50 protein-coding genes and 1 pseudogene (1 of these 51 running past the window's edge) are annotated in these 57671 nt (G+C 64.1%); 18 read left to right on the forward strand and 33 right to left on the reverse strand.

The annotated features are described in order from the left end of the window. Nucleotides 1–305: pseudogene (locus AB6809_RS31340) on the reverse strand (NAD(P)(+) transhydrogenase (Re/Si-specific) subunit alpha); the annotation flags it as partial. Nucleotides 306–612: 307 nt separating this feature from the next. On the opposite strand from AB6809_RS31340, the gene AB6809_RS31345 reads away from it, so the two are divergent. From AB6809_RS31345 to AB6809_RS31380, 8 genes are all read left to right on the forward strand, one after another. After that, entirely contained in the window at nt 613–1092 is a 480-nt protein-coding gene (locus tag AB6809_RS31345) for an NUDIX hydrolase (RefSeq protein WP_029970454.1), read from the forward strand. Nucleotides 1093–1162: 70 nt separating this feature from the next. Continuing rightward, the gene (mnmA, locus tag AB6809_RS31350) at nt 1163–2308 is read left to right on the forward strand and encodes a tRNA 2-thiouridine(34) synthase MnmA (protein ID WP_029970455.1); all 1146 of its coding nucleotides are present in this window, start codon (nt 1163–1165) and stop codon (nt 2306–2308) included. 176 nt (nt 2309–2484) lie between these two features. After that, the gene (locus AB6809_RS31355; RefSeq protein ID WP_006047935.1) at nt 2485–4095 is read left to right on the forward strand and encodes an FMN-binding glutamate synthase family protein; all 1611 of its coding nucleotides are present in this window, start codon (nt 2485–2487) and stop codon (nt 4093–4095) included. A 146-nt stretch (nt 4096–4241) separates the two neighbouring features. Further along, nucleotides 4242–5249, forward strand: a complete 1008-nt coding sequence (glyQ, locus tag AB6809_RS31360; protein ID WP_006047936.1) for a glycine--tRNA ligase subunit alpha — start codon at nt 4242–4244, stop codon at nt 5247–5249. Between the two features lie 15 nt (nt 5250–5264). Beyond that, a complete protein-coding gene (gene glyS, locus AB6809_RS31365; protein WP_029970457.1) occupies nt 5265–7367 on the forward strand; it encodes a glycine--tRNA ligase subunit beta in 2103 nt (700 codons plus the stop codon). Between the two features lie 10 nt (nt 7368–7377). Beyond that, nucleotides 7378–7932, forward strand: a complete 555-nt coding sequence (gene gmhB, locus AB6809_RS31370) for a D-glycero-beta-D-manno-heptose 1,7-bisphosphate 7-phosphatase (protein ID WP_006047938.1) — start codon at nt 7378–7380, stop codon at nt 7930–7932. A gap of 40 nt (nt 7933–7972) precedes the next feature. After that, complete coding sequence (locus AB6809_RS31375; protein ID WP_006047939.1) at nt 7973–8731, forward strand: 1-acyl-sn-glycerol-3-phosphate acyltransferase; 759 nt, start codon at nt 7973–7975, stop codon at nt 8729–8731. A 44-nt stretch (nt 8732–8775) separates the two neighbouring features. Further along, the gene (locus AB6809_RS31380; RefSeq protein ID WP_006047940.1) at nt 8776–9663 is read left to right on the forward strand and encodes a M48 family metallopeptidase; all 888 of its coding nucleotides are present in this window, start codon (nt 8776–8778) and stop codon (nt 9661–9663) included. Between the two features lie 15 nt (nt 9664–9678). Here AB6809_RS31380 and gloA read toward each other — a convergent pair whose 3' ends face one another. Beyond that, nucleotides 9679–10065, reverse strand: a complete 387-nt coding sequence (gloA, locus tag AB6809_RS31385; protein WP_029970458.1) for a lactoylglutathione lyase — start codon at nt 10063–10065, stop codon at nt 9679–9681. A gap of 111 nt (nt 10066–10176) precedes the next feature. Continuing rightward, on the reverse strand, nt 10177–11289 hold the full coding sequence (locus tag AB6809_RS31390; RefSeq protein ID WP_029970459.1) for a porin: 1113 nt from the start codon (nt 11287–11289) through the stop codon (nt 10177–10179). Between the two features lie 354 nt (nt 11290–11643). On the opposite strand from AB6809_RS31390, the gene AB6809_RS31395 reads away from it, so the two are divergent. After that, on the forward strand, nt 11644–12579 hold the full coding sequence (locus tag AB6809_RS31395; protein ID WP_029970460.1) for a DMT family transporter: 936 nt from the start codon (nt 11644–11646) through the stop codon (nt 12577–12579). 89 nt (nt 12580–12668) lie between these two features. Here the strand turns inward: AB6809_RS31395 and rsmA are convergent, their stop codons facing one another. The 4 genes from rsmA to AB6809_RS31415 all read right to left on the reverse strand — a co-directional run bounded on the left by rsmA (nt 12669) and on the right by AB6809_RS31415 (nt 18381). Next, the gene (rsmA, locus tag AB6809_RS31400) at nt 12669–13499 is read right to left on the reverse strand and encodes a 16S rRNA (adenine(1518)-N(6)/adenine(1519)-N(6))-dimethyltransferase RsmA (protein ID WP_006047944.1); all 831 of its coding nucleotides are present in this window, start codon (nt 13497–13499) and stop codon (nt 12669–12671) included. Nucleotides 13500–13569: 70 nt separating this feature from the next. Then, nucleotides 13570–14580, reverse strand: a complete 1011-nt coding sequence (gene pdxA, locus AB6809_RS31405) for a 4-hydroxythreonine-4-phosphate dehydrogenase PdxA (RefSeq protein WP_029970461.1) — start codon at nt 14578–14580, stop codon at nt 13570–13572. A gap of 5 nt (nt 14581–14585) precedes the next feature. Then, the gene (locus AB6809_RS31410) at nt 14586–15947 is read right to left on the reverse strand and encodes a peptidylprolyl isomerase (RefSeq protein ID WP_029970462.1); all 1362 of its coding nucleotides are present in this window, start codon (nt 15945–15947) and stop codon (nt 14586–14588) included. A gap of 67 nt (nt 15948–16014) precedes the next feature. Next, on the reverse strand, nt 16015–18381 hold the full coding sequence (locus tag AB6809_RS31415) for an LPS-assembly protein LptD (RefSeq protein WP_029970463.1): 2367 nt from the start codon (nt 18379–18381) through the stop codon (nt 16015–16017). A 220-nt stretch (nt 18382–18601) separates the two neighbouring features. Between AB6809_RS31415 and AB6809_RS31420 the strand changes: the two genes are divergently transcribed. After that, nucleotides 18602–19714: a phosphotransferase gene (locus tag AB6809_RS31420; protein WP_029970464.1), complete on the forward strand. Its 1113-nt coding sequence runs from the start codon at nt 18602–18604 to the stop codon at nt 19712–19714. A gap of 9 nt (nt 19715–19723) precedes the next feature. After that, nucleotides 19724–20431, forward strand: coding sequence for an N-acetylmuramate alpha-1-phosphate uridylyltransferase MurU (gene murU / locus AB6809_RS31425; RefSeq protein WP_149029163.1), 708 nt, complete (start codon nt 19724–19726; stop codon nt 20429–20431). 30 nt (nt 20432–20461) lie between these two features. Here the strand turns inward: murU and AB6809_RS31430 are convergent, their stop codons facing one another. Beyond that, on the reverse strand, nt 20462–22372 hold the full coding sequence (locus AB6809_RS31430; RefSeq protein WP_029970467.1) for an ABC transporter ATP-binding protein/permease: 1911 nt from the start codon (nt 22370–22372) through the stop codon (nt 20462–20464). 294 nt (nt 22373–22666) lie between these two features. On the opposite strand from AB6809_RS31430, the gene AB6809_RS31435 reads away from it, so the two are divergent. Next, nucleotides 22667–23062 carry an acyl-CoA thioesterase gene (locus AB6809_RS31435; protein ID WP_006047951.1) on the forward strand — a complete coding sequence of 132 codons (396 nt, stop codon included), beginning with the start codon at nt 22667–22669 and terminating at the stop codon, nt 23060–23062. A gap of 52 nt (nt 23063–23114) precedes the next feature. Here AB6809_RS31435 and AB6809_RS31440 read toward each other — a convergent pair whose 3' ends face one another. Next, on the reverse strand, nt 23115–24035 hold the full coding sequence (locus AB6809_RS31440) for a LysR substrate-binding domain-containing protein (protein ID WP_029970468.1): 921 nt from the start codon (nt 24033–24035) through the stop codon (nt 23115–23117). A gap of 169 nt (nt 24036–24204) precedes the next feature. Between AB6809_RS31440 and AB6809_RS31445 the strand changes: the two genes are divergently transcribed. Then, a complete protein-coding gene (locus AB6809_RS31445) occupies nt 24205–24819 on the forward strand; it encodes a glutathione S-transferase (RefSeq protein ID WP_029970469.1) in 615 nt (204 codons plus the stop codon). Nucleotides 24820–24846: 27 nt separating this feature from the next. Here the strand turns inward: AB6809_RS31445 and AB6809_RS31450 are convergent, their stop codons facing one another. Further along, nucleotides 24847–27957: an EAL domain-containing protein gene (locus AB6809_RS31450; RefSeq protein ID WP_029970470.1), complete on the reverse strand. Its 3111-nt coding sequence runs from the start codon at nt 27955–27957 to the stop codon at nt 24847–24849. A 172-nt stretch (nt 27958–28129) separates the two neighbouring features. Continuing rightward, a complete protein-coding gene (locus AB6809_RS31455; RefSeq protein ID WP_029970472.1) occupies nt 28130–28606 on the reverse strand; it encodes a nitrate reductase associated protein in 477 nt (158 codons plus the stop codon). A gap of 123 nt (nt 28607–28729) precedes the next feature. Between AB6809_RS31455 and fdhD the strand changes: the two genes are divergently transcribed. Then, nucleotides 28730–29557 carry a formate dehydrogenase accessory sulfurtransferase FdhD gene (fdhD, locus tag AB6809_RS31460; protein ID WP_029970473.1) on the forward strand — a complete coding sequence of 276 codons (828 nt, stop codon included), beginning with the start codon at nt 28730–28732 and terminating at the stop codon, nt 29555–29557. A 51-nt stretch (nt 29558–29608) separates the two neighbouring features. Here the strand turns inward: fdhD and AB6809_RS31465 are convergent, their stop codons facing one another. The 22 genes from AB6809_RS31465 to AB6809_RS31570 form a co-directional block, all read right to left on the reverse strand. After that, on the reverse strand, nt 29609–30379 hold the full coding sequence (locus AB6809_RS31465; RefSeq protein ID WP_029970475.1) for an enoyl-CoA hydratase: 771 nt from the start codon (nt 30377–30379) through the stop codon (nt 29609–29611). 123 nt (nt 30380–30502) lie between these two features. Next, entirely contained in the window at nt 30503–31702 is a 1200-nt protein-coding gene (locus tag AB6809_RS31470; RefSeq protein WP_029970476.1) for an acetyl-CoA C-acyltransferase, read from the reverse strand. 30 nt (nt 31703–31732) lie between these two features. Beyond that, nucleotides 31733–34168, reverse strand: a complete 2436-nt coding sequence (locus tag AB6809_RS31475; RefSeq protein WP_006047959.1) for a 3-hydroxyacyl-CoA dehydrogenase/enoyl-CoA hydratase family protein — start codon at nt 34166–34168, stop codon at nt 31733–31735. Nucleotides 34169–34294: 126 nt separating this feature from the next. Beyond that, nucleotides 34295–36082 carry an acyl-CoA dehydrogenase C-terminal domain-containing protein gene (locus AB6809_RS31480; RefSeq protein WP_310029886.1) on the reverse strand — a complete coding sequence of 596 codons (1788 nt, stop codon included), beginning with the start codon at nt 36080–36082 and terminating at the stop codon, nt 34295–34297. 68 nt (nt 36083–36150) lie between these two features. Then, a complete protein-coding gene (locus AB6809_RS31485; RefSeq protein ID WP_006047961.1) occupies nt 36151–36750 on the reverse strand; it encodes a TetR/AcrR family transcriptional regulator in 600 nt (199 codons plus the stop codon). 254 nt (nt 36751–37004) lie between these two features. Continuing rightward, on the reverse strand, nt 37005–37769 hold the full coding sequence (locus tag AB6809_RS31490; RefSeq protein ID WP_310029889.1) for a glycosyltransferase family 9 protein: 765 nt from the start codon (nt 37767–37769) through the stop codon (nt 37005–37007). Between the two features lie 18 nt (nt 37770–37787). Beyond that, complete coding sequence (locus AB6809_RS31495; protein WP_310029892.1) at nt 37788–38570, reverse strand: tetratricopeptide repeat protein; 783 nt, start codon at nt 38568–38570, stop codon at nt 37788–37790. A gap of 262 nt (nt 38571–38832) precedes the next feature. Beyond that, nucleotides 38833–40092, reverse strand: a complete 1260-nt coding sequence (gene clsB / locus AB6809_RS31500) for a cardiolipin synthase ClsB (protein WP_029970479.1) — start codon at nt 40090–40092, stop codon at nt 38833–38835. Next, entirely contained in the window at nt 40089–40574 is a 486-nt protein-coding gene (nudB, locus tag AB6809_RS31505; protein WP_029970480.1) for a dihydroneopterin triphosphate diphosphatase, read from the reverse strand. The genes clsB and nudB overlap by 4 nt, the downstream gene beginning before the upstream one ends. A gap of 176 nt (nt 40575–40750) precedes the next feature. After that, complete coding sequence (gene aspS, locus AB6809_RS31510; RefSeq protein WP_006047965.1) at nt 40751–42550, reverse strand: aspartate--tRNA ligase; 1800 nt, start codon at nt 42548–42550, stop codon at nt 40751–40753. A gap of 76 nt (nt 42551–42626) precedes the next feature. Beyond that, complete coding sequence (locus AB6809_RS31515) at nt 42627–43280, reverse strand: DUF502 domain-containing protein (protein ID WP_006047966.1); 654 nt, start codon at nt 43278–43280, stop codon at nt 42627–42629. 72 nt (nt 43281–43352) lie between these two features. Beyond that, complete coding sequence (locus AB6809_RS31520) at nt 43353–43739, reverse strand: FmdB family zinc ribbon protein (protein WP_006047967.1); 387 nt, start codon at nt 43737–43739, stop codon at nt 43353–43355. A gap of 227 nt (nt 43740–43966) precedes the next feature. Further along, entirely contained in the window at nt 43967–44602 is a 636-nt protein-coding gene (locus tag AB6809_RS31525) for a methyltransferase domain-containing protein (protein ID WP_029970484.1), read from the reverse strand. Nucleotides 44603–44641: 39 nt separating this feature from the next. Continuing rightward, nucleotides 44642–46219 (reverse strand): ubiquinone biosynthesis regulatory protein kinase UbiB, encoded by a 1578-nt coding sequence (ubiB, locus tag AB6809_RS31530; protein ID WP_029970485.1) that lies wholly within the window; start codon nt 46217–46219, stop codon nt 44642–44644. 15 nt (nt 46220–46234) lie between these two features. Further along, nucleotides 46235–46879, reverse strand: a complete 645-nt coding sequence (locus AB6809_RS31535; protein ID WP_029970486.1) for an SCP2 domain-containing protein — start codon at nt 46877–46879, stop codon at nt 46235–46237. A gap of 193 nt (nt 46880–47072) precedes the next feature. After that, nucleotides 47073–48071, reverse strand: a complete 999-nt coding sequence (locus AB6809_RS31540; RefSeq protein WP_029970487.1) for a Tim44 domain-containing protein — start codon at nt 48069–48071, stop codon at nt 47073–47075. Between the two features lie 36 nt (nt 48072–48107). Next, nucleotides 48108–48839, reverse strand: a complete 732-nt coding sequence (gene ubiE, locus AB6809_RS31545) for a bifunctional demethylmenaquinone methyltransferase/2-methoxy-6-polyprenyl-1,4-benzoquinol methylase UbiE (protein ID WP_006047972.1) — start codon at nt 48837–48839, stop codon at nt 48108–48110. 67 nt (nt 48840–48906) lie between these two features. Next, entirely contained in the window at nt 48907–49320 is a 414-nt protein-coding gene (locus AB6809_RS31550; RefSeq protein WP_029970488.1) for a gamma-butyrobetaine hydroxylase-like domain-containing protein, read from the reverse strand. A gap of 84 nt (nt 49321–49404) precedes the next feature. Then, nucleotides 49405–49833 (reverse strand): HIT family protein, encoded by a 429-nt coding sequence (locus tag AB6809_RS31555; protein ID WP_006047974.1) that lies wholly within the window; start codon nt 49831–49833, stop codon nt 49405–49407. A gap of 34 nt (nt 49834–49867) precedes the next feature. Next, nucleotides 49868–53962, reverse strand: a complete 4095-nt coding sequence (locus tag AB6809_RS31560) for an FAD/FMN-binding oxidoreductase (RefSeq protein WP_006047975.1) — start codon at nt 53960–53962, stop codon at nt 49868–49870. A 380-nt stretch (nt 53963–54342) separates the two neighbouring features. Then, the gene (locus tag AB6809_RS31565; RefSeq protein ID WP_029970489.1) at nt 54343–54807 is read right to left on the reverse strand and encodes a DUF2269 domain-containing protein; all 465 of its coding nucleotides are present in this window, start codon (nt 54805–54807) and stop codon (nt 54343–54345) included. A 7-nt stretch (nt 54808–54814) separates the two neighbouring features. Beyond that, nucleotides 54815–56209 carry an SDR family oxidoreductase gene (locus AB6809_RS31570; protein WP_051154065.1) on the reverse strand — a complete coding sequence of 465 codons (1395 nt, stop codon included), beginning with the start codon at nt 56207–56209 and terminating at the stop codon, nt 54815–54817. Between AB6809_RS31570 and AB6809_RS31575 the strand changes: the two genes are divergently transcribed. The 4 genes from AB6809_RS31575 to AB6809_RS31590 form a co-directional block, all read left to right on the forward strand. Continuing rightward, the gene (locus tag AB6809_RS31575) at nt 56208–56750 is read left to right on the forward strand and encodes a hypothetical protein (RefSeq protein WP_029970492.1); all 543 of its coding nucleotides are present in this window, start codon (nt 56208–56210) and stop codon (nt 56748–56750) included. The two genes, AB6809_RS31570 and AB6809_RS31575, sit on opposite strands and share 2 nt — an antisense overlap. 103 nt (nt 56751–56853) lie before the next feature. Further along, a complete protein-coding gene (locus AB6809_RS31580) occupies nt 56854–57057 on the forward strand; it encodes a hypothetical protein (RefSeq protein WP_029970493.1) in 204 nt (67 codons plus the stop codon). A gap of 58 nt (nt 57058–57115) precedes the next feature. Beyond that, complete coding sequence (locus AB6809_RS31585) at nt 57116–57292, forward strand: hypothetical protein (RefSeq protein WP_006047980.1); 177 nt, start codon at nt 57116–57118, stop codon at nt 57290–57292. A 44-nt stretch (nt 57293–57336) separates the two neighbouring features. Then, nucleotides 57337–57671 carry the 5' portion of a hypothetical protein gene (locus AB6809_RS31590; protein WP_006047981.1) on the forward strand. It continues 37 nt past the right edge of the window, so the window shows 335 of its 372 coding nt (coding positions 1–335); it begins with the start codon at nt 57337–57339; its stop codon lies off the right edge, out of view.

The raw sequence follows: 57671 nt of genomic DNA on the forward strand, positions 1-57671 counted from the left end.
TGCGCATTCTCCGCATTGAACGGATCGAGCATGCCGACCAGCGTCGCGCCGCGTTTGAGCAGCGGCAGTTCGGCTTCGGTGGGAGACTGGACTTTGAGGACGAGGTCGGCGCCAAAAGCGGTGGCCGCATCGACGATTTCCGCGCCGGCTGCCGCGAGAGCGTCGTCGGGAAAGCTCGCGCCGGCCCCGGCGCCGCTCTGGATGGTGACCCGATGGCCCTGCGCCACGTACTTCTTGACGGTCTCGGGCGTCGCGGCGACGCGGGTTTCGTGCGCGCGCGTCTCGGCTGGCACTCCGATGTGCATCGTGTTCCTCCTCGACTTACTGTTTGACGACAGATCGGCCGACGAGGCACGCCGGCTTGCAAGTGCAACGGCTAACGCCTCACTTTACCCGAAACATGGGGGGCGGCAGAAATCGGGGACAATCCGGGGGTGCGCGCGGATACGGGGCTCCGAGGCGTGTGGGCGGCGGCAGTCGCATGCGGCAAGTCGCCGCAGCCGGCCGCATGTCACCGGTCACCGCCGGCCGCCGCAATGAACCGGCAACGACCCGGCCGCGTCCCGCCCGCATCCCGGCAGTGAGCGGCCATAAACGGTAAAATGCGCACCCATGAAACCGGAAACCTGGCTGCCGCATGTGACCGTCGCGGCCATCGTCGAGCGTGACGGGCGCTTTCTCGTGGTCGAGGAACACACGGCCGCCGGGCTGCGCCTGAACCAGCCGGCCGGCCATCTGGAAGCCGGCGAAACGCTGCTGGAAGCGGTGATCCGCGAAACGCTCGAGGAAACCGCGCATCCGTTCACGCCCGAGGCGCTGGTCGGCATGTACATGACGCATTTCGAACGGCCGGACAACGGTGGCGTCACCTATTTGCGCTTCACGTATTGCGGCGACGGCGGCGAACCGGAAGCAGAACGCGCGCTCGATCCCGACATCGTTCGAACCTTGTGGATGAGTGCCGACGAACTGCGCGCCTGCCCCGAAAGGCACCGCACGCCGCTCGTCATGCAATGTATCGACGATTACCTGGCAGGCCGGCGTTTCCCGCTCGATTTCGTGCATACGCATTCGGTCGGGCCAAAGAGGTAGCCGTCCGCATGCAGCCGCGAGCGGTCACTTCCACGATCCATGAAGTCACGCAGTACCCAGTGAGCATCTTATGAGCAAGCAGAAAGTCGTAGTAGGCATGTCGGGCGGCGTCGATTCGTCGGTCACCGCGTGGCTGCTGAAGGAACAGGGCTACGACGTGGTCGGCCTCTTCATGAAGAACTGGGAAGACGACGACGACAGCGAATACTGCTCGACGCGCCAGGACTGGATCGACGTGGTGTCGGTGGCGGACCTGATCGGCATCGACGTCGAAGCGGTCAACTTCGCGGCCGAATACAAGGACCGCGTGTTCGCCGAATTCCTGCGCGAATATTCGGCGGGCCGCACGCCGAATCCGGACGTGCTGTGCAACGCCGAAATCAAGTTCAAGGCGTTTCTCGATCACGCGATGTCGCTCGGCGCTGAAACCATCGCGACCGGCCACTATGCGCGCGTGCGCGAAAACAATGGCCGCTTCGAGCTGCTGAAAGCGTTCGACCATACGAAGGATCAATCGTACTTTCTGCATCGGCTGAATCAGGCGCAGTTGTCGAAAACGCTGTTTCCGCTCGGCGAAATTCCGAAAACGAAAGTGCGCGAAATCGCCGAACAGATCGCGCTGCCCAATGCGAAGAAGAAGGATTCGACGGGCATCTGCTTTATCGGCGAGCGGCCGTTTCGCGATTTTCTGAACCGCTATCTGCCGACCAAACCCGGCCCGATGAAAACCACCGACGGCAAAGTGGTCGGCGAGCACATCGGCCTCGCCTTCTATACGTTCGGGCAGCGCAAGGGCATCGGCCTCGGCGGCAGCAAGGACGGCAGCGGCGAGCCGTGGTTCGTCGCGGGCAAGGACATTCCTTCGAACACGCTGTATGTCGCGCAAGGGCACGATCATCCGTGGCTGCTGAGCCATACGCTGAGCGCGGGCAACACGAGCTGGGTCGCGGGCGAGCCGCCGGCGGAAGGCTTCGCGTGCGGCGCGAAGACCCGCTACCGGCAAGCGGACGCGCGCTGCACGTTCAGCCGCGCGAATCAGCGCGAAGGTCTGTTCGAACTCACCTTCGACGATGCGCAATGGGCTGTCACACCGGGGCAATCGGCCGTGCTTTACGATGGCGACGTGTGCCTCGGCGGCGGCATCATCGAACACGCGGCGACCGGGCAGCCGGCCGTGCGCGAGCCGCAAAAGGCGGCACTGCTGAGCGCGCGCTAGCTTGCTGCGTTTCGCTCGCCGACTTCAACTCAGCAAGCCTTTGCACGACGTTTAAACCTCACCAACGACCCGCTCACGTCTTCCCGACAGGCAGTCGCTCGTTTTTCCCACGGTGGATCTGCCTGTGCTCCGGGCCCGGCAATCCCTCCGTGACGATTCACTGCACCGGAGTCCTCATGTTTTCTCGACGTTATCTGGCCATGTGGAGCGCCATCGCGCTCCTCGGTTTGTCCACGGCGCTCGCCGCGACGCAACACGTTTCGTGGTTGTGGATCGTCGTGCCGCTCGCGCTCGTCGCGCTCGGCATCTTCGATCTGACGCAACAGCGCCACGCGATTCTGCGCAACTATCCGCTGTGGGGCCATTTCCGTTTTCTGTTCGAGTTCATCCGGCCGGAAATCCGCCAGTATTTCGTCGAAAACGATACCGACGAAAAGCCGTTCTCGCGCGCTCAACGCAGCATCGTCTATCAGCGCGCGAAGAACGACGTCGACAGCCGGCCCTACGGCACCGAACTCGACGTGAAGGCCGTCGCGCACGAATGGATCAGCCATTCGCTCGCGCCAACCACGCTCGATAGCCACGACTTTCGCATCGTGGTCGGCGCCGATCGCGCACAGCCTTATTCGATGTCGATCTTCAACGTCTCGGCGATGAGCTTCGGCTCGCTGTCCGCGAACGCGATCATGGCGCTGAACCTGGGAGCGAAGAAAGGCAACTTCGCGCACGACACCGGCGAAGGCTCGATGTCGAAGTATCACCGCGAGCATGGCGGCGACATCATCTGGGAAATCGCGTCGGGTTACTTCGGCTGCCGAAACGACGACGGCACATTCAGCGCCGACAAATTCGCGAAGCAGGCCGCCGAGCCGCAGGTGAAAATGATCGAGGTGAAGCTGTCGCAAGGTGCGAAGCCCGGTCACGGCGGCGTGCTGCCCGCCGCGAAGATCACGCCGGAGATCGCAGAAACGCGCGGCGTGCCGATGGGCCGCGATTGCATTTCGCCGGCCACGCATTCGGAGTTTTCGACGCCGCGTGGGCTGCTCGAATTCGTCGACCGGCTGCGCACACTGTCGGGCGGCAAGCCGACCGGCTTCAAGCTGTGCATCGGCCATCCGTGGGAATTTTTCGGCATTGCGAAGGCGATGCTCGAGACGGGCATTCTGCCGGACTTCATCGTCGTGGACGGCGCCGAGGGCGGCACCGGCGCAGCGCCGCTCGAGTTCACCGATCACGTCGGCGTGCCGTTGCAGGAAGGCTTGCTGCTCGTGCACAACACGCTGGTCGGCATCGGCTTGCGGCAGCGGATTCGCATCGGCGCGAGCGGCAAGATGATCACCGCGTTCGACATCACGAAGACGCTTGCAATCGGCGCGGACTGGGTCAACGCGGCGCGCGGCTTCATGTTCGCGGTCGGCTGCATTCAGGCGCAGACGTGCCACACCGGACGCTGCCCGACCGGCGTCGCGACGCAAGACCCGGTGCGCCAGCGCGCGCTCGTCGTGCCGGACAAGGCCGACCGCGTCTTCAGCTTCCATCACAACACGCTGCATGCGCTGAAGGAGATCGTTCAGGCTGCAGGCTTGAAGCATCCTGCGGAACTGCGCGCGCATCACATCGTGCGACGTGTGTCGTCGCATGAGGTGCAGTTGATGTCCGAGCTGCTGAAGTATCTCGAGCCGAACGATCTTCTCAACGGGAATTATCGTTACTCGTTGTATGAGAAATGGTGGCCGGTTGCGCAAAGCGATTCGTTTTCGCCGAAGGTGGAGTTGGCGGTGGCGTGAAGGCCTCCGCTGACGAGAGTCGCTCCCCCTCCCAAAACGGACACCCCCCCGCCTTTCCGTTAAAATCTCCGGTTTAGCACTTCGCTCCACGGCCGCCCCGCGCGCTCACGCGCCCGCGGCGCGGCCCCATGCCCGAAAGGCACTTCATGCTCACGTTTCAGCAAATCATCCTGACACTGCAGTCCTATTGGGATAAGCAGGGTTGCGCGTTGCTCCAGCCGATCGACATGGAAGTCGGCGCGGGCACCTCGCACGTCCACACCTTCCTGCGCGCGATCGGCCCTGAGCCGTGGCGCGCCGCGTACGTGCAGCCGTCGCGCCGCCCGAAAGACGGCCGCTATGGCGAGAATCCGAACCGTCTGCAGCATTACTACCAATACCAGGTCGTGCTGAAGCCGGCGCCGGAAAATATCCTCGATCTGTATCTCGGCTCGCTCGAAGCGCTCGGCTTCGATCTGAAGCAGAACGACGTGCGCTTTGTCGAAGACGACTGGGAAAACCCCACGCTCGGCGCCTGGGGCCTCGGCTGGGAAGTGTGGCTAAACGGCATGGAAGTGACGCAATTCACGTACTTCCAGCAGGTCGGCGGTCTGGATTGCAAGCCGGTGCTCGGCGAAATCACCTACGGCCTCGAGCGTCTCGCGATGTATCTGCAAAAGGTCGAGAACGTCTACGACCTCATCTGGACCGAGTGGGAAGAGCAAGGCCCGAACGGCCCGGAAACGCGGCGCCTCACCTACGGCGACGTGTACCACCAGAACGAAGTCGAACAGTCCACGTACAACTTCGAGCACGCGAACGTCGATCTGCTGTTCACGTTCTTCAACAGCTACGAAGCGGAAGCGAAGCGCATGATCGAAGCGCAGATCGCATTGCCCGCCTATGAACTCGTGCTGAAGGCCGGCCACACGTTCAACCTGCTCGACGCGCGCGGCGCGATTTCCGTGACGGAGCGCGCGGCCTACATCGGCCGGATTCGCGCGCTGTCGCGTCTTGTCGCGCAGGCTTATTACGATTCGCGCGAGAAGCTCGGCTTCCCGATGCTCGGCAATCCGGTGCACGGCGTGCCCGGCCTCACGACCGACGAGCAGGACGCCGCCATGCCGGCGTGGGCGCCGCCGCTGAAAGTCGAACGCAAGATCGACCAGGACTGACGAGAACATCAAGAAATGACTCAATCCCATCAAGCTACCCTGCTGGTCGAACTGCTGACCGAGGAACTGCCGCCCAAGGCGCTCGCCCGTCTCGGCGACGCTTTTGCCGAAGGCATCGCGGAACGCCTCGCCGGGCGCGATCTGATCGAAGGCCAACTGTCGTTCGAACGTTACGCGACGCCGCGACGCCTCGCGGTCACGGTAAAAAACGTGCGCACGGTCGCGCCGGAAAAACACGTTCGCGAAAAAGTGCTGCCGGTTTCCGTCGCGCTCGATAAAGACGGCCAGCCCACCGCGCCGCTCGCGAAGAAACTGGCCGCGCTCGGCTTCCCCGATTTTTCCATCAGCGACCTCGAACGCGCGCAAGACGGCAAGGCCGAAGCCTTCTTTCTGCGCTATGCCGCGCCGGGCGCGACGCTCGCGGAAGGCTTGCAAGCCGCGCTCGACGAAACGCTCAGCAAGCTGCCCATTCCGAAGGTGATGACGTATCAGCGTCCCGACGGCTCGAATGTGCAGTTCGTGCGTCCGGCGCATCGGCTCACCGCGCTGCATGGCGACCAGGTGGTGCCGGTCAGTGCGCTCGGCATCGACGCCGACGACACCACGCTCGGCCATCGCTTCCTGTCGGAAGGTTTCGTGCAGATCCAGCACGCCGATTCCTACGCGGACACGCTGATGCACAAAGGCCGCGTGGTCCCGAACTTCGCTGATCGCAAGGAAACGATCCGCACGCATCTGCTCGCGCACGCTGACGGCGACCAGGTCGTGATGCCCGAATCGCTGCTCGATGAAGTGACGTCGCTGGTCGAATGGCCGGTGGTCTACGCATGCCGTTTCGAGGACGAGTTCCTGCAAGTGCCGCAGGAATGTCTGATCCTCACGATGCAGACGAATCAGAAATACTTCGCGCTGACCGATGCGAACGGCAAGCTGCGCTCGCGCTTCCTGATCGTGTCGAACATTGAAACGGCCACGCCGGGCGACATTATCGAAGGCAATGAACGTGTGGTGCGTCCGCGTCTTGCCGACGCGAAGTTCTTCTTCGAGCAGGACAAGAAGAAGCCGCTCGCCGATCGCGTGCCGCTGCTCGCGAACGTCGTGTATCACAACAAGCTCGGCTCGGCGCTGCAACGCGTGGAGCGTGTCGAAGCGCTGGCCGGCGCGATCGCCGCGTTGATCGGCGCCGACGTCGCGCTCGCCAAACGTGCCGCGCGTCTCGCGAAGGCGGACTTGATCACCGACATGGTCGGCGAATTCCCCGAGCTGCAAGGCACGATGGGCACGTACTACGCGCGCCACGACGGCGAGCCGGAAGAAGTGGCGCTCGCGTGCTCGGAACACTATCAGCCGCGTTTTTCGGGCGACGCGTTGCCGAGCACAGCGACCGGTACGGTCGTCGCGCTCGCCGACAAGCTCGAAACGCTCGTCGGCATCTGGGGCATCGGCCTGCAACCCACCGGCGAAAAAGACCCGTTCGCGCTGCGCCGTCATGCGCTCGGCGTGCTGCGCATCCTGGTCGAAAAGCAACTGGCCGTGGACTTCGTCGAACTGCTGCGCACGGCTTACGCGCAGTTCGCCGCCGTGCCGAACGTCGCCGATTCGACGCAAGCCATTTACGACTTCAGCATGGATCGCCTGCGCGGTTTGCTGCGCGAACGCGGCCACGCGCCGGGCGAAATCGACGCGGTGCTCGCGCTCAATCCGACGCGCCTCGACGACATCGTCGCGCGTCTCGATGCCGTGCGCGAATTCGCGGCGTTGCCCGAAGCGGCATCGCTCGCGGCAGCCAACAAGCGCATCTCGAACATTCTGAAGAAGTCGGAAGGCGCGACGGTCAGCGGCGGCGTGCAGCCGGCGTTGTTAGTTGAAGCGGCGGAAAAAGCGCTGCATGCGCAGCTCGAACAAGTCGCGCCGCGTGTGCAGTCGCAACTCGCCGCACGCGACTACACGGGCGCGCTGACCGCGCTCGCCGCACTGCGCGAACCGGTCGACACTTTCTTTAACGACGTGATGGTCAACGCGGAAGATCCGTCGCTGCGTGCAAACCGCCTGGCCCTGCTCGGCGCGCTGCATCAGCAGATGAATTGCGTCGCGGACATTTCCCGGCTCGCCGCCTGAGCCGCACGCCATGCCGACCAAGAAAGTAGTCATCCTCGACCGCGACGGCGTGATCAACGTCGATTCGGACGCGTTCATCAAGTCGCCGGACGAGTGGGTCGCGCTGCCGGGCTCGCTCGAAGCGATCGCGCGTCTGAGCCAGGCGGGCTATCGCGTGGCGATCGCGACGAACCAGTCGGGCATCGGCCGGGGTCTGTTCGACATGAACGCGCTCAACGCGATGCATCTGAAGATGCATCGCATGGCGGCTTCGGTCGGCGGGCGTATCGACGCTGTGTTCTTCTGCCCGCACACGGCGGAAGATCACTGCGAATGCCGCAAGCCGAAAGCCGGCATGCTGAAGATGATCAACGAGCGTTTCGAGGTCGCCCCCGAGAACACGCCGGTAGTCGGCGACGCGATGCGCGATCTGCAAGCGGGCGCGTCGCTCGGCCATCCGGTTCATCTGGTGCTGACGGGCAAGGGCCGCAAAACACTCGCGGCCGGCGGACTGCCGGAAGGCACCACGGTCCACGACGATCTGCGCGCGTTCGTGCTCGACTTCCTCGCCGACGCTCAAGAGTGACGCGCACGTCGCGCGTCCCCAACCCTCACAGACCACGCCGATGCGCTTCATTCGTTCCTTGCTGCTGCTGATCTACTTCGTCGTATTCACGGTGCCCTACGCGACCGCGTGCTTCATCGCGTTTCCGTTCATGCGCGCCGACAAGCGCTACTGGATGGCGGCGGGCTGGTGCCGTGTCACGGTCATCGTCGCTCGCTGGCTGACCGGCATCCGCTACACGCTCGAAGGCATGGAGAACCTGCCCAACGGTCCGGCCGTGCTGCTGTCGAAGCATCAATCGGCATGGGAGACGCTCGCGTTTCCCGCATTGATGCCGCGGCCGCTGTGCTATGTGTTCAAGCGCGAGCTGCTGTACGTGCCGTTTTTCGGCTGGGCGCTGGGTCTCCTGAAGATGGTTCACATCGACCGCAAGGAAGGCAAATACGCGTTCGAGTCGGTCATCAGGCAAGGCAAGGCGCGCATGGCGGAAGGCGCATGGGTCATCATGTTTCCGGAAGGCACGCGCACGCCGACTGGCAAGCAGGGCAAGTACAAGACCGGCGGCGCGCGCTTCGCGATCGCCACCGGCGCGCCCGTCGTGCCGATCGCGCACAACGCCGGACGCGTGTGGCCTCGCAACTCGTTTCTCAAATATGCGGGTATAGTCACAGTGTCAATCGGCAAGCCGATCGACACCACGGGGCTCACGCCCGATGAAGTGAACACGCGCGTCGAACAGTGGATCGAAGCTGAAATGCGTCGCATCGATCCCACTGCGTATCGCGCGGCGGATAGCAGTTCCGCCGCCGCACCAATCTGACGCGCCCACGCCCTCGAAGGCGTACTTGCGCGAAGCCGAATCCGATGCAGAAGTCTCCTACGCCGCAGCCCGCCGCGGCGCTCGATAACCGGCAACTCGATCTCCCGCTCTTCGCCGAGCCGGGTTCGACGTCGTCGTCTCCTTCGCCGTCCGCTCCTACCGCGACGCCTCACGGGCAGCAGCCCGCTGTCCCGCTCGCACCGGACGGCAGCAAGCTGCGCAAACTGGTGATCGGCTCACGCACGCTGCATTACGCGCTCAAGCGTTCGGCGCGCCGCTCGATTGGCTTTGCCATCGACAGCACCGGCCTCACGATCACGGCGCCGCGCTGGGTCACGCTCGCCGATATCGAAACCGCGATCACCGAGAAGCAGCGCTGGATTTTCACGAAGCTGATCGAATGGCAAACGCGCGTCGAACAGCGCGCGTTGCCGAAGGTCGACTGGAAAGACGGTGCGCAAGTGCCCTATCTCGGTCAGCCGGTGCATGTGAGGCTCGGCTCGCCGCAAGGCACGCTCGCGTTCAGCGCGGAAGATTCCGCGCTGCAAGTGCCGCTGCCTTTGCAAGCCGATCCGCAGCAGATCAAGGACCGCGTGCAAGGCTGGTTGCAGGGCGAAGCGAAGCGTGTGTTCGGCGAGCGCCTTGCAATTTATGCGGAGAAGCTGGGCGTCAACTATCGCGCGTACGCGCTTTCGTCAGCGGCCACGCGCTGGGGCAGTTGTTCGAGCGACGGCAAGATTCGCCTGAACTGGCGGCTGATTCACTTCCCGCTTTCGATTATCGATTACGTGGTTGCGCACGAACTCGCGCATCTGCGCGAAATGAACCACAGCCCGCGCTTCTGGCAAACGGTCGAATCGATCTTCCCGGAATTCCGCGAAGCGCGGCAGACGCTCAAGTCGCATCCGCCTGAACTGCTGCCGACGCTTTAAGGCCCGTGGCCCGCGTTACTTCTTCTTCTGGATGAACTCGATCTTGTAGCCGTCCGGATCGGTCACGAATGCGATCACGGTCGTGCCGTGTTTCATCGGGCCGGCTTCGCGCACCACCGTGCCGCCTTGCGCCTTGATTTTTTCGCAGGCGGCGTAGGCGTCTTCCACTTCCACGGCGAGATGGCCGAAACCGTTGCCGAGGTCATAGGACGGCGTGTCCCAGTTATGCGTCAATTCGATGACGGTGCCGTCGCGCTCATCCGTGTAGCCGACGAACGCCAGCGTGAACTTTCCATCCGGATAATCTTCGCGGCGCAGTAACTTCATGCCGAGCAGTTCGGTGTAAAACGCGATTGAACGGTCCAGGTCGCCGACCCGGAGCATGGTGTGAAGCAGGCGCATCGTGTACTCCCTGTTGCTTTGACGTCGAGACCGTCAATGTACCCGGAATCGCCCGCCGTTGCAGCGGACGCAATGCTCGCAATCGACGTGTGAAACGCGCTTTGCAACGCTTCAGAACTGATGCCGCAGCCCCGCCATCAAGCCGATTTGGGAGCCTTTCTGCGCGAGGCCCACGGCATTCACGCCCTGCAATTGCGCGCCGATCAGGTCGCCGCGATACAGCGAATAATCGCCTTCGACATAGACGTCCGTGCGCTTCGACAGGTTGTAGTCGGCGACGAGCTGGTATTGCCACGCCGAGCCGTCTTTCGCGGGAGTTTTGCCGTCCTGCAAGGTCCGCCAGACATTCGCCGCCACATGCCACGCGTTGCCGATCTGCTGCGTGATGCCGCCCATGAACATGCGTCGTCGCGAGAAGTCGGTGTACTTGAGCGCGGTCAGCGAGGCCGCGGAAAACGGTCCGTTGGCGAACGTGGAGAAACCGGCGTCGGCCCGATTGACGATGTAGCCGAGCGAAAAGCGCGTCTTGTCCCACGTGTACGAGCCGCCGAATGTCCACGCTTTCGCCGACGCGCCGTTGACCGAGTCTTTCGACTCCTCATACGCGCCGCCGACGGTGAACGGTCCTCCCGCCGGCGCATAGGCCGCCGCCGCGCCGATCTGGCTGCCGTACGAGTTGCCGGCATTGCCGCCGAACGCGTAGCCCGCTGCAAAGGTGAGTCCGTTGTACTTCGCCTGATACTGCACCTGGTTGCTGGTCCAGATGCCGCCTGTCATCGTCACTTCGGGCTGAAAGCTGAAATCGTACGGAATCCACGGATTGCTGCCGTAGCCGCCTACCGTGATGCCTTCAATCATCACGTTGTACTGACGGCCGAAAATCACCTGGCCGTAGGAAGTGGAGCGCACACCGATCTGCGCTTCGTTGAAGAACGGCAAGGTCGGGTCGCTCTGCCCGCTGTTGATGTAGATGCGGTTCTCGAGCTTGAAGAAGGTCGACCAGCCGCCGCCCAGATCCTCGACGCCCTTGAGCCCCCAGCGGCTTTGCGTCATGCCGCCGGTGCGGAGTCCGAGCGACGAATCGCCGGCCTTGTTGGCATGCGTCAGATAGCGCACGCTCTCGTCGACCACGCCGTACAGCGTCACGCTCGATTGGGCGTGCGCGGCCGGACAGCCGAGCGACATCAACGTGACAACGGCCGCGCCTCTGCTGAGGGTCATCATGTCGTTTCCTCGTATCGGCTCCGCTTTGCGCGGATAGAGTTTGACTGCTGACGCGGCGCAGCGTCCGCGAGGTCGGCTTCCTACAGAAGCCCGGAATCGGCGACACAGTGCGCACTAACGTACTGACAGGCAGTGCTCACGGCGCTGTCGTCGAACCTTAGCGCGAAATAACGACGGTAAGAAATAGGTGTTGCGCGAGGTGTTGCGCGGGCGTTGCGCAAAATCAGCAAAAGGACTTGCGAGTTATAGGAAGCACGCGTAGGCGGTGGGGGCATCGGCCGGGCGGGCCGGCGGGTTTGATATGGTACGTGCTGCGCCGTTCAACCGTCTTGCCTTCCTCTCACGACATCGCCCATGAGCACCACCGCCCTGCCCGCGCGCCGCGCCCCCGATGGCTTCGCCGTCCTGCTGATGGTCGGCTTGTGCGCGATCTGGGGCTTCCAGCAAGTCGCGATCAAAAGCACCAACGCCGCGTTGCCGCCGCTATTTCAGGCAGGCTTGCGCTCGACCATCGCGGCGTTGCTCGTGTGGGGCTGGGCTCGCTCGCGCGGCACGCCGCTCTTTCGCGACGACGGCACGCTCGCCGCAGGTCTGCTGGCGGGCGTCCTGTTCGCCGCCGAATTCGTGTGCATCTTCCTCGGCCTGACGCTGACCAGCGCGTCGCGCATGGCGGTCTTTCTGTACACCGCGCCGTGCTTTACGGCGCTCGGGCTGCACTGGTTCGTCGACGGCGAGCGGATGCGGCGCATCCAATGGATCGGCATTGTCGTCGCGTTCGCGGGCATCGCGCTGGCTTTCGCGGATGGCTTCCTGCATGGCGCCACGGCGAGCGGCTCGTCACTGGCCGCGGTGGCCGGCGACGCGCTCGGCGTGCTGGCAGGCGTCGCGTGGGCCGCGACGACCGTCGTGGTGCGCGCCACGCGGCTCGCGCAGTCGAGCGCGAGCAAGACGCTCTTCTATCAACTGACTGTGTCGGCCGTGGTTCTGCTCGTGATGGCGCTGGCGCTCGGCGAGGCGCATGTCGACACGGTCACGCCGCTCGCGGTCGCGAGCCTCGCGTATCAGGCGGTGGTAGTCGCGTTCGTCAGCTATCTGGTGTGGTTCTGGCTGCTCACGCGCTATGTCGCGTCGCGGCTATCGGTGTTCTCGTTTCTGACGCCGCTCTTTGGCGTGACCTTCGGCGTGCTGCTGCTCGGCGAGTCGTTCAGCTTGCGTTTTCTGATGGCCGCGGCGCTCGTGCTGACCGGTATCGCGCTCGTCAATGCGCCGGGGAAACGGGCGGGAGCGTAGCGCGCACTATCCGCTATACGCTCGCTATATGCCGGCTATAAAAGCGGCGAGGCGTCCGTCGCAAAGCCAGGCCGCCACTGAGCCGCGTATCAGGCCCTGGCCGCCACGATCTGCGCGACGCGCACATATTCGGCGACCGGCACATCTTCGGCGCGGCGTTGCAGGTCGAAGCCGATCGCCTCGAAGTCGACGCGATCGCGGAACGCAGCCAGCGTGTTGCGCAGCATCTTGCGCCGCTGCGAGAAGGCAGCGGTGACCACCTCGCCGAGCACGCGCTCGTCCACGGGCGTGAGTTCGTGCGGCGCATATGGAATCATTCGCACGATCGCGGAATCGACTTTCGGCGGCGGCTGGAACGCCTCGGGCGGCACGTCGAGCTGCTTGTCGATCACATAGCGATATTGCAGCATCACCGAAAGACGGCTGAACGCCTTCGTGCCCGGCTCGGCCACCATCCGCTCCACCACCTCGTTTTGCAGCATGAAGTGCTGATCGATCACGCGAGGCGCGAACGACACGAGATGAAACAGCAGCGGGCTCGAAATGTTGTACGGCAGATTGCCAACAATGCGCAGCGACGGCGCGTCGCCAGGCGCGGCCAGCGAGCCGAAGTCGAACGCGAGCGCATCGCCCGCATGCAGTTCGAGCAGCTCGCCGAACTTGTTCTTCAGACGCCCGATCAGATCGCGGTCCAGCTCGACGGCATGCAGCGGCGCCTCGGGCGTGGCGAGACGCTCGATCAGCGGCTCGGTCAGCGCGCCGAGTCCCGGCCCGATTTCGACCATGCGCTCGCCGCGTTGCGGCCGGATCACGTCGACGATCGAATCGATCACGCCCATGTCGACCAGAAAGTTCTGCCCGAAACGCTTGCGCGCGATATGACCTTGGTGGCGGCCCTGCTGCTGTCTGCTGGTGGACATCGAAGAAACGCTAAAGAAAGAACACTGCTTGAAAAGAGACGACGCGCGAGGCTGCCGCGGCAGCGTTGAATCAGCCCGCGCGGCGATGTTGCGCCATGGACACCGCTGTGTCGATGGCGGCGATCAGGCTGCCCGCGTCGGCGCGGCCGGTGCCGGCCAGATCGAGCGCGGTGCCGTGATCGACCGACGTGCGAATGATCGGCAAGCCGAGCGTGATGTTGATGCCTTCGCCGAACGTCGCGTACTTCAGCACCGGCAAGCCCTGATCGTGGAACATGGCGAGCACGCAGTCGGCTTCGTCCAGATAACGCGGCTGAAACAGCGTGTCGGCCGGATAAGGACCGCGCGCGTCGATGCCTTCACCGTTAGCGAGCTTCAGCGCGGGCGAGATCACGTCGATTTCCTCGCGCCCGAGATAGCCGTTTTCGCCTGCATGCGGATTGAGCCCCGTCACGAGAATGCGCGGCGCGGGCAAGCCGAAGTGATGCCGCAAGTCGTGATCGACAATGCGCAACGTCTCGACGAGACCTTGCTGCGTCAACGCGGCGGAAACGTCTTTCAGCGGCAGATGCGTGGTCGCGAGCGCGACCCGCAACGGACGCTTGCCGGTGCCCGCCAGCATCATCACCACGCGCGGCGTGTGCGTGCGCTCGGCGAGATATTCGGTATGGCCGGTAAAGGGCACGCCGGCGTCGTTAATCGTGCTCTTTTGCAGCGGCGCGGTGACGATCGCGTCGAAGGTGCCGGCCATTGCGCCGTCGATTGCGCTGTCCAGCAGATCGAGCACATAGCGCCCATTGGCCGCGTTCAGTTTGCCCGCGACCGCCGGCGCGCCGAGCGGCCGATGCTGCATGCGAATGCGCCCCGCCTGCGCGGCGAGCGCGCTCCAGTCGACACCTACCGCACGCGCCCGTTCGGCGAGCAGCGCCGAATCGCCCAGCACCGTGAACTGTGCGCCGGGCCAATGCGCCGCCGCGCCCGCGAGCGCCTGCGCCGTCAGTTCGGGACCGACGCCGGCCGGCTCGCCGGTCGTGATCGCGATCTGCAACGGCAAGCTGGCGGACTGGGCGGCGGTGTTCATGACGATTACCGAATGCTCGACAGATCAGGCTTGACTTCGACGTACGCAGTATCGCGCAGTTCGCGCAGCCAGTCGGCGTAAGCCTGCTCGGCCTTGCGCTGACCGATCGCCTGGCGCGCAAGATCCATTTGCTGTGCAATCGAGCCTTGCGCTTCGCGGCGCTCCAGCACCTGAATCAGGTGATAGCCGTATTCGCTGCGCACCGGGTCGCTGATCTGGCCGTCCTGCAGCGAGTTCATCGCGCGCTCGAATTCGGGCACCGTCTCACCGGGGCTGATCCAGCCCAGGTCGCCGCCTTGCGACGACGAACCGTCTTGCGAATAGGTGCTGGCGAACTTCGAGAAGTCGCCGCCCGCGGCGATTTCCTTCCTGATTTCGAGCAGCTTCTGACGCGCTTGCGGCTCCGACATGCCGTCGCCGACGCGCAGCAGAATGTGGCGCACATGCGTTTGCACGAGCTTGGGCGCATCGGAACTCGTGCCCTGACCGGCACGGCGATCGACGAGACGCACGACCTCGAAGCCGTCGCTGGTGCGGATCACTTCCGGATTAACCTGGCCCGGACGCAGCGCCGACGCCGCCTTGACGAACTCCGGCGGCAGCTTCGACGGCGCCGCGTAGCCCATGTCGCCGCCCTTCGACGCATCCGGCGCCTGCGAATTCGACTTCGCGAGTTTTTCGAAGTTGGCGCCGCCCTTCGCTTCGGCGAGCAATGCCTCGGCCTTCTTCTGAGCCGCCTCGATGTCGGGTTGCGGCGCGTTCAGCGGCGCCTTCAGCAGAATGTGCTCCAGGTGCAGGTCGCTCGTCGCACCCGCGTTCGGGCCGCGCTGACTTGCGATGTAGTTCGCGACTTCCGCGTCCGACACCGTGACCTTGCTGTCCACTTCCTTCTCACGCAGACGCGAGAGCGTCAGTTCGGTACGCGCGTCGCTCGTGAACGTGGTCCAGGGCACGCCTTGCGCCTCGATACGCGCGCGGTAGACGTCGAGCGACAGGTTGTTCGCCTGCGCGAGCCGCTCGAGCGTTTTCTGCACGGCTGCGTCGTCGATATTGATGCCGTCTTCCTTCGCCTTCTGCAACTGGATGCGTTCCAGCACCATCTGGTTGAGCACCTGCTGACGCAACTGGTCGGCCGGCGGGATCGGCGCGTCTTGCTGGTTCAGGCGGCGCGTGATGAGGCTCACGCGTTCTTCGAGTTCACGCCGCGTGATGACACCGTTGTTGACCACTGCGGCGATCGTGTCGACCGTCTGGCCGCGGTTGCCGGCAAGCGCCTGCGCGTGCACCGGCGCCACCGACAGGAAAGACGCCACGGCGGCGAGACCTGCCGCGAGCGTTGCCAAGCGAAGCTTTTTCATGATTGCCACAGATACTCCAATGATGTCGGGCACGCCTGGCCCGTCTTTTCGCATTCGATGAACGACCGGGCGAGCGTCATTCGTAATTGATGAACCGCGACTCCGGCGGCGGCGGTGGCGGCAGCGGCGTATAGCCCGCCACGCTGCTGCGGAACGCGGCAATCAGCCCGTTGTCGACGCTCGACAAGCCCTTGAACGTCAACTGCGCGAGAAAGCGCGTGCTCGACTGGTGCTGCCCCGACGTATTGAGCCCGTTTGCGTAGCGCTGAAGACCCGCGCCGAGCGTCCAGCAATCTGCGTCGTACTGCAGACCAACGAGTCCGTCGACGATGCGATGTCCGCCCAGATCGTAATTGAAGCGCCCGACACCGAACACCCGATGCGCCAGCGGCCATTGCCCCGACACCAGCACCTGGTTGATAGGCTCGTTGTCGAGCGTGGTGTTCGCGCGCGTGTACCGATACGCGACGTTGAGCACCTTGCCGGTTGCCGGACTGAATCCGAAGCCGACGCTCGTCTTGACCAGCTGGTTGTTGTCGGCATTATATTGGAACGCAGTTTCCGACGCGAAACCGGCCCCGAGCTTGAGCGACGCGCCCACGATCAGGTCGGAATGGGTGGCCTGCGTGCTCGTCTGCGTCGGCGTCAGCGTGACGCGCTGATCGCGGAAATAGTACTGCTGCGCGATCACGAAGCGCGCGCGTTCGTCGCCCGTTGCGGGGTTGATGAAGCGCGTGGTGAGGGCCGCGGTCAGGCGGTTTGCATCCGCGATACGGTCGTTGCCGACGAACGTGTTCGGCGTGAAGATTTCGGCGAGCCCGAAGTCGGATTCCGCGGTATCGAAGAGCGGCGCTGACTGCTGGTTGCGATACGGCGTGTACACGTAGTACAGGCGCGGTTCCAGCGTCTGGATGTAATCCTCGCCGAAGAGCCGGACCGAGCGGTCGAAAATCAGACCGGTGTCGAACGTCAGCGTGGGGATCGATTCGGTGAAATTCTTCGGCGTGCCGGCGGGCACATCGTTGCTGATGTTGTTCAGGTTGTACGACGCGAAGTGCCACTGCACCTTCGGCGTGACGAAATAACCCGGCCCCACCACGGAGTACGAAATATACGGGTTGAACATCACCCGTTGACCCTGGGTCATGTCCGCGGTCGTGATGCGGAAATTCGTGTAGTCCGCTTCGGCGCCGAAGTCGAAGCCGCCCACGTTGTACTTCGCGTACCTCACGTTCAACTGCGGCTCGCGGCCATACGGCGCGACCGACGGCGTGAGCGTCTGCCAGTGCTGCTCGCGCGCGAGCACGGACCACGGGCCGTTGTTGTAGGTCAACCCGGCTTCCTGCTGATACAGGAGCTGGGTGCCGTTCATGAACTGATTCGACGACGACGACAGGTCTTCCGGATACGTATTGTCCGAAACCTTGTTGTAGTAGATATAGCCGCCGAACCCGTTGCCGAAGTTCTGGTTGTGCTGGATATACAGCGCGTAGCGGTTGGTCTTCGTCAGCCGGTCGTTCGGCAGGTACTCGCCGGTAATCGAGCCAGAATACGTGGGCGACAGATAGCGGAAGGTGCTTTGCAACTGCACGCCGCGCTTCGAAATGATCCGCGGCGTGACCGTCAGATCGCGATTCGGCGCGATGTTGAAGTAATACGGCACCGACAGTTCGAAACCGTTCGTCGAACTGAGCGAGAAGGTGGGCGGCAAGATACCGCTGCGCCGCTCGCCCGACAGCGGAAACGAGAGCCACGGCGACGCGAACACCGGCACGCCCTGGAAAAACAGCACGCTGTTGTAGGCCACGCCTTCGTCGGCGCCGGTATCGAAATCGAACTCGCTGCCCTTGATGTACCACGCCGGATTATCCGCGCACGCGCACGCCGTGTAGGTGCCCTTCGTGAACACCGAGCGCTCGTTGTCGAGCAGATCGACGCGCTCTGCGCTGCCCGAACCGCCCGTCACGTTGAAGTGATACTTGGGCGCGGTCATGAAGCCTTCGCTCGAATCCACGCGCATGTGCGCCTCGGGCCCAGCGAAGGTTGTACCGTTGTTGCTGATGTGAACCTGGCCGTATGCATCGGCCATGTCCGAGTCCTGATCGTAATGCAGCGCGTCGGACTTGATGACGACCGTACCGCGGCGCACTTCGGCCGCGCCCTTGACGGCCATGTCCTGGTCCGTCGTGCCGTTGGTCGAATCGCCGAGCACGAACGTGGCCGGCTTTTGTCCCGGCTGCAGCACATGGTCTTCGAGTTGCGGAGCGAGTTGCATGCCCCACGGTGGATCGATTGGCTGCGGCTGCGCCGCCTCACCGACCAATTGGGCGTGAGCAAGCGCGGGCACGAGGCCCGGTACGGCGATCAACGCCGCGACGAGCCGCCTTTTGCGCGGCATCGCGGCACAAGAGGGATTCGTTTGGGAAAGCTGTCTAGGCGGCATGTATCGTTTGGCGAATCGGCCCGTCCGTCAGCTTTTGCAGTCACGATCCACCGCCTGCACACCACGACCGTGACAGTCGGCTGCACACAATATTTACAATCTCCGAACGGTGAGGCGGGCGGTAAAGCGGAATACGCGAAAGCTGGCGTGAGTCGCGTCAAAAAAGTCGTGGGGTATTATATGGCAAGACGTTGTCCCTCTGAATTTGCCGCCGGTTTTCATGACGCTGCCCCCTTCCCAAGACTTCACACACCATCCCGCCGACAGCCGCCTCGAACTGCTCAAGGCCTGGCTGCAAGGCCACGCGGCCCGTTATGCACTCGACATCAGCACGCTCGCGCCCGCTTCGTCCGACGCGAGCTTTCGCCGCTATTTCCGGCTCGCCGGTAAGGCGGCGGAAGGCGAAAACGCCGGCACGCTGATCGCGGTCGACGCGCCGCCGCCCGAAAAATGCCGCGAGTTCGTGCAGGTCGCGCAGTTGCTCGAAGCGGCCAACGTGCATGTGCCGCGCATCCTCGAAGTGGATTTCGACGCGGGCCTCATGCTCGTCACCGACCTCGGCACCGCGTCGTACCTCGGCGCGCTCACGGCCGCGCAAAACGATAACGATCCGCGCCGCGCACGCACGCTGATGCGCGACGCGCTCGACGCGCTGATCCGCTGGCAACTGACATCGCGCGAAGACGTGCTGCCGCCGTTCGACGAAGCGTTCCTGCGCCGCGAGATGGAGCTGATGCCGGAGTGGTTCATCGGCAGGCACCTGGGGCGCGAGGTCGACGACAATACGCGCGGCCTGCTCGACCGCACGTTCGCGCTGCTGATCGCGAGCGCGCGGGCGCAGCCGCAAGTGTTCATGCTGCGCGATTTCATGCCGCGCAATCTGATGGTGTGCGCAGCGCCAGGCGCGGCCGGCGAAGCAAACCGCGCGGCCAACCCAGGCGTGCTCGACTTCCAGGACGCGGTATACGGCCCGATCACTTACGACGTCGCGTCCTTGTTGCGCGACGCCTTCCTCAGTTGGGACGAGGAGTTCGAGCTCGATTGCTTCGTCTACTACTGGGAACGCGCGAAGAAAGCCGGCCTGCCCGTCGATCCCGATTTCGGCGAGTTCTATCGGCAGATCGAATGGATGGGTCTGCAACGGCATATCAAGGTGCTGGGTCTCTTCTGCCGCATCAATTACCGCGACGGCAAGGCGCATTACATGAACGACTTGCCGCGCTTCATCGGCTATGCGCGCAAGGTGGCCGAACGTTATGCGCCGCTGCGTCAGTTCGGCAAGCTGCTCGACGATCTGGAAGGCCGCGCGAATGAAATCGGCTACACGTTCTGAACAATCACAATGCCTCTGAAGAAAGCGATGATTTTCGCCGCGGGCCGCGGCGAGCGCATGCGTCCGTTGACCGACGCGTGTCCGAAGCCTCTACTCGAAGCGGGCGGCAAGCCGCTGATTGTCTGGCAGATCGAACGGCTCGCGCGGGCGGGCTTTGAAACCATCGTGATCAATCACGCGTGGCTCGGCGAGCAGATCGAAGCCGCGCTCGGCGACGGTTCACGCTGGCACGTCGAACTGCGCTATTCGCCCGAGCGTGAAGCACTCGAGACCGCGGGCGGCATCGTGCAGGCGCTTACGCTGATCGAAGATAACGGGGCAAGCGAAGTGTTCGTCGCGGTGAGCGGCGACGTGTACGCGGACTTCGATTACAGCAGGTTGAGCGCGCGCGCCGACGCATTGAAGGCTTTGCCCGAGCCGGGCATGCATCTCGTCATGGTGCCGAATCCCCCGTTTCATCCGAACGGAGACTTTGCGCTCAAGGACGATGTGTTGTCGCTCGACGGCGCGCCGCGCTTCACGTTCGGCAATATCGGACTCTATGACACGCGCATGTTCCGCGATCTTCCGCGTGGCACGCGACGCGCGCTCACGCCGTATTACCGCGAAACGATCGCACGCGGTCTTGCGACCGGCGAGTTATACGAAGGCTTGTGGGAAAACGTCGGCACGCCGGCGCAGCTTCAGCAACTCGATGAGAGGTTGCGGTTGCGCTGAGATCGCGGTGCGGTCGCGCTGAGTTTGCGTTCAACGCGCCGGCAGTTCCGCGCTGTCAGGCATCGCCGCAGCGCCGGCACTCTCCACCACTTCCGACGTCTCGGCCGCGCGTTGCTGCTGCAACGCCCACATCTGCGCGAACAGGCCGTTTGCGCGCAACAGTTCGGCATGCGTGCCGCGCTCGACGATGCGCCCCTTGTCCATCACGATGATCTGCTGAGCGTGCACCACCGTCGACAGCCGGTGCGCGATGATCAGCGTCGTGCGTTCGCGCGCGATCTGATCGAGCTCGTGCTGGATCGCGCGTTCCGAACGTGAATCGAGTGCGGACGTGGCCTCGTCGAACAGTAGAATCGGCGGATTCTTCAGGATGGTCCGCGCAATCGCGACGCGCTGCTTCTCGCCGCCCGAGAGCTTCAGGCCGCGCTCGCCGACCGGCGTGTCATAGCCTTTCGGCAGTCCTTCGATGAACTCGTGGATATGCGCCGCGCGCGCCGCCGCGATCACTTCGTCGCGCGTCGCCGAAGGCCGTCCATAAGCGATGTTGTAGTAGATCGAATCGTTGAACAGCACCGTGTCCTGCGGCACCGTGCCGATCGACGCGCGCAACGACGCCTGCGCGACGTCGCGAATATCCTGACCGTCGATGGTGATCGCGCCGCCCGTCGCGCGATCCAGATCGTAGAAGCGGAACATCAGCCGCGCGAGCGTCGACTTGCCCGAGCCGCTATGCCCGACCACGGCCGTCGTGGTGCCAGCCGCAATCGTAAAGCTCACGTCGTGCAGAATCTGCCGCGCCGGCTCGTATGAAAAGTTGACGTGCTCGAAACGCACTTGCCCGCCGCTCACTCGCAGCGCGGGCGCGCCCGGCACATCGGGCACTTCCTGCGCGGCGCCGAGCAGCGTGAACATGCGGTCCATGTCGGTGAGACTTTGCTTCAGCTCGCGATACACGACGCCCAAGAAATTCAGCGGAATATAAAGCTGCAGCATGAACGTGTTGATCAGCACGAGATCGCCGAGCGTGAGGCGCCCGGCCATCACGCCTTCGGTCGCGCGCCACAGAATGAACACGAGCCCCGTGCCGATGATCGCCTGCTGCCCGAAGTTCAGCGCCGACAGCGAGCGCTGCGACTTGATCGCCGCGGTGCGATAGCGCTTCAGGTTCTCGTCGTAACGGCTCGCTTCCCACTCTTCGTTGCCGAAGTACTTGACGGTTTCATAGTTGAGCAGCGAGTCGATGGCGCGCGAGTTCGCCTTCGAATCGAGCTCGTTCATCGTGCGGCGAAAATGCGTGCGCCACTCGGTCACCTTCACCGTGAAGACGATGTACACGGCCAGCGCCACGAACGTGACCGCGGCGTAATACGCCTCGTACTTGACGACGAAAAAGCCAAGCACGAGGCCGACTTCGACGAGCGTCGGCAGAATGCTGTACAGCGAATACGAAATGAGTTGCGTGATGCCGCGCGTGCCGCGTTCGATGTCGCGCGACATGCCGCCCGTTTGCCGCTCGAGATGAAAGCGCAACGACAGGCCATGCAGATGCCGGAACACCTTGAGCGCGAGTTGCCGCACGGCGCTTTCGGTGACTTTCGAAAAGAGGATTTCGCGCAACTCGGTGAAGAGCGACGTGGAGAGCCGCACCACCGCATAGGCGACCACCAGCAAGCCGACGCCGCCGAGCAGCACGATGCCCGGCGAATCGTGCGCGCGGCCAAGCGCCGTGAGATGCTGCACGGACGCGAGACTGTCGACGATCCGCTTCATCACGATCGGCACGCCGAGGTTGGCGATCTTCGCTCCGATCAGGCAGCTCAGCGCGAACGCGACGCGCCATTTGTACGTGGCGAGATACGGCAGCAGAGACAGGATCGTCTGCCAGTCGTTGCGCGGCTGGGTGGAAATCGGCGAGGGTTCGGACGGAAGCGAGCGGCGCATGGATTGGGCTGGGGAGATATGGAAATGCCGGAGTTCGCAGCGGCCGCGACCGCCACGCGCGCGCCGCCAACTGCCGGCGCACGGGGCCTCGTCGCGACCCGACTGGGCGCTTTCCCGTACAATTCCTGATCGTTCTATTGTCGCAGAAGCCGGCTGGCGCCGCTTTTCATCGGCGAGGCGGCTCGTTATGGCTGGACGTTGGACGCGGCTCTGCTGTTTGGTAATGTCCGCGGCTTGCGTCGTGAGCCGCGCCGGCCAGGCGAATCAAACCAACACGCGTTTCCAGGGTAACTGATGACCGATATTCTCCAACTCCCGCAAAAGCCTTGCGCGCTGCGCGTCATGCCGCAGCCGGCCGACGCCAATATCCACGGCGACGTGTTCGGCGGCTGGATCATGGCGCAGGTGGACATTGCCGGCTCGATCCCGGCAAGCCGCCGCGCGAACGGGCGAGTCGCGACCATCGCGGTCAATTCGTTCCTCTTCAAGCAGCCGGTGTTCGTCGGCGATCTGCTGAGCTTTTACGCGGACATCGTGAAGACGGGCAATACGTCCATCACCGTTTCCGTCGAGGTCTACGCGCAACGTATGAGCCTCGCGGAAGACATCGTCAAAGTGACGGAGGCCACGCTGACCTACGTCGCCACCGACAGCGACCGCCGTCCGCGCGCACTGCCCGCGCTCGACTGAAACGCGCCGGACCCGCCCCAACGCGCCGAACCCACCCGACCGCAGCGCGGCGCTATTGATCCCCAAGCGCCGCATTCGCGCGCAGATACGCGTCGACCTGTCCTTCGATCCACTGCGCGAAATGCGCCTGCTGCGCAGTGAGCGTTTCGCGCTGCTGCCACACAAGCCAGTACGGATAGCGATAAGGCACGCGAACCGGCGTGATCTGCACCAGCTCGCCGCGCGCAAGCGCGTGCGCGACCAGGCTGCGCCGCTCGAGCGCAACGCCCTGGCCGAGCAAGACCGCGCCGATCACCACGTTCGAATCGTTCGCGGACAACACCACGCGCGCGGCATCCGGTTGCGCGACCTTCGCGGCTTCGCACCAGTCGGCCCACGGCGCGTCGGGACTCGAAACCAGCGGACACGCGATCACCTCTTCGGCCGTGACCGGCAAGCGGCCACCTGGCGCGAGCGCGAAATGCGGCGCGGCGACCACGATCATTTCATCGTCGAATAGCTTTTGATGCGCGACGTCGGGCCAATGGCCCTGGCCCATGCGAATGCCGACATCGCTCGCACCGTGGCGCAAATCTTCGAGTTGCAAACTCGTGACGAGACGAACGCGGTAATACGGATGCGCGTCGCGAAAGTCGGGCAGACGCGGCACGAGCCAATGTTGCGCGAACGACGGCAACGTTGCGATCACCAGTTCGCTGTCGTGCGGACGCGCGAGCACGCGGCGCGTGGCCTGCGTGATGTCGCGCAGCGCCGCGCGGATCTCGAGCGCGTAGAGACGGCCTTCGTCGGTCGGACGCAGACCGCGCGCCTCGCGTACGAAAAGCGCGACGCCCATCGCCTCTTCGAGTACCTTGATCTGCTGGCTCACCGCCGAATGCGTGACGTGCAACTCGCGGGCCGCCTGCGTGACGCCGCCGAGGCGCGCGACGGCCTCGAAGCAGCGCAGAGCGGTCAGGGGCGGAATGCGTTTCATGTAAGAGATTCTGACGTAAACCGTCGAATAATTTCGCTTTTTCTGCCGCGCCGGGATGCTTAATCTTATTGCGGTGAAGCGCGCCGCATGGACGCGGCGGGACGCGGCGACACGCAACGAGCGCCGCGACCCCACGGCGCATGATGATAGAAGGTCTAACGGGACAGACATGAAACTGATCGGAATGCTCGACTCGCCTTACGTGCGCCGGGTCGCTATCTGCATGAAGCTGCTCGGGCTCGAGTTCGAGCACGCGCCCATCTCGGTGTTCAGCACCTACGACCAGTTCGCGGCGATCAACCCGGTCGTCAAGGCGCCGACGCTCGTCGCCGATAACGGCAAGACGGTGATGGACTCGACGGTGATCCTGCAATATCTCGCGTCGCTGGCCGGTCCGAAGCAGCGGCTATTTCCGTCGCATCCCGACGACTGCCTGCGCGCCGCGCGCCTCACCGGCCTCTCGCTCGCCGCATGCGACAAGAGCGTGCAGATCGTCTACGAACGCAACCTGCGGCCGGCCGAGAAGCAGCATGAACCGTGGATGGACCGTGTGCGTGCGCAAGTGCTCGCCGCCTACGCCGAGCTCGAACAGGAAGCCGCGGCGGCGCCCTTGCCGACCGAGGCCGAGCGCTTCGGCGCGGCCGAAGTCACGGTCGCCGTCGCGTGGAATTTCACGCAGATGATGCTGCCGCAGATCGTCAGCGCGAGCGCGCACCCGCATTTGCAGGCGTTTTCGGCGGCGGCGGAACAGTTGCCGGTTTTCGTGAGCACGCCGGCGGTGTGAGCGCGAGGCGCAGGCGTTAGCCAGGCTTCAGGCCATCGCCGGTTCGTGCGCGGTGCCGCCTTTCATCAGCGCGGAGATCGCATCGGTCGACAAAGGCTTCGCGAAGTAGAAGCCTTGCATCTCGTCGCACGCGCGCTCCTTCAGAAAGTCGAGTTGCGCCGAGGTCTCGACGCCTTCGGCGATCACTTGCAGCTTCAACGAATGCGCGAGTGCGATGATCGCCGAAGTAATGGTCTCGTCGTCGCCCGAGATGCCGATGTCGGACACGAACGAGCGGTCGATCTTCAGCCGGTCCACCGGAAAGCGCTTCAGATAGCTGAGGCTCGAATAGCCGGTGCCGAAGTCGTCGATTGCGAGGCCGATGCCCAGCGCGCTCAGTTCGTTGAGCATCGACACGGCTTCTTCGGCATTGCGCATGATCGCGCTTTCGGTCAGTTCCAGTTCCAGATATCGCGGCTCGAGCCCGGTTTCGTCGAGCACCTGCATCACGAGCTTGGCAATGTCGCGCTGCTGGAACACGCGCGCCGACAGGTTCACGGAAACGCGCGCCGGCGGCAAGCCGAGGTCTTGCCACGCCTTGTTTTGACGGCACGCTTCGCGCAGCACCCATTCCGACAGCGGGCCGATCAGCCCGCTTTCTTCGGCAACGGGAATGAACGACGACGGCGGCACGAGCCCGACTTCGGGATCGCGCCAGCGCACCAGCGCCTCGGTGCCGACAATCCGCCCGGTGTGAATATCGACTTGCGGCTGATAGTGCAGCAAGAACTGGTTGTCGCGCAGCGCGCGCCGCAGACGCCGCTCCAGGTTAAGGCGCGCGCCCGCGCTCGCGTTCATCTCGGGCTGATAGAACTGGAACGTGTTGCGGCCCATGTCCTTCGCGCGATACATCGCGAGATCGGCCTTTTTCATTAGCGTTTCCGCGTCGTCGCCGTCTTGCGGGAACAGGCTCGCGCCCAGGCTGCAGCCCACGTACAGTTCCGTTCCGTCGAGCCACACCGGCTCCGAGATCGACGCGCGCACGCGCTCCATCCACGCAATCAGCGATTGTTCGTCGACGGTATCGGTCATCACGACCACGAACTCGTCGCCGCCGTGACGCGCGACCGTATCGCTCGTGCGCGTGCAGCGTGCGAGCCGCTCGGCGACGACACCGAGCAGCCGGTCGCCGACGCTGTGACCCAAACTGTCGTTGACGTTCTTGAAGCCGTCGAGATCCATGAACACGACCGCGACGCCCTTGTGCTGCCGCTGCGCGACGATCAACGCATGCTGCAAGCGGTCGCGCAGCAGGTTGCGGTTTGGCAGGCGCGTGAGGCTGTCATAGTTGGCCTGATATTCGAGCTGTTCCTGATAGCGCATCAGGTCGGTCACGTCGTTAATCACGCCGATGTGATGCGTAATCACGCCTTCCGCATCCGGCACCGGCGCGATGAAAAGCTGATTCCAGAACAGCGCGCCGTCCTTGCGATAGTTGCGCACCACCGCGCTCACTTCGCGATTCGCGGCGAGCGCCTCGCGGATCAGCGCGACACCTTCCTGCTCGCGATCGTCGCGTTGCAGCACGCGGCAATCGTGGCCGATCACCTCGGCGGGATCGTAGCCCGTGATGCGCATAAAGGCGGGATTCACGTATTCGATGAGATTGCCCGCCGGCGAAGGCGCCGTGATCAGAATCGCGTTGACGCTCGCATCGAGCGCGCGGCTTTGCAGACGCAGCGCGAGGTCGGCGCGCTTGCGCTCGGTGATGTCCGTGTACGAACCCAGCACGCCGATCACGCGGCCGTCGCCGTCGGTGAACGGCAGCTTGCTCGTGACGGTCGTGCGGTGCACGCCGTCTATCACCACGTCGACTTCGAAGTTCATCTTCGGCACGCCCGTGCCGACCACTTCCCTGTCGTGCGCGTTGAGCAATTCGGCGAACGCGCGCCACGGCATGTCGGCGTCGCTCTTGCCGACCACCTGCTCGGGATACGACAGACCCGCGTCGCGCGCGAACGCCATGTTGCAGCCGAGATAGCGCGACTCCAGGTCCTTCCAGAAAATGCGCTGCGGGATGTTGTCGATCACCGCTTCGAGCATCTGGTTCGAGCGCTGCGCCTCGGCTTCGGCGTTGATCTGCTCGGTGACGTCGTCGGCGAGAACGAAGAACGCGGCGCGGCCCATGAAGTTCAGCGCGTGATAGGAGATGTCCGCGCTGATCACCGAGCCGTCCTTGCGCCGGTGATGCCAGATGCCCGCCATCGTGCGCCCGCGCTCGGCGCTGTCGGCGCGCTGCAAGTGCGACTCGAGCCGGCCGATCTCGCTATTCGGCCGGATCGCGCGAATCGTCATGTCGAGAAACTCGCTCTCCGAATAGCCGTACTGCTTGATCGCGGCCGAATTGACGGCGAGAAAGCGCAGCGTCTCGCGCTCGAAGATATACATCGGCACCGGATGATCGTCGAACAGGCTGCGAAAGCGCTCGTCGTTGCGGCCGAGCGCGCGCACGCTGTGCAGCTTCTTGCGCGCGCTGCTTTCGCGTGCGCCGAAGGTGAAGATCAGGAGCGCCGCGCCCGCCAGCATGGTCGCGATCAGAAACAGCGCCGCGTGCCGCCGCTCCTTCGACGACGCCGCGAGCGACGCCTGCAACGCGCGGTTCTCGGCTGCCCGCAGCGCGGCGAGGCCCGCTTCGACACGCTGCAGCCCGAGCCCGGCGTGCATGTACGACGCCGCCGTCCATGCGCGCGAGGCGGCCGGCTCGTCGGCGTCGCGCGTGAGCAGCGCATCGCCGATGTCGCGTTGCAGCGCGCGCCGGTCCGCGCCGACCTGGGCGAGCGTGGCGAGCATCGCGGGTTCGTCGGCCAGTTCGCCCTGCAACTTGCTTTCGAGACTCGCGAGCGTCGCGTTCATCGTCGCGGCCGCGTCGACGGGCGGCGGATCGCCCGCGGCCTCGAGGCGGCCGAGCGCGGCGAGACCGCCGTCGAGCGCCGACTGGTACGCGTCGAGGCTCTGGCGAACGTGCGTCGAATGCAGCATGCGCGCGTCGGCCTCACGCTGGCCGGCGATCTGCAAGCATGCGGCGAACACGTTTGCGCCGAGCGCGACGGCCACGACCGCTATGTTGATCAGCAGCCGCTTCGAGATGAAAGGAGTCATGGGTTCCGAACGTCGATCGTTCTTCGGGCGGGAGCGCGAGGCCGCTTGCGATGCGTCCGGCGGCATCGATGCGAGTCTTTTACGCGCTAACCTTTGGATAACGGCAGCGTTCGGAACAGGTTGAGGGTGGGAGGTGAAAAAAAGTTGGTGGGGTGCGCCTAGCCGGCCGCACCTAGCCGGCCGCACCAAATTCCTTCATCGCCGGGATGAAGTCGTGGTTGATCTCCTGCTTGCGCGACAACTTGGCGAGCACGTAGCGCTTGAACGGTTCCAGCTCCGCCCACCGCGCGGCGCTCGGACCCGCGAGGCCCGCCAGCTTCGCCTGACGCTCGACGCTTTCGGGCACGCTCGCCGTGTCGCGCCACGCGGGCGCTTCGTCCGGCGTGAACCACTCCGGCTCGACGTTCGCGTGAGTGCGCAGCATCTCGAACAGCGCGTGATCGAAGTTGGGCTCGATCTCCGCGTCGTCTTCGACGGGAAAACGCGCGAGCAGCTTGCGGTCCTCCAGCGGCAGCATTTGCCATTGCGCGAGCGAAATGCGCAGCCCGAAACGATCGAGATTGAAGCGAACCGACATCGGGATGTAGGTGAAATTCTCCGACGACTCCACCTCGAAGTTGAACAGCAGCGGTGCTTCGTTGAGTCCCATGACAGTTTCCTCTTGGATGACGGGCAACGCACAAGGCCAGCTTGAGGTATTTTAGAACCTTATTCGTGCGTCGGCGGCGCGGCATGGCCGGGCGCACGCACGGCATCAACGGAGTGAATCAGCGTGAACGAACTGCAAGCAGGCCAGCCCGGCGCGGTGGAGCGTCAGGTGCACCGCCATCGCGGCGCGGCGGTGGAAACGGTCACCGACCACGTCGGTCAGGAGTGGCCGGTCGCGCTCGTCTTCAACGGCATCTCGCATGCGGTGATGATGTGCACGCCACGCGATCTCGAAGCATTCGCCGTCGGCTTTGCGATTTCGGAAGGGATTGTCGAGCGCGGCAGCGACATTCAGGACATCGAGGTCGAACTGCATGACGACGGCGAATTGCCGCACGCCGAGGTGCAATTGCAGGTCGTGCAGCAGGCATTCGTCGCGCTGAAGGAAAAGCGCCGCGCGTTGGCCGGCCGCACCGGCTGCGGCGTGTGCGGCATCGAAAGCATCGATCTGCTCGATCTGAAGCCGGAACGCGTGCCCGATACCGGCTTTTTGCAGCGGCTCGCGCCCGACGCGATCGCGCGCGCGGCCCGCGAATTGCCCGCGCATCAGGCGTTGACGCGCCTCACCGGCGGTTTGCATGCGGCCGCGTGGTGCGACGCGGCGGGCGCGATCCGCTACGCGTTCGAAGACGTCGGCCGCCACAACGCGCTCGACAAACTGATCGGCCAGCTCGTGCTCGATCGCGCGGATACCAAAGAGGGCTTCGTGTTTCTGTCGAGCCGCGCGAGCTATGAACTCGTGCGCAAAGCCGCGCGCGTCGACGTGCCGATGCTCGCGACGATCTCCGCGCCGTCGTCGCTGGCGATTGCGATTGCCCGCAAGGCCGGCGTGCGGCTCGTCAGCTTCTGCCGCGAAACCAGCTACGTCGATTACGACACGGCGCAGCCCTGAGCGGCTCCTGCGAGCATGGCCAAGTGGGCGCTTTGCAGCCGCCCCGCTCGTTCAGTCGAATTGCCGGAAGTCCGGCTTGCGCTTCTCGAAGAACGCCCTGAACGCCTCACGCGCTTCGGGCGCGATCAGCATCTTTCCGAAGTGCAGCGCTTCCTCCGACATCTGCGTTTGCAGTTCCTGGTGGCTCGCGCGCTTCATCAGGCTCTTGGTCACGCGCAATGACGACGCCGGCAACGCGGCGAGCTTCGCGGCTTGCGATGCCGCGAACGCGTCGACTTCCGCAGCCGGCAACACGCGATTCACGAAGCCCATGCGTTGCGCTTCGGCGGCGTCGAACGCCTCGCCGAGCAGCAGCTTTTCCGCCGCGGCCTGATAGCCCGCGACGCGCTGCAGCAGCAAACTCGACGCCGCTTCGGGACACAGCCCGAGTTGCGCGAACGGCAACGAGAAGCTCGCCGAATCGGCGGCATAGACCAGATCGCAATGCAGCAGCAGCGTCGTGCCGATGCCCACCGCCGGCCCTGCGACCGACGTCACCACCGGCTTTTCCGCCGAACTGATCGCGCGCAGGAACTGGAACACCGGCGCGTTTTCGCCCATCGGCGGCGCCTTCATGAAGTCTTCGAGATCGTTGCCCGCGCTGAAAATGCCCGCGCTGCCGCGAAACAGAATGGCGCGCACGGACGCATCGGCTTGCGCGTCGACCAAAGTGTCGGCCATCGTCTGATACATCGCGGCCGTGATCGCGTTCTTCTTGTCCGGCCGGTTGAAGGCAATCGTCAGCACACCGTTGGCGCGCTCGACCAGAATGTCCGTCGTCATGTTCGTCTCCTTCATGTGCTACAGAATCTGCTGTAGTAAAAGCAAAAACGGTTCGCAAGCGCGAGGCCTGCGAACCGTTGCGAGCGCCTTAACGGCATGCCGCGTGCACCGAAGCAAGCCGTATCACAGCCGCTCGATGATGCCCGCCGCGCCCATCCCCGTGCCGACGCACATCGTCACCATGCCGTACTTGTAGTTGCGGCGGCGCAAGCCGTGCACGACCGTCGACGCACGAATCGCACCCGTCGCGCCCAGCGGATGGCCGAGCGCGATCGCGCCGCCGAGGGGGTTGATCTTCGACGGATCGAGGCCCAGGTCCTGAATCACCGCGAGCGATTGCGCGGCGAACGCTTCGTTCAACTCGATCCAGTCGAGGTCGTCCTGTGTCAGACCCGCGGCCTTCAGCGCTGCCGGAATCGCTTCCTTCGGCCCGATGCCCATGATTTCCGGCGGCACGCCGCGCACCGCGAAGCTGACGAAGCGCGCGAGCGGCGTCAGGTTGAACTGCTTGAGGATCTTCTCCGACACGACGATCAGTGCGCCCGCGCCGTCCGAGGTCTGCGAGCTGTTGCCGGCCGTCACCGAGCCCTTGTTCGCGAACACCGTGCGCAGTTTCGCGAGACCTTCGAGCGACGTATCGGCGCGCGGGCCTTCGTCGAGCGAGACTTCGCGCGTTTTAACGCGCACTTCGCCCGTGGCGAGATCGGGAAAGCGCTCAGTGACCGTGTACGCGGCGATCTCGTCGTTGAACTCGCCGGACTGCTGCGCGGCGATCGCGCGGCGATGCGATTCGACCGAGAACGCGTCTTGCGCTTCGCGGCTGATCTTCCAGCGCTCGGCGACTTTCTCGGCGGTCAGGCCCATGCCGTACGCAATGCCAACATCTTCATTGCGATCGAAGATATGCGGCGACAGCGACGGCTTGTTGCCCATCATCGGCACCATGCTCATCGACTCGCAGCCGCCCGCGATCAGCGCGTCCGATTCGCCGACGCGGATGCGGTCCGCGGCCATCGCCAACGCGGTCAGGCCCGACGCGCAGAAGCGGTTCACCGTGACGCCGCCGACCGACTGCGGCAGGCCCGCGAGCAGCGCGCCCATGCGGGCCACGTTCAGGCCTTGCTCGGCCTCGGGAATCGCGCAGCCGACAATCGCGTCTTCGATCACCTTCGTGTCGAGGCCGGGCACTTGCGCCACGGCGGATCGGATTGCATGCACCAGCAGTTCGTCGGGGCGCGTGTTCTTGAACACGCCGCGCGGCGCCTTGCCGATCGGCGTGCGGCTCGCGGCGACGATATATGCGTCTTGCAATTGCTTGCTCATTTGTTTCTCCGAAATTTGCGCGCGTCGCTATTAGTTCCGCACCGGCTTGCCGGTTTGCAGCATGCCCATGATCCGCTCCTGCGTCTTCTGCGTGCCGAGCAGATCGACGAACGCGCGGCGCTCGAGTTGCAGCAACCATTCTTCGTCGACGAGACTGCCGCCTTCCACGTCGCCGCCGCACACGGCTTCGGCGATGCGGCTCGCGATCAGGAAATCGTGCTCGCTGATGAAGCGGCCGTCGCGCATGTTCACGAGCGATGCCTTGATGGTCGAGATCGCCGAGCGTCCGGCAACCGGCACTTGCGTGACGCGCAGCGGCGGACGATAGCCCGCGCCGGCGAGTGCGCGCGCTTCCTTCTTCGCGACGTCGAGCAACTCGAACACGTTGAACACAATCGTGTCCGACGGCTTCAGATAACCCATCGCGCGGGCGTCGAGCGCGGACGCCGACACCTTCGCCATCGCCGCGTTTTCGAACGACTTCTGCACGAACTTCAGCAGATCGTTGGTCGCGCCGACTTGCGTCGCGGCCTCGGCCGCGCGCAACGCCGCTTCCTTCAGGCCGCCGCCAGCAGGCACGAGACCCACGCCGACTTCCACGAGACCGATATAGCTTTCGATGTGCGCAACGCGCTTCGCGCTATGCAGCAGCAACTCGCAGCCGCCGCCGAGCGCAATGCCCGACACTGCGGCCACAACCGGCACGCTCGCGTACTTCACGCGCAGCATGCCTTGCTGGAACTTCTTCACGAACGGCTCGATGCCTTTCGCGCCGCCCATCATGAACGCGGGCATCGCTTCTTCGAGGTTCGCGCCCGCCGAGAACGGGCCGCCCGGCGCGCCGAGTTTCAGCGACGTCGGCTGCCAGATCACGAGACCCTTGTAGTCCTTCTCGGCCAGTTCGATGGCCTGCGTCAAACCGTCGATCACCGACGGTCCGATCGTGTTCATCTTGCTCTTGAACGACACGATCAGAACATCGTTCTCGCCGGCGCGGTCGTCGACCCATGCGCGCACCGCGTCCGTTTCGAATAGCGTCTTGCCGTAAGTCTTCGGGTCCGCAGCCGTTTCGCCGACGAGTGGTGCGCGGAACACCTGGCGCTCATACACGCCAAGCGACGAGCGCGGCACGAACGTCTTCGAAGCCGGCGACCACGAACCTTCGTTCGTATGCACGCCGCCCTTTTCGGCGACGGGACCGTCGAGCACCCACGAAGGCAATGGCACAGTCGAGAGCGCCTTGCCTGCCGCGATGTCTTCCTGCACCCATTCGGCGACCTGCTTCCAGCCGGCTGTCTGCCAGCCTTCGAACGGACCTTCGTTCCAGCCGAAACCCCAGCGGATGGCGAGGTCGACGTCGCGCGCGTTATCGGCGATGGATTCCAGATGCACGCCGATGTAGTGGAACACGTCGCGGAAAATGGACCACAGGAACTGCGCCTGCGGGTGCTCCGATTCGCGCAGCAGTTTCAGCCGCTCAGCCGGCGGACGCTTCAGAATGCGGCCGACGAGTTCGTCGGCCTTCGCGCCGCCATCCACGTACTCGCCCGTTTTCGGGTCGAGCACCTTGATCGCCTTGCCTTCTTTCTTGTAGAAGCCGCCGCCCGTCTTCTGACCGAGCGCGCCCTTCTTCACGAGTTCGGCGAGCACGGCCGGCGTTTCGTAGACCGGGAAGAACGGATCGTCCTTCAGGTTGTCCTGCATCGTCTTGATGACGTGCGCCATCGTGTCGAGACCCACGACATCAGCAGTACGGAACGTCGCCGACTTCGCACGACCGAGACGCGAGCCGGTCAGGTCGTCCACTTCGTCGAAACGCAGGCCGAATTTTGCGGCCTCGGTAATCACGGCGAGAATCGAGAAAATGCCGACGCGATTCGCGATGAAGTTCGGCGTGTCTTTCGCGCGCACGACGCCCTTGCCGACCACGCTCGTCAGAAACGTTTCGAGTTGATCGAGAATTTCCGGGCGCGTGGTCGCGGTCGGAATCAGTTCGACCAGATGCATGTAGCGCGGTGGATTGAAGAAGTGCACGCCGCAAAAGCGCGCCTTGAGTTCGTCCGCGAAACCTTGCGACAACTCGGTGATCGACAGGCCCGACGTGTTGGTCGCGAAGATCGCGTTCGGCGCGATGTGCGGCGAAACCTTCTTGTACAGGTCGTGCTTCCAGTCCATGCGCTCGGCGATCGCTTCGATCACGAGGTCGCATTCGGCGAGCTTCTCGATGTCGTCGTCGTAATTCGCGGGCTGAATGTACTGCGCGTCGTCCTTCACGCCGAACGGCGCGGGCGACAGCTTCTTCAGATTCTCGATCGCCTTCAACGCGATGGCGTTCTTCGGACCTTCCTTGGCGGGCAGGTCGAACAGCAGCACCGGCACCTTGGCGTTGATCAGGTGCGCGGCGATCTGCGCGCCCATCACGCCGGCGCCGAGCACGGCTACCTTGCGAATGATCAGATTGCTCACGTTGTTCCTCCGGGGAGTTATGCGGTGTCGCGAATGTGTCGCGAGTTTGTCGACTACTTCGCGATGGATGGGGCCGGCAAAATCGCCGCGTCGTTGGAACCCGCGCGGCGACTTTCCGTGAGTGATTTAGAACAGCGCTTCTTCGTAGTCCATCAGCGGCTTGGAACCGGCGCGCGCCTGGCGAATCGTCATGGCCGTTTCGGGCAGCAGCTTCGCGAAGTAAAAGCGCGCGGTGGCGAGCTTGGCCTTGTAGAACGGATCGCCCGATGCTTCGTTATCCAGCGCGACGCGCGCCATGCGTGCCCAGAAGTACGAGAACACGAGGTGCCCGACGGTGCGCAGATACGGCACGGCCGCAGCGCCCACTTCGTCCGGATTCTGCATGGCCTTCATGCCGATTTCCATGGTGAGCTTCTGCACCTTTTCGCCGATGTCGGCGAGCGGGTTGATGAACTCCTGCATCTCCGGCTTGATGCCTTCGGCTCCGACGAACTCGGTCACGAGCTTGCCGAACTTCTTCATCTTCGCGCCCATGTCGCCGAGAATCTTGCGGCCGAGCAGGTCGAGCGCCTGAATCGCGTTCGTGCCTTCGTAGATCATGTTGATGCGTGCGTCGCGCACGTACTGCTCCATGCCCCACTCGGCGATATAGCCGTGGCCGCCGTAAATCTGCATCGCGTGATTCGTGCCTTCGAACGCGTTGTCCGACAGGAACGCTTTCAGGATCGGCGTGAGCAGCGCGACGAGATCGGCGGCTTCCTTGCGCACGGATTCGTCGGCGTGCGACAGTTCCTTGTCGATGTGCAAAGCGGACCAGTACGAGAATGCGCGCGCGCCTTCCGCATAGGCCTTTTGCGTGAGCAGCATGCGGCGCACGTCGGGGTGCACGATGATCGGATCAGCGGCTTTGTCCGGCGCCTTCGGGCCGGTCAGCGAGCGCATCTGCAGACGTTCTTTCGCATACGTCAGCGAGTTCTGATACGCGACTTCGGTCAAGCCGAGGCTCTGCATGCCGACGCCCAGACGCGCGGCGTTCATCATCACAAACATCGCGTTCAAGCCTTTGTTCGGCTCGCCGACGAGCCAGCCCTTCGCGTTGTCGAGATTGATCACGCAGGTCGCGTTGCCGTGAATGCCCATCTTGTGTTCGATGGAACCGCACTTCACGCCGTTGCGTTCGCCAGGCTCGCCCGCATCGTTCGGCACGAACTTCGGCACGATGAAAAGCGAAATGCCCTTGGTGCCCTTGGGTGCGTCCGGCAGACGCGCGAGCACAAGGTGAACGATGTTCTCCGCAAGATCATGCTCGCCGCTGGAGATGAAAATCTTCGTGCCGCTGATCGCATACGAGCCGTCGCTATTCGGCTCGGCCTTGGTGCGCAGAATGCCGAGGTCGGTGCCGCAATGCGGCTCGGTCAGACACATGGTGCCGGTCCATACGCCCGACACCAGCTTCGGCAGATACACCTTTTGCAGTTCCGGCGTGCCGTGCGCGTGCAGGCATTCGTATGCGCCGTGCGAGAGGCCGGGGTACATCGTCCATGCCTGGTTCGCCGAATTCAGCATTTCGTAGAGCGCGTTGTTGACGAACGCGGGCAGCCCCTGGCCGCCGTACTCGGGATCGCAACCGAGCGCGGGCCAGCCGGCTTCAACGTACTGTTGATAGGCTTCCTTGAAACCCTTCGGCGTGGTCACGACGCCGTCGCCGACGTACGTGCAGCCTTCCTGGTCGCCGCTGTGATTCAGCGGAAACAGCACTTCGGAGCAGAACTTGCCGGCCTCTTCGAGCACGGCGTTGATCGTCCCGGCGTCGAGATCCGCGTGCTTCGGCATCTGCTTGATCTCGGCTTCGACGTTAAGCAGCTCGTGCAACACGAATTGCATGTCGCGCAGCGGCGCGGCGTACTGTCCCATGAGTCTCTCCAAAGTTTAAACATGAAGCCAGGCCGTTAGCTGCACGCGCGACGCGGATCGGCTCTCTGCTAACGGCTTTCGCTTTGATACGAAACAATCAGTTTTTCCAACGCGGCCCATGTCAGACGCACTGCATCCGGCAGATGCAGGAAACGCGCGTCGTGATGCAGACCCAGCGTGAAGCTGTACAGTTCGAACAGCATCAACTGCGGATCGGTGTCCGCGCGCAGATGCCCTTCTTCCATTGCCTGCGAAATCGCGCGAGTGAGCGCCGCGCGCCACATCGTCACGCTCGACACCAGTTGTTCGCGCACCTGGCTGTCCGCGCGGTCGTCGTATTCAACGGCGCCGCTGATGTAGATGCACCCGGTGGTCACTTCCTGAATGCGCTTCTCGATCCAGCGCGAGATCATCGCGCGCAAACGCGGCAATCCGCGAGGCTCGCGCAGGCTCGGGAAAAACACCTCGTCTTCGAAACGACGGTGATATTCGCGCACGACTTCCACCTGCAAGTCCTCGCGCGACCCGAAATGCGCGAACACACCGCTTTTGCTCATCTGCATGCGCTCGGCCAGGAGGCCAATCGTCAGACCTTCGAGTCCGTCGCGGCTTGCAAGATCAAGTGCTGCATCGAGAATTGCGGCTCGCGTTTGTTCGCCTTTTCGCATAGCTTTTACCGTTCTAATGTGACCGAAAGAAAATCGAACGGCCGTACTATTATTGAGTGGCGCCGTCCGCGAAACAAGGACTTTATTAGAAACCGGTTTCTAACCTGGCTTCAATTTTGGGGCATGTAGCAATCAGAGGAATCGGATTTTTTAGAGGGGTTTGTCGTCAGGCAGTTTTGCATTGCTCCATCTGCTTCCTCGAACTGCGCAGCCGGCTGACATGATGCAGCAGCGCAAGCGAATCTAGAACACGTTTAAGCTCCGATTGCGTAGCGCTGCTTGAGTGCCTCGCATGTCCGCGCGAGCACGTCGTCCCAGTCGTCGCGCTGAGTTTGCGTGAAAAGACGCAAGCCCGGATACCACGGGCTGTCGTCCCGTCCGCGCAGCCAACGCCAGCAACCGGCGAAACGGTTCAGCAGCCATACCGGCTTGCCCAGGGCCGCGGCGAGATGCGCGACCGAGGTATCGACGGAAATCACCAGATCGAGGTTGGCGATCAGCGCGGCGGTATCCGCGAAGTCCGTGACATCGGCGGTCCAGTCCGTTAGGCGCGCCTGGCTGGCCGGATCGGCCAGCTTGGCGGGATCATCGGTCTTTTGCAGACTGATCCAGCGGATTTGATCCAGCGCGAAGAGCGGCGCGAGCTGAGCTGCGCTGACGCTGCGCCGGCGATCCACGGCGATGCCCGAATGGCCGCCCGCCCATACCACGCCGATGCGCGGCAAGTGCGCGTCCGGCAACGTGTCGAGCCGCGCGCGCCAGGCGGCGGCACGCGTCATATCGGCGTGGAGATACGGCGTGTCCGCCGGGATGGTCGCGACTTGCGTGCCGAACGCCATCGGCAACGACATCAGCGGGCAATAGCGATCCCAGCTCGCAAAATCGGACGCCGGCTCGTCGAGCAGCACGAGCCCCGGCCAACGCGAACACAGCGATTCTGCGTACAGGCGACGCAGCGGCGCCGGGCACACATAGCCGACCTGCGCGAACAGTTCGAGCGCCATTGGCAGATAGCGCACGAATTGCAGACTGTCGCCCTAGCCTTGCTCGTCGAGCACGAGCAGACGTTCGCTGCGCATACGTTTCGGCTCCGCTGCGCCGACCACGGCGGGGCTTTCGCCCCACCAGCGCGGCAACGGCGCCTGGATGGGCACTCGCGCGGGACTTCCGTCGGCGTGACGGAAGCTGACCCAGCGGTCCTCGAAATAGGGCCACGCTTCCTGATAACGGCCGGTGGCGAGCAGCAGCATCGACAGGTTATTGCGCGCGACGAGATTGGCCGGCGCGAGTTCGAGCGCGCGCCGGTAGTGATGCTCGGCTTCCTGCAGAGCGCCCAGGTCCGCGAAGATGCGGCCGAGGTTGTTGTGCGCGGCGGAGTGGCTCGGCTCAATCTCGATCGTTCGACGGTAACTGACTGCCGCGTCTTCCGGACGGTCGAGATGTTGCAGCGTCAACGCCAGGTTGTAGTGAAGCGCGGTGAACTCCGGCTGCAGTGCGAGCCCCTTGCGCAAACTGTCGACGGCTCCGTCGTGATCGCCCAGTCTGAGCTGAATCGCGTACAGCGTGTTGTAGAGGTTCGCTTCCGGGCCGAGCTGGATCGCCCGGTCGATCCAGTGTTGCGCCACTTCAGGCTGGCCGGCGGCAAGCGCGAGCAGGCCCTCGAGATGCATGGCGCCGGTGTGCTCGCCGTCCAGCGTCAGGATTTGCGCGGCGAGCGCGTGGACGGTGTCGTGGCGACCGGCCCGGTACGCTGCCAGAGCCTGGTCATGCAGGCTTGATATGTTGCTGTTATCGGATGCGGCTTCGGAATGCGCTGGCATGGGACGGACGGACCTCGATTACTGGCCGGTGGCTTCGCGCCGCTCACGGTGCGCGGTGCGGTGCCATCGGCGCACGCTGCTTGATGGCAGAGGTCTTTGACGCCGACGCATGGGCTCGCATGGGCTCGCATCTTCTCGCGTCGGGCGCTTGACCGCTGGTGAGCGGCGATTATGGTTTCGGGGTCCGCGAAGGGGCTGCGCGAAACGTCTGAAAGACATCGGGAAATGGTTGAGCGTGCTTGTGAAGCGTCGGCCCTATCCGCTAATCGTAGCCGCCCACCGTCAGCACCTTCATCGCCAGCCGATACGTCGTGTAGGCGAGCCAGTTAAGCAGCCGCTCGCCGGCCGGACGCGCGTCGTAGTGCGCCTCGTCGATGCGCCGTGAGTCCTTGAACGCGACGAGGATCGCTTCGCGAAGCGCGTCGATCGACGGATCGTTCACCAGCACGACGTTGGCCTCGTTATTCAGCATGAGGCTCAGCGCGTCGAGATTGGACGAACCCACGGTCGCCCAGTTCGAGTCGACCACCGCGACCTTGCCGTGCAGCATGGTCTTCTCGTACTCGGCGATCTGCACGCCCGCCCGCAGCAACGCGCGATAGAGAAAAGGCACCGCGTAGTCGAGCGCCTTGAACTCCTTGCGGCCGATAATCAGCTTCACCACGACGCCGCGCCGCGCCGCATACACGAGCGCGCGACGCAGCTTGCGGCCAGGCATGAAGTACGGATTCGCAAGCAGCACCTCGTTACGCGCCTGGCCGATCGCCGTCAGATACGCCTTTTCGATGGCGCGGCGATTGATCAGGTTGTCGCGCGCGACGAACGCGACGCACGGTTCGCCGCCCGCCCACAGTTCTTCGTTGCGGCGCCGACGGCGACGGCGCAGGCTGCCGAGCGACGCGGACGTCTTCGGACTGAGGTCGGGCTCGAGCGACTCCACCGGCCGATGCCCGACGCGAATCCGCCGCCATTGCACTTCGAACGCCTGGCGCACGTCGCTCACCACAGGCCCATGCAATTCGACCGCGAAATCCCAGCGCCGATACGGCAGCGTCTCGCCGTTGTTTTCGTAATCGTCGACGATGTTGATGCCGCCGCAATACGCAAACGCGTCGTCGATCACGGCGAGCTTGCGGTGCGTGCGCGAGAAACCGAAGCGCCCGAAAATGTGCGGGTTGTAGATGCGATGCTCGATGCCCGCGCCGGTCCACTCGTCGAACATCGGCAGGCGGGCGGTGCCGACACCGTCGGTGATCACGCGCACACGCACGCCGCGCGCCGCAGCGCGCAGCAGCGCCGCGTTGACCATCTGCCCGGCCTCGTCGTAGCAAAAGATATAGGTTTCGAGAACCACGTCGCGCTCGGCGGCATCCACACGCTGCACAAGCGCGCTGAAGAACTCGTCGCCGGAGCGCAGCAGCTTGACGTCGTTGCCGCTCGTGAAGCGGTAGCGCTGCCAATAGCGGCGGCCGAGCAGCGATTGCCGCAGACGGGCGAAACGGCGTGCGCCGCCGACGCTCATCGGCGAGACTCCGAACGCTTGCGCAGCCTGCTCGGCAACTGCAGGATCGCATCCGCATTCGACGACGAAAAGCAGCGCGACGCCGCCTCTTCATGCGGCAGCCAAAGAAACGCGGTGTGCTCGCGCGGCGCGAGCGTGACTTCGAGGCGCTCGGGCACTTCCACGCTGAACCAGTGCTCGGTGTTGTGGATCACGCCTTCGGCATAGCGATGCAGGAACTGCGGATAGATTTCGTATTCGATCGAGTATTGCCAGTCGAACAGCGCGCTTTGCGGCACGGCTGCGCTGCCGATCACGATGCCGGTTTCCTCGGCCACTTCGCGCATGGCCGTTTCGGCGAGCGGTTCGTCGAGCCGGTCTTTCGAACCCGTCACCGACTGCCAGAACCCCGGCATATCGGCGCGCTCGATCAACAGCACATCGAGCGAGGGCGTATGAATGACGACGAGTACGGACTGCGGGATCTTCGGCGGTTTCGGCATGATGTGAAAACTGGGCGCAATGCTTGCGCGATACATGTCGGCGGGTGGTCCAATGAACAGTCGAAAGCTGTTGCATCGACTGTAACGCAAAAAACGAAAAAGGCGCCGGAGTTTCCTCCCGCGCCTTTTCGTTTTGCTTCTGCTGTCGTTTTCAGACAGCACCCGGCATCAAATCATCACGCCTTCGGTTCCGGCGTGCGCAGACGGATGTGCAACTCGCGCAACTGGCGCTCGTCCACTTCGCTCGGCGCCTGCGTGAGCAGATCTTGCGCGCGCTGCGTCTTCGGGAACGCGATCACGTCGCGGATCGAATCGGCGCCGGCCATCATCGTGACGATGCGGTCCAGACCGAACGCGATGCCGCCATGCGGAGGCGCGCCGTACTGCAACGCGTCGAGCAGGAAGCCGAATTTGGCTTGCGCTTCTTCGGCGTTGATCTTGAGCGCGCGGAACACCTTGCTCTGCACTTCCTCGCGATGGATACGCACCGAGCCGCCGCCGATTTCCCAGCCGTTCAGCACCATGTCGTAGGCCTTTGCGAGGCAGCGCGCCGGGTCCGATTCCAGGTACTCGAGGTGCTCGTCTTTCGGGCTCGTGAACGGATGATGCGCGGCGACGTAGCGGTTGTCTTCCTCGTCGTATTCGAACATCGGGAAGTCGACCACCCACAGCGGCTTCCAGCCGGACTCGACGAGGCCATTGGCCTTGCCGAATTCCGAATGGCCGATCTTCAGACGCAGCGCGCCCAGGCTGTCGTTCACCACCTTCGCGCGATCCGCCGCGAAGAAAATGATGTCGCCGTCTTGCGCGCCGGTGCGCTCGATGATCGCCTTGACCGCTTCGTCATGCAGGTTCTTGACGATCGGGCTTTGCAGACCGTCGCGGCCCTTCGCCACTTCGTTGACCTTGATCCACGCGAGACCCTTCGCGCCGTAGATGCGCACGAACTCCGTATAGCTGTCGATGTCGCCGCGCGAAAGCTCGCCGCCCTTCGGCACGCGGATCGCCGCAACGCGGCCGTCTTTCGAGTTGGCCGGCGTGCTGAACACCTTGAATTCGACGTCTTTAACCGCGTCGGTCAGGTCGGTGAATTCGAGCTTCACGCGCAGGTCCGGCTTGTCCGAACCGAAGCGGCGCATGGCTTCCGAATACTCCATGACCGGGAATTTCTCGTCGAGCGAAACGCCGATCGTTTCCTTGAACACGTGACGGATCATCGCCTCGAACAGATCGCGAATTTCCTGTTCCGACAGGAACGAGGTTTCACAGTCGATCTGCGTGAATTCCGGTTGACGGTCGGCGCGCAGGTCTTCGTCGCGGAAGCACTTGGTGATCTGGTAGTAGCGGTCGAAGTTCGCCACCATCAAGAGCTGCTTGAAGAGCTGCGGCGACTGCGGCAGCGCGAAGAACTGACCGGGGTTCGTACGCGACGGCACCAGGTAGTCGCGCGCGCCTTCCGGCGTGCTCTTGGTCAGCATCGGCGTTTCGATGTCGATGAAGCCGAGCGTGTCGAGGTACTTGCGCACTTCGATCGCGACGCGGTAACGCAGACGCAGGTTGTGCTGCATCTGCGGACGGCGCAGATCGAGCACGCGATGCGTGAGGCGCGTGGTTTCCGACAGGTTGTCGTCGTCGAGCTGGAACGGCGGCGTGACCGACGCGTTCAGCACGATCAGCTCGTGGCACAGCACTTCGATCTTGCCGCTCTTGAGCGCGGCGTTCGTCGTGCCTTCGGGACGCGCGCGCACCACGCCCTTGATCTGCAGACAGAACTCGTTGCGCACGTCTTCGGCCGCCTTGAACATCTCCGCGCGATCCGGGTCGCAGACGACCTGAACGAGGCCTTCGCGGTCACGCAGGTCGATGAAGATAACGCCGCCGTGGTCGCGGCGGCGGCTGACCCAGCCGCACAGCGAGACGGTTTGGCCCAGTAGTTCTTCGGTCACCAGACCGCAGTATTCAGATCTCATCGACATGATGTTTGACTTTCGTTTTGCATTGGTTGATCGGCGCGCCGCAGTTCGACACTGCGTGAAACGTTGCGCGCCGGCATTACAGCGGAGGCTCGACTGTCGTGCGGCGCACCGGCGCCGGAGGCGCGGACGGCGCCACGACGCCCATCGAGACGATGTACTTGAGCGCGGCGTCGACCGTCATGTCGAGTTCGATCACTTCGCTCTTGGGCACCATCAGGAAGAAGCCGGACGTAGGATTCGGCGTGGTCGGCACATAAACGCTGACGTGATCTTCTTTCAGGTGATTGATCACGTCGCCGCCCGGAATGCCGGTCAGAAACGCAATCGTATAGCAGCCGCGGCGCGGGTATTCGATGAGCAGCGCCTTGCGAAACGCGTTGCCGCTGCTCGACAGCAGCGTGTCGGACACCTGCTTGACACTCGTGTAGATCGGCCCGACCACGGGAATGTGCGCGACTACGACTTCCCACCACTTCACGAGCTTCTGCCCGACGAAGTTCTGAGTCAACAGCCCGACGACAAAGATGAATGCCAGTGTCAGCACCGCGCCGAGGCCGGGCAGGCGGAAACCGAACACGCGCTCGGGCTGCCATGCGCGCGGCAGCAGCAACAGCGTCTGATCCATCGTGCCGATGATCAGACCGAGCACCCACAGCGTGATGGCCAAAGGCACCAGCACCAGGAGGCCAGTCAGAAACACCGATTTGAGCGTCGTTTTTTTCGTCGTCATGTGTACCGCCAGAAAGCCGCGCCGCCGAAGCAATGCGCGGCGTGTGCGCCGCCCGCGAGGGCGGCAGTGCTACTAGACGCTGCTGGAGCCGCTTGCGGGCGTGCTGGCCGCCGGCGTTGCAGCCGGTGCTGCCGGCGCCGCGGCTGAACTGCTGGCTGCGGCTGTGTCGGGTTTGGCGGCGCCGTTGCTGGCAGCCGCGGCGTTCTCGCCCGAGGCGCCGTTGGCAGCGCCATTCGACGCGCCGTTGGCGTCGGCCTTCGCGGGCGCGCCGCTGTTGCCGCCGCGGAAGTCGGTCACGTACCAGCCGGAGCCCTTCAACTGGAAGCCCGCGGCCGTGACCTGTTTGCGAAAAGTGTCTTTCCCGCACTCGGGACATTGCGTCAACTGGGGGTCGCTCATCTTCTGAAGGACGTCCTTCCCAAAGCCGCATGACTCGCAACGATAAGCGTAGATCGGCATGACCTGTTCCCTACTGAAATCTTGTAAACGCTTGCAAAGCCTTGAATTATAGCCGCAAACCGTAACGCTCCCCGGCATTTTGGGGATGAGCGTCCGGCGCAGCCGCCGTCGCGCCAGATGGGGGCGCTTGCATGAAAAATCAAGGGCCGCGCGAGCGATGCGTAGGCGCGGCGGCGCTCGAACCGGCAGCGGCGGCGGCCCCGGCCTCGGTGGGCGATGCTCGACGTTCAGCCTCGGCGGCGCCACGTCAGCCAACGCTCGCGTCCCGCAAACACCGCGATCGAATCGCTGACCGCCTCGTCTTCGATCAGCTCGAAATGCGGCGTGAGCAGCGTCTCGAGTTCAGCGCGCTCGATGCCGAACGGCGGCCCTTTCGGCGTCGCTCCGATAAAAAAGAAGCCGGCGAGCAGCGCGCCTGGCGGCAACAGTTCGGCCATGCGGCGCGCATAGTCGTCGCGGCGCGCAGGCGGCAACGCGCACAAAAACGCGCGCTCGTAGATCCATGCGGGCGCAAACGGCGGCTCGTAGCTGAAGAAATCCGCCTGTTCGACGAGCTCTGCATGCTGTTCGCCCAACTGCGCGCGCGCCGCCGCGACCGCTGCGTGCGAAAAGTCGATGGCGCGCACCGGACTGCCATGCGCGGCGAGCCAGGCCGCTTCGTAGGCGCTGCCGCAGCCGGGAATCAGCACCGCCTCGCCGGCATGACGCCCAGCAAACGACTGAAACGCCGATGGCACGCCCGCCTGGTCCCACGGCGTGAAATGACGCTCGAAACGCTCGTCCCAGAACGCCGGCGAATTCGGATCGCGGCTTTCGAAATCGGGCATCGGGGATTGGGTCGGATCTTGGGTCGGATCGCTCATCGTTCGCCTTGCATTCGGGCCGCTTAGGCTTCGCTTGGATCAGGCGCCGTACGCCAGCGCGAGGAACACTCGCGCAAGCGCCGCGCCGACACCGACTGCCACGCCGAACAGCAGCAAGCCTTGCAGCAGCCGGTTCGTGCGTTTCTGCTCGAGCAGGATCTGCCGGATCATGTCGTCGTTGCCGACGCGCCCATGATCGTGCCGCTCGGCCAATACATGATGGATCAGCCGCGGCAATTGCGGCAGCGTCTTGCTCCACTGCGGCGCCTCGATCTTCAACCGCTCGTACCAGCCGCGCAGCCCGATCTGCTCGTTCATCCAGCGTTCGAGATAGGGCTTCGCCGTCTTCCACAAATCGAGCTCGGGATCGAGCGAGCGGCCGAGCCCCTCGACGTTGAGCATGGTTTTTTGCAGGAGCACAAGCTGCGGCTGAATTTCGACGTTGAAGCGGCGCGACGTCGAGAACAGGCGCATCAGCACCTGACCGAGCGAAATGTCCTTCAGCGCGCGGTCGAAATACGGCTCGCATACCGCGCGAATCGCGCTTTCCAGTTCCTCGACGCGCGTGGTCGGCGGCACCCAGCCCGACTCGAGATGCAGCGTCGCGACGCGATGGTAGTCGCGCTTGAAAAAGGCGAGGAAGTTCTGCGCGAGGTAGTTCTTGTCGAAGTCCGACAGCGCCCCGATGATGCCGAAATCCAGCGCGATATAGCGGCCGAAGTGCGCCGGATCGAGGCTCACCTGGATGTTGCCAGGGTGCATGTCCGCATGGAAAAAGCCGTCGCGGAACACCTGCGTGAAGAAAATCTCCACACCTTCGCGCGCGAGCTTCGGAATATCCACGCCCGCCGCGCGCAGCGTATCGACCTGGCTGATCGGCACGCCGACCATGCGCTCCATCACGAGCACGGTGGGCGTGCAAAATTCCCAATACATTTCGGGCACGAGCAGCAGGTCGAGCCCGGCGAAATTGCGGCGCAACTGGCTGCCGTTGGCGGCCTCGCGCATCAGATCGAGTTCGTCGTGCAGATACTTGTCGAACTCGGCGACCACCTCGCGCGGCTTCAGGCGCTTGCCGTCGGCCCACAAGCGCTCGGCCCATACGGCGATGTCGCGCAGCAACGCGAGGTCTGAATCAATCACCGGCAGCATGTTCGGGCGCAGCACTTTCACGGCGACAGCCTTGCCCGCGTGCTGCCCGGCCTTCACGGTCGCGAAGTGCACCTGCGCGATGGAAGCGCTGGCCACCGGCACGCGCTCGAAATCGTCGAACAGCACATCGACCGGCGCGCCAAGCGACTTCTCGACGAGCCCGATGGCCACCGCCGAATCGAACGGCGGCACCTGGTCCTGGAGCTTCGCGAGTTCGTTCGCGATGTCGACGGGCAACAGATCGCGCCGCGTCGACAGCACCTGCCCGAACTTGACGAAGATCGGCCCGAGGCTTTCTAGCGCGAGGCGCAAGCGCACGCCAGGCGGCGCGTCGAAATTCCGTCCGAGCGTGGTGATACGCAGCAGCATGCGCACGCGCCGGTCGTTGATGCGGCCGAGCATCATCTCGTCGAGACCGAAGCGGATAACCGTGAAAAAGATCTTGAGGAAACGCAGAAAACGCATAGTGGTGCCCGGTGACTAGCGCGTGCCGCGCAACGTGGCGGCGCTGCCCGGCGCGGCGGCGCCGCGGGCTTCGACCTTCTGTTCAAGACGCTGGATGCGTTTTTCGACTCGCGCGAGCGCATCGCGTGCTTGCGCCAGCTCGACGTTGAAGTCGTCGAGCGCGGTGCGGCGCACGAGTTGCGGATTTTCGTCCAGCAGATATTCGGCGGCCGTGTCGAGCAGATTGCGACCGGTGCGCTGCACATGTTCGCCGACCGTGCGCGCAATCGACGCGACCCGCCACGCGGGGCCGTCGCCGATCAGCTTCGCCAGATCTTCTTCCGGCTCCCAGCGCAAATGCTCCGCCAGTTTGGCGATGACGGTCGCGAACTCGGCGTCGCCGTCGATCTTCACGTGCTTCATGACCGCGGCCTGGCCACCCTGGACGAACGCCGGCAACGCATCCGACGGCACCGAAAGCGTCACGTCGAACTGTTGCGCGTCGGTTTCGCCGAGCGCGCCCAGATAGCCGTCCGGCTGCACGACGAGCGCCAGCACGACCGGCGGCGACGACAGTCGCGCGGTCTTGCCCGCGTAAGGGGCGAGGCGCTCGCGAGCCCACGATTCGCGGGCGAGCAGATGATTGACGGCAGCGACAAAGGGCTTGGCGGCGAGGGTCATTGAAGGTGGCAAGAAAAAACCCGCGGGAGCGACTGCTCGCGCGGGTTCCTATTGTAACGTCCGTTCGCTTCGCGGCCTGCCTGGCTGAACAGCTAATCGTGGGCCTTGATGATCAACCGCGGATCAGCGTCGGGCGACATGTGCGCACGTTGCAAGCGAACCACCGGACGGACGGCCGCGACGCTCTCGCGTCTCAGTGCTGCGCGACCTGCTGGATGCCGGCGAGCAGCCAGCCTTCGCCCGGACGGTTCGCCTTCGACAGATTCCACACTTCGACGAACGGCTCGGCCGCCGCACCCGGCGCCTCGCGGATCAGCCCGGAGAAGCGCACGCTCGCGAAGTATTCGTTCGCGCGTTCTTCGACGCCGAGCAAATCGGCGTTCAACTGCACGACATCCGTCTGATTCGTTCCGGCGCCGCGCGACGACAGGTCGACGCGAACCTCGGCGAACATTTCCGGCGTGGTGAACTCGCGGATGTCGTCGATATTGCCGACGTCCCATGCGGCTTGCAGTCGCACGAAATACACCTTCGCGTTGCGCAGGAACGCTTCGGAATCGAAACCGGCCGGCACGCTCGGCGTTGCGTTCACCGACGGCGTGGTCAGCGGATTGCCTTGCGGCTCAAAATACGAACCGGTAGGCGGCGCCGTGTAGCGCGGCTCTTGCGGCTCCTGCGTATAGCCCGTGGCGCCGGAATTCAGCGACGGCGAATGCCCGGCGTAAGCCGGTTGCGACGTATCGCGCTTGCGGCCCAGGAAGCGGCGGATCAGCCAGATGCCGATCATCGCGAGCAATGCGATCACGATGATGTTGGCCATCGCGCCCGCGAACGCGCCGCCCAAACCGAAGTGCGACAGCAACGCGGCGATGCCGAGACCGGCTGCGAGACCGGCGATAGGCCCAAGCCAGCGCGAGCGGTTAGGCTGTGCGGCCGGCGCCGGTGTAGGCGCAGGCGCGGGTTGCGCGCGCTGCTGCATGGCCGGGTTGGTCGGCGAAGGTTGCGGCGCAGCCTGCTGCTGAACGGTGTTCGACTGACGGCCGATGCTGCGGCCGCCGCCCATGCGGCGCGCTTCGGCGTCGAGCGAGGCGACGGAGCCGGCCACGATCAGACCGACCATTGCGATCAGTCCGATTCTTCTCGCCAGCGACCGCTTGACCTTACGGGGAGATAACAGCATTGAATCGGACATTTCGGTGATTCCTTTAAAATCGACGGGTTAGGAACCCTAGTATTTGGTCCCCACATGCAAAGCTACCACGCCGGCTGACAAATTGTAATATTTGACGCTGTCGAGGCCCGCTTGTTCCATCATTGTTTTCAAAGTTTCCTGGTCCGGGTGCATGCGGATCGATTCGGCCAGGTAGCGGTAGCTCTCCGCGTCTTTCGCAAAACGCTCGCCGAGCCACGGCAAGACCTTGAACGAATAGACGTCGTAGGCCTTTTTCAGCGGGTCCCATACCTTCGAGAATTCCAGCACGAGCAGACGCCCGCCCGGCTTCAGCACGCGGCGCATTTCCGCCAGCGCGATGTCCTTATGCGTCATGTTGCGCAAGCCGAATGCCACGGTGACCACATCGAAGTAGTTGTCCGGGAAGGGAATCTTCTCGGCGTCGCAGAGCAGCGCCGGCGTAATCACGCCCTTGTCGAGCAGACGGTCGCGGCCGACACGCAGCATCGACTCGTTGATGTCCGTGTGCCAGACCTCACCGGTTTCGCCCGCCTGCTTCGCAAACGCCTTCGACAGATCGCCCGTGCCGCCCGCGATGTCGAGCACCTTGTAGCCCGGCCGCACGTGGGCCTGCGCGATCGTGAACATCTTCCACGCACGGTGCAACCCGCCCGACATCAGGTCGTTCATCAAGTCGTAGTTGGCGGCCACCGAGTGGAACACGCCCGCCACCTTCTGCGCCTTTTCCTGTTCGTCGACCGATTGAAAGCCGAAGTGGGTTTTGCTCATCGCGCTTGTCCTTTCCGCGTATTCTGAAAATATTGCGCCGCAGGTGCGGCAGTTCTGGCGAATCGTATCAGTGACGGTGGCCGTGCGCAGCGCCCGGCGCGGCCATCGGCGTATCGCGGTCGACGCCGGCCGCAGCCAGTTTGTCGAGATACGCGCGCCACAGTTCATCCTGGCGCCGTGCCAGATCGTAGAGCAGGTCCCACGAATAGATGCCGGTGGAGTGCCCGTCGGAGAACGTCGGCTGAATGGCGTAGTTGCCGACGCCTTCGATCATCGTGATCGTGACGTCGCGCTTGCCGGTTTGCAGCGTTTCCTGGCCGGGACCGTGACCCTGCACTTCCGCCGACGGCGAATACACGCGCAGCAGCTCGAACGGCAGCCGGTACGATTCGCCGCTCGCGTACTGCAATTCCAGCACGCGCGACTTCGAATGCACGACGACGCCGGTCGGCACCGGAGTATCGGGAGTCAGTCCGCTCATGATGGCCTCGATATGTCGATATGAAAGCGCCGCCGCGCCCGATGCGCCCCATGAGCGCGGCGCGAAGCGGCGAGTGAATGGCGCTCAGGCGAGAGCGTGTTCGATTTCCTGCCGCACCGCTTCGCGCAGCAGCGTGGCCTGCGCGCGGCGCGACGACAGCATCGCTTCGGACACCGTGCGCTGGCGCGGCGCCCAGATGGGCAGCGGGAAATGAGCGTCGTTCGAGAAACGCGGAATGACGTGCCAATGCACATGCGGCACCTGGTTGCCGAGGCTCGCGAGGTTCACCTTCGCCGGCTGAAGAATGCGCCGCATCGCGCGCTCGACCGCATACACCGCCTTCATCACGCGATCGCGGCCCGCCGCGTCGAGATCCGAAAACTCGGCTACGTGCTCGTTCCAGATCACGCGGCAAAAGCCCGGGTAATCGTGTTCGTCGGCGAGGACGACGCGCAAGGTGTCGTCCTGCCACAGCACATCGCCGCCATCTTCACGGCAAAAAACGCAATCCATCGTCGTCCTCAGGCAAAAATCGTCAGTCGTGCCATTAAACCAGCACGCGCTCGATTCCGCCATTGTTCGCACGCTGCACGTAGTCGACCATCCAGTCTTCACCGAGCACATGACGCGCCATTTCGACGACGATGTAATCCGCCTCGATGCCCGCGTCTTCGTTGTAGCGCGACAGACCTTGCAGGCAAGACGGGCAGCTCGTGAGAATCTTGACGTCGGTAGCGCCCTTCGGCTGCGGACCGTCGCCGGCCTTCAGCACGGAGCCATTCGCCGCACCCGCGGTGCCGGCCGATGCATTGGCCGGATTGATCGCGTTCGCGCCGGCTTCGGCGACGAGCGGAATACCGCGCAGCTTGGCCGCGCCCTTGCGGATTTCCTCTTCCTTGCGAAAGCGCACCTGCGTCGAAATGTCGGGACGCGTGACCGCGAGCGTGCCCGATTCGCCGCAGCAACGATCGTTCTTCTCGATCTTGTAGCCGTCCTTCTCGGAACCCATCAGCGCGTTCACCAGCTTGACCGGGTCCATCGTCTTGATCGGCGTGTGGCACGGGTCGTGGTACATGTAGCGCGTGCCTGTGACGCCGTCGAGCTTCATGCCTTTTTCAAGCAGAAACTCGTGAATGTCGATGATCCGGCAGCCCGGGAAAATCTTGTCGAATTCATAACCGGCGAGCTGGTCGTAGCAGGTGCCGCACGACACCACCACCGTTTTGATGTCGAGATAGTTCAGCGTATTCGCGACGCGATGGAACAGCACGCGGTTGTCCGTGACGATCTGCTCGGCCTTGTCGAACTGACCCGAGCCGCGCTGCGGATAGCCGCAGCACAGATAGCCCGGCGGCAGCACCGTTTGCACGCCGGCTTCCCACAGCATCGCCTGAGTCGCTAGGCCGACCTGCGAGAAAAGCCGCTCGGAACCGCAGCCGGGGAAGTAGAACACCGCTTCCGTATCGGCCGTGGTCGTCTTCGGATTGCGGATGATCGGGACGATCTTGTTGTCCTCGATATCGAGCAATGCGCGCGCGGTTTTCTTCGGCAGATTGCCCGGCATCTTCTTGTTCATGAAGTGGATCACCTGCTGCGTGACCGGCGGCTTGCCGACCGTTGCCGGCGGGTGCGCCGTCTGCTTCTTCGCGAACTTCTTCAGCACTTCGTTGCCGAGGCGCTGCGCCTTGTAGCCGATGCCCATCATCGCCGTGCGCGCGAGGTTGATGGTCTGCGGATTCGTCGCGTTGAGGAAGAACATGCCGGCTGCGTTGCCCGGATTGAACTTCTTCTTGCCCATCTTGCGCAGCAGGTTGCGCATGTTCATGGTCACGTCGCCGAAGTCGATCTTCACCGGGCACGGCGTCACGCATTTGTGGCACACGGTGCAGTGATCGGCGACATCGCCGAACTCGTCCCAATGCTTGATCGACACGCCGCGGCGCGTCTGCTCTTCGTACAGGAACGCCTCGACCAGCAGCGACGTCGCGAGAATCTTGTTGCGCGGGCTGTACAGCAGGTTCGCGCGCGGCACGTGGGTCGCGCACACCGGCTTGCACTTGCCGCAGCGCAAACAGTCCTTGATCGACTCTGAAATCGCGCCGATATCCGACTGCTGCATGATCAGCGATTCATAGCCCATCAGGCCGAAGCTCGGCGTGTAGGCGTTGCGCAAGTCCGCGCCTTCGAGCAGCTTGCCCGCATTGAAGCGGCCATGCGGATCGACGCGCTGCTTATACGCGCGGAATTCGCCGATCTCGTCGTCGGTGAGAAATTCGAGCTTCGTGATGCCGATGCCGTGCTCGCCGGAAATCACGCCGTCGAGCGAACGCGCGAGCTTCATGATGCGCGCGACCGCCGTGTGGGCGTCTTGCAGCATCTCGTAGTTGTCGGAGTTCACCGGCAGGTTCGTGTGCACGTTGCCGTCGCCCGCGTGCATGTGCAGCGCGACGAACACGCGGCCGCGCAGCACCTGCTTGTGGATCGCCTGCGCTTCGTCGAGGATCGGCTTGAACTCGCCGCCGTTGAAAATCTGCCGCAATTCAGCGCGGATTTCCTGCTTCCACGACACGCGGATCGTTCGGTCCTGCGTGACATGGAACACGGTCGCATCAGCTTGTGCGTCGACGCGATCGGCGAATTTTTCGGCGAGCGCTTCGTAGCCGAGTCCGACGAGATAATGCTGCGCCTCGCGCAACGACAGGTCGAGCTTGTCGCGCAAGAACTCCCAACGCGTGCGCACGCGCTTGAGCAGATCCAGCGCCTGCTGCACACGGTCTTCGAGCAGTTCGGCGCTCGGAATTTCATTGGCGTCGTCGCTCTTGCCGAGCGGCAGCTTGCCTGCCTTGAAGAACGCTTCGAGCGCGTCGACAAGTTGCAGCTTGTTCTTGATCGACAGCTCGATGTTGATCCGCTCGATGCCGTCCGTGTACTCGCCCATGCGGTCGAGCGGAATCACCACGTCTTCGTTGATCTTGAACGCGTTGGTGTGCTTCGCGATCGCGGCGGTGCGGCTGCGGTCGAGCCAGAAGCGCTTGCGCGCCTCGGCGCTCACCGCGACGAAACCTTCGCCGCTCTTGCCGTTGGCCATGCGCACGACTTCCGACGTCGCCTGCGCCACCGCATCCGCGTCATTGCCGACGATGTCGCCGATCAGCACCATCTTCGGAAAGCCGTTGCGCTTGCTCTTGGTCGCGTAGCCGACCGCGCGGAGATAGCGCTCGTCCAGATGTTCGAGACCAGCCAGAATCGCGCCGCCCTGCTTCGACGTTTCGAACAGATAGTCCTTGATTTCGACGATGCTCGGAATCGCTTCGCGCGCCTGGCCGAAGAATTCGAGGCAGACCGTGCGCGTGTGCGCCGGCATTTTGTGCAGCACCCAGCGCGCGGACGTGATGAGTCCGTCGCAGCCTTCCTTCTGCACGCCAGGCAAACCGGCGAGGAATTTGTCGGTGACGTCTTTACCCAGACCTTCCTTGCGGAACACGCGGCCCTTGATGTCGAGCGCTTCCGTGCGCAGCAGCTTCTCGCCCGGCGCATAGTTGCCGTCGAACCATTTCAGCTCGAAACGCGCAACTTCGATATCGTGAATCTTGCCGAGGTTGTGATCCAGACGCGTGACTTCGAGCCAGTTGCCTTCCGGATCGACCATGCGCCACCAGGCGAGGTTGTCGAGCGCCGTGCCCCACAGCACGGCTTTCTTGCCGCCGGCGTTCATCGCGACGTTGCCGCCGACGCACGATGCGTCGAGCGAAGTCGGATCGACGGCGAACACGAAGCCCGCCTGCTCGGCCGCCTCGGTCACGCGGCGCGTGACGACGCCCGCGCCGGAGAAAATGGTCGGCACTTTGCGATCGACGCCCGGCAGTTCGGTCATTTCGACTGCGCCGAGCTGTTCGAGCTTTTCGGTATTGATGACGGCCGAGAACGGCGTGAGCGGCACCGCGCCGCCCGTGTAGCCGGTGCCGCCGCCGCGCGGAATCACCGTCAGCCCGAGCTCGAAGCACGCCTTGATCATGCCGGCGATCTCGGCTTCGGTATCCGGCGTCAGCACGACGAACGGATATTCGACGCGCCAGTCGGTCGCGTCGGTCACATGCGAGACGCGCGACAAACCGTCGAACTTGATGTTGTCTTTTTCCGTGACGCGACCGAGCACCTTCGTCGCGCGGCGGCGCAGATCGTAGGTCTTCTGAAACTCGCTTTCGAATTCGTCGACGGCGCGGCGCGCGGCCTGCACCAGCGTTTCCACGCGCGCGGCGCGGTCGACGCCCGCTTCGTCGCCATGCTCGGTGAGATCGGCGCGGCGGCGCTTCTCGATCTCCGACAGCCGGTGATGCAGCGCCTCGATCAGCATCGCGCGGCGCTTGGGGTTGTCGAGCAAGTCGTCCTGCAGATACGGGTTACGGCGCACCACCCAGATGTCGCCGAGCACTTCGTACAGCATGCGCGCGGAGCGGCCGGTGCGGCGCTCAGCGCGCAGTTCGGCCAGCGCGGCCCAGGCGTCGTCGCCTAGCAGACGAATGACGATTTCCCGGTCGGAAAACGACGTGTAGTTGTAGGGAATTTCGCGCAGGCGCGCTTCGGGATCGGCGGCGACCGCAGTGGCGGCTCCGTGCGGATCGAATACTTGAGGTGCGTTCATGTGTGGACGACTCGGTGGATCAGCCCGACGCTCTCGTGGCGAGGCGCCGGCTGACTGTGCGCGTGGGGCGCAATGCTTGGAAATCTTCTTGGGAGCGAAGCGCCACCGACGGTCTACTCACCTCGGACGCTTCGCGGCGCTCAGATACTGCTACACGATCGTGCCTGGCGGACGTGACGCTCCGCCGCGGGGCGAGACTCACGCGGGACGGGCATCAAATGGGCGATCCGAGGCTGCCAGTGCATCTTCCGATCCTTATTCCAAAATGGAATTCTACCGCATCGGCCAACGCCGCGTTGAGGGCGGAAAAGGAGGCGGCGGCGGGGCTGAGGGCCAGGCAGTGCACCGCAGTCCGCGCTATGAGCCGCCCCATTCCGCGCTCAGGCGCCCTTCGTCACCATCAGCCAGAAGATGCCGACAAAGGCAAAGAATGCGATTGCGCCGAGCGCGACCCAGATCCACAGCATTCGCCAGTAGGCGGCGCTCAACGGAGTCCCGGTTTCAGCGCTCACGCGGGCCGACGCGGCGAGGCGCATCTGCAGGAACACCACGGGCAGCCAGCAGCCGATGGCCAGCACATACAGCCCAATCGACCACGCGAGCCAGCCGCTTGCCAACTGCATGTTCGCCAGATGCGCGAGGTAAAGCCCGGTGGCCGGCTGCAGGATCGCGGTGGGCGTGGTGAACAGCCAGTCGGCGATCACCACGAGCCGGGTGACGCGCGCGACGGTCCTCGCATCGCGGCCGAGGCTGGTCAGCAGCATGTAAAAGGCGGAGCCGATGCCGGTGCCGAACAGAATCGTCGATGAAAGCACGTGCAGCCATTTGATGACGAGGTAGGTCATAGGTAATTCAGGGGTTAGCGACGGCTTTACCGGCGCGGGCGGATCGCTCACCGCCGCCGCCGTCGAACTGGATCAGCAGAATCAGCAGCGCGATCATCGGCAGATTCTTCGAGAGCGGCCCATACGGATGCAGCCAGAATTCGGGCAAGCGCCAACTGATCAGCGCCGTATAAAGCACGATCAGCACGATCTGCAATGTCCAAAGCCGAGCGCGCGGACCCAGGCGCCGCGGCCAAACCAGCGAGAGCACGCCGAACGCAAGGTCGAGTAACGCCGCGCCGTAGAGCAGCAATGGCGCGAGCGCCGCCGGCGCCCCGACCCGCGCCAGCAGTTCCAGGCTCGACGCACGCGGGTACAGCCACGCCGACACGATCGCCGTCCAGATCCACACCGCCGCGATCGATACGCGCAGCAACGGCAACAGCCACATCAAACGCGCGGGCGTACCAAAGCTTTCGCGCTCGACGGGCATCTCCGACAGCGCGCGCGGCGCCCTTCCGAGCAGCCGCTCGAAACGGTCGGTCGGCGCGACGTTGCCGCGCTCGAGCATCGCGAGCGCGTCGGCGCTCATCAGCGAGCCCGGCAGCAGCGCGCCCAGCCGCGTTGCCAGCCTGACGAGCAGCATCGGCACCGGCATGAACCAGCCACGCGGGCTGCCGGCTACCCGTCGCAAGACGGCCAGGTATTCCTTCAGCGTCATCGGCTCCCGGCCGACGGCCGCGACACGACGCGTCGTCGGCGTCGTCGGCGTCGTCGGCGTCGTCGGCGTCGTCGGTGCGGCTGCGTTGGGCGTGTCGCCGGCCGGCGGGGCTAGCGCGCCTGCCACGACCAGTTCGACGACATCGTCGATATGAACCGGCTGAATGCGCTGCGCGCCCGCTCCGGGCAGCGGCACGACCGGCAGCGTCGCCCACGCGGCGAAAAAGCGCGTGCTGCGGCCCTCGGGTGCGAACACGAGCGACGGCTGCACGATCAACGACGAAACCGGCAGCGCGAGCAGCGCTTCGTCGGCGGCGAGCTTGCTGCGGTGATACGGGCTTTGCGCGAGCGCATCGGCGCCGAGCGCGGAAATCTGCACGATGCGCCGCACGCCCGCGGCGACCGCGGCCTTGAACAGCGTGATCGGCGCCTCGGTGTGCAGGCGCCGGAAGTCGTTGCCGGTCGCGTCGCTAAAAATGCCGACCGCGTTGATCACGACGTCGACGCCCGCGAGCAGCGGCATCAACTTTGCTGCATCGCCGAGGCCCGCGAAGTCCAGATGGACCAGCCGGCAGCCGCGCAAGCGCTGCGCGGCACGGACGGGATCGCGCACGCCGCACACGACGGAGTGGCCCGCCGCCACCAGCGCGTTCGCGACTCGCGCGCCAATCATGCCGGTAGCACCTGCAAGGAAGATGACCATGGGACTCGACATAAGACCGTTAGAAGACATCGTGCTGCCCGGACTCGTTGCCGGCGCGCTTTCGACGCTGGCGCTCGGCGCGTGCGCGCGCCTCATCGGCAAGCGCGCGACCGCGCCTGTCAGCGCCGTAAGCCACTGGGTCTGGCCGCAAGAAGTGAACCAGACCGCCCGCCCGCGCCCGCGCCACCTGGTGACGGGGCTGGCGATTCATCATCTGATGTCGGTGGGATGGGCGGCCGTCAATGCGTACACGCTTGCAGCCGTTCAGGAGTCCGCCGGGTTATGCGGCGACTCGCGCCCAGAACACGGTCGACGCGTCGCGCTCGCGAGCGCGTTGACGGTCGTCGCCGCCTTCAGCGACTACGTGATCGCGCCGAAGCGCTTCACGCCGGGCTTCGAGTTTCATTTGCGGGTGCCGCACATCGCGGCGGTGTACGTCGCATTCGGCGCGGGGCTGGTTGCGCCGTTTGTCGTCGAGGATTTTTGCCGGAGAAGGCGGGTCGCGGCCTTGCCCGCTAACGAGGCGATAACCAGGCAATAACGGCGCGATCGCGCGGCACCGCCCGCGCCATCAAGAAGCGAAAACCGCGCGGCACGCGGCATGCTGACCCAAACGACGAACCACCAACTCACGGAGGCTCAGCATGGCAGATCCCGAATCGAAAACCGGGCACATCGAGCAGCAACCGGTGCCCGGCCACACCGAGAACATTCCAACCGACGGCTCCGACGACCGACGCGATGACCACCGTCAGGAAACCGCGGCACCGACGGCCAGCCCCGACACGAAACCCGGCAACCCGCCTGGCTCACAAAGCGACGCCGACCGCACGCGCTCGCCGGACTGAGCCGATACCGCAACCGACGCACCAATCGACACCGCAATCCACACGACAAGGACTTCCCATGACAAGCGAATCCGCCAGCCCGACGCCGCCGCGCCAGTCGCCGAACGATCCGACGGCCGGCGACCGCCGCCTGTCCGACGAACAGAAGCAGTCGGCGAGGAACGAACCCGCGCCGCCCGAACCGGGCCGCGGCGCCGACCTGCCCGATCCGAACGAAGTCGGCGAGGACGGCTAGGCCGCATCGACAACGCCAGACTACAAGGTACAAGGAGAATCGCGATGGCAAGCAAGCAACCCGCCGCGTCCGCGGCGCTAAAGGCCACTTTCAGGCTGTTCGCGGACGGTGATCGCGTCCTTGCGCAGAACGTCGACGGCAAAGTCATCGACATCGGCGCGCTGGAAACGAAAGGCGATCGCTACATCGTGCGGCTCGACGTCGACCCGCCCGCGCTGGAACCGTCGCATTCGGTCGAAGCAGCGCTGCGTGCGGTCTCTTCGCAATTGAACTTCGACTATCTGGACGGGCTTTTCACGAGCGAAGGACCGGTCGACTTTCACGGCGACCTGTTTGCGTTGCCGCACGTCGAATGGCAGCTCGACGAACCGTTGCCGCG

It is taken from the genome of Paraburkholderia sp. RCC_158, from assembly GCF_041355255.1.
Taxonomy (GTDB): Bacteria; Pseudomonadota; Gammaproteobacteria; order Burkholderiales; family Burkholderiaceae; genus Paraburkholderia; species Paraburkholderia graminis.

Excerpts from the sequence above, each read along its gene's own strand:
- AB6809_RS31480 (WP_310029886.1), bottom strand. The coding sequence starts at position 36,082 with ATGGGACAGTACGCCGCGCCGCTGCGCGACATGCAATTCGTGTTGCAC.
- clsB (WP_029970479.1), bottom strand. The coding sequence starts at position 40,092 with ATGAGCGTCGGCGGCGCACGCCGTTTCGCCCGTCTGCGGCAATCGCTG.
- AB6809_RS31445 (WP_029970469.1), top strand. The coding sequence starts at position 24,205 with ATGAAACTGATCGGAATGCTCGACTCGCCTTACGTGCGCCGGGTCGCT.
- AB6809_RS31420 (WP_029970464.1), top strand. The coding sequence starts at position 18,602 with ATGACGCTGCCCCCTTCCCAAGACTTCACACACCATCCCGCCGACAGC.
- AB6809_RS31585 (WP_006047980.1), top strand. The coding sequence starts at position 57,116 with ATGACAAGCGAATCCGCCAGCCCGACGCCGCCGCGCCAGTCGCCGAAC.
- glyS (WP_029970457.1), top strand. The coding sequence starts at position 5,265 with ATGACTCAATCCCATCAAGCTACCCTGCTGGTCGAACTGCTGACCGAG.
- ubiE (WP_006047972.1), bottom strand. The coding sequence starts at position 48,839 with ATGAGCAAAACCCACTTCGGCTTTCAATCGGTCGACGAACAGGAAAAG.
- AB6809_RS31355 (WP_006047935.1), top strand. The coding sequence starts at position 2,485 with ATGTTTTCTCGACGTTATCTGGCCATGTGGAGCGCCATCGCGCTCCTC.
- AB6809_RS31435 (WP_006047951.1), top strand. The coding sequence starts at position 22,667 with ATGACCGATATTCTCCAACTCCCGCAAAAGCCTTGCGCGCTGCGCGTC.
- AB6809_RS31470 (WP_029970476.1), bottom strand. The coding sequence starts at position 31,702 with ATGAGCAAGCAATTGCAAGACGCATATATCGTCGCCGCGAGCCGCACG.
- gmhB (WP_006047938.1), top strand. The coding sequence starts at position 7,378 with ATGCCGACCAAGAAAGTAGTCATCCTCGACCGCGACGGCGTGATCAAC.
- AB6809_RS31560 (WP_006047975.1), bottom strand. The coding sequence starts at position 53,962 with ATGAACGCACCTCAAGTATTCGATCCGCACGGAGCCGCCACTGCGGTC.
- AB6809_RS31390 (WP_029970459.1), bottom strand. The coding sequence starts at position 11,289 with ATGATGACCCTCAGCAGAGGCGCGGCCGTTGTCACGTTGATGTCGCTC.
- AB6809_RS31440 (WP_029970468.1), bottom strand. The coding sequence starts at position 24,035 with ATGAAACGCATTCCGCCCCTGACCGCTCTGCGCTGCTTCGAGGCCGTC.
- AB6809_RS31565 (WP_029970489.1), bottom strand. The coding sequence starts at position 54,807 with ATGACCTACCTCGTCATCAAATGGCTGCACGTGCTTTCATCGACGATT.
- AB6809_RS31555 (WP_006047974.1), bottom strand. The coding sequence starts at position 49,833 with ATGGATTGCGTTTTTTGCCGTGAAGATGGCGGCGATGTGCTGTGGCAG.
- AB6809_RS31580 (WP_029970493.1), top strand. The coding sequence starts at position 56,854 with ATGGCAGATCCCGAATCGAAAACCGGGCACATCGAGCAGCAACCGGTG.
- AB6809_RS31380 (WP_006047940.1), top strand. The coding sequence starts at position 8,776 with ATGCAGAAGTCTCCTACGCCGCAGCCCGCCGCGGCGCTCGATAACCGG.
- AB6809_RS31415 (WP_029970463.1), bottom strand. The coding sequence starts at position 18,381 with ATGCCGCCTAGACAGCTTTCCCAAACGAATCCCTCTTGTGCCGCGATG.
- murU (WP_149029163.1), top strand. The coding sequence starts at position 19,724 with ATGCCTCTGAAGAAAGCGATGATTTTCGCCGCGGGCCGCGGCGAGCGC.
- AB6809_RS31395 (WP_029970460.1), top strand. The coding sequence starts at position 11,644 with ATGAGCACCACCGCCCTGCCCGCGCGCCGCGCCCCCGATGGCTTCGCC.
- AB6809_RS31450 (WP_029970470.1), bottom strand. The coding sequence starts at position 27,957 with ATGACTCCTTTCATCTCGAAGCGGCTGCTGATCAACATAGCGGTCGTG.
- gloA (WP_029970458.1), bottom strand. The coding sequence starts at position 10,065 with ATGCGCCTGCTTCACACCATGCTCCGGGTCGGCGACCTGGACCGTTCA.
- AB6809_RS31525 (WP_029970484.1), bottom strand. The coding sequence starts at position 44,602 with ATGAGCGATCCGACCCAAGATCCGACCCAATCCCCGATGCCCGATTTC.
- AB6809_RS31455 (WP_029970472.1), bottom strand. The coding sequence starts at position 28,606 with ATGGGACTCAACGAAGCACCGCTGCTGTTCAACTTCGAGGTGGAGTCG.
- AB6809_RS31465 (WP_029970475.1), bottom strand. The coding sequence starts at position 30,379 with ATGACGACGGACATTCTGGTCGAGCGCGCCAACGGTGTGCTGACGATT.
- ubiB (WP_029970485.1), bottom strand. The coding sequence starts at position 46,219 with ATGCGTTTTCTGCGTTTCCTCAAGATCTTTTTCACGGTTATCCGCTTC.
- AB6809_RS31535 (WP_029970486.1), bottom strand. The coding sequence starts at position 46,879 with ATGACCCTCGCCGCCAAGCCCTTTGTCGCTGCCGTCAATCATCTGCTC.
- glyQ (WP_006047936.1), top strand. The coding sequence starts at position 4,242 with ATGCTCACGTTTCAGCAAATCATCCTGACACTGCAGTCCTATTGGGAT.
- rsmA (WP_006047944.1), bottom strand. The coding sequence starts at position 13,499 with ATGTCCACCAGCAGACAGCAGCAGGGCCGCCACCAAGGTCATATCGCG.
- AB6809_RS31430 (WP_029970467.1), bottom strand. The coding sequence starts at position 22,372 with ATGCGCCGCTCGCTTCCGTCCGAACCCTCGCCGATTTCCACCCAGCCG.
- pdxA (WP_029970461.1), bottom strand. The coding sequence starts at position 14,580 with ATGAACACCGCCGCCCAGTCCGCCAGCTTGCCGTTGCAGATCGCGATC.
- AB6809_RS31345 (WP_029970454.1), top strand. The coding sequence starts at position 613 with ATGAAACCGGAAACCTGGCTGCCGCATGTGACCGTCGCGGCCATCGTC.
- AB6809_RS31375 (WP_006047939.1), top strand. The coding sequence starts at position 7,973 with ATGCGCTTCATTCGTTCCTTGCTGCTGCTGATCTACTTCGTCGTATTC.
- AB6809_RS31575 (WP_029970492.1), top strand. The coding sequence starts at position 56,208 with ATGGGACTCGACATAAGACCGTTAGAAGACATCGTGCTGCCCGGACTC.
- AB6809_RS31495 (WP_310029892.1), bottom strand. The coding sequence starts at position 38,570 with ATGCCAGCGCATTCCGAAGCCGCATCCGATAACAGCAACATATCAAGC.
- aspS (WP_006047965.1), bottom strand. The coding sequence starts at position 42,550 with ATGTCGATGAGATCTGAATACTGCGGTCTGGTGACCGAAGAACTACTG.
- nudB (WP_029970480.1), bottom strand. The coding sequence starts at position 40,574 with ATGCCGAAACCGCCGAAGATCCCGCAGTCCGTACTCGTCGTCATTCAT.
- AB6809_RS31570 (WP_051154065.1), bottom strand. The coding sequence starts at position 56,209 with ATGGTCATCTTCCTTGCAGGTGCTACCGGCATGATTGGCGCGCGAGTC.
- mnmA (WP_029970455.1), top strand. The coding sequence starts at position 1,163 with ATGAGCAAGCAGAAAGTCGTAGTAGGCATGTCGGGCGGCGTCGATTCG.
- AB6809_RS31515 (WP_006047966.1), bottom strand. The coding sequence starts at position 43,280 with ATGACGACGAAAAAAACGACGCTCAAATCGGTGTTTCTGACTGGCCTC.
- AB6809_RS31485 (WP_006047961.1), bottom strand. The coding sequence starts at position 36,750 with ATGCGAAAAGGCGAACAAACGCGAGCCGCAATTCTCGATGCAGCACTT.
- AB6809_RS31550 (WP_029970488.1), bottom strand. The coding sequence starts at position 49,320 with ATGAGCGGACTGACTCCCGATACTCCGGTGCCGACCGGCGTCGTCGTG.
- AB6809_RS31520 (WP_006047967.1), bottom strand. The coding sequence starts at position 43,739 with ATGCCGATCTACGCTTATCGTTGCGAGTCATGCGGCTTTGGGAAGGAC.
- AB6809_RS31540 (WP_029970487.1), bottom strand. The coding sequence starts at position 48,071 with ATGTCCGATTCAATGCTGTTATCTCCCCGTAAGGTCAAGCGGTCGCTG.